51 protein-coding genes and 1 pseudogene (1 of these 52 running past the window's edge) are annotated in these 57671 nt (G+C 29.5%); 17 read left to right on the plus strand and 35 right to left on the minus strand.

Annotation, left to right across the window (positions count from 1 at the left end; translation table 11 throughout):
* Window positions 1–105: 105 nt before the first annotated feature.
* From KPL55_RS04650 to KPL55_RS04675, 6 genes are all read right to left on the minus strand, one after another.
* Window positions 106–1554, minus strand: a complete 1449-nt coding sequence (locus KPL55_RS04650; protein ID WP_216305549.1) for an AAA family ATPase — start codon at window positions 1552–1554, stop codon at window positions 106–108.
* Window positions 1532–1771 carry an ABC-three component system middle component 7 gene (locus tag KPL55_RS04655; protein WP_216305550.1) on the minus strand — a complete coding sequence of 80 codons (240 nt, stop codon included), beginning with the start codon at window positions 1769–1771 and terminating at the stop codon, window positions 1532–1534. The genes KPL55_RS04650 and KPL55_RS04655 overlap by 23 nt, the downstream gene beginning before the upstream one ends.
* The gene (locus KPL55_RS04660; protein WP_216305551.1) at window positions 1768–2529 is read right to left on the minus strand and encodes an ABC-three component system protein; all 762 of its coding nucleotides are present in this window, start codon (window positions 2527–2529) and stop codon (window positions 1768–1770) included. The genes KPL55_RS04655 and KPL55_RS04660 overlap by 4 nt, the downstream gene beginning before the upstream one ends.
* Before the next feature lie 350 nt (window positions 2530–2879).
* Window positions 2880–6134 carry an HD domain-containing protein gene (locus KPL55_RS04665; RefSeq protein ID WP_216305552.1) on the minus strand — a complete coding sequence of 1085 codons (3255 nt, stop codon included), beginning with the start codon at window positions 6132–6134 and terminating at the stop codon, window positions 2880–2882.
* 330 nt (window positions 6135–6464) lie between these two features.
* Window positions 6465–7697, minus strand: a complete 1233-nt coding sequence (locus KPL55_RS04670) for a hypothetical protein (protein WP_216305553.1) — start codon at window positions 7695–7697, stop codon at window positions 6465–6467.
* Window positions 7698–8021: 324 nt separating this feature from the next.
* Window positions 8022–9311, minus strand: a complete 1290-nt coding sequence (locus KPL55_RS04675) for a ComEC/Rec2 family competence protein (protein ID WP_216305554.1) — start codon at window positions 9309–9311, stop codon at window positions 8022–8024.
* A gap of 859 nt (window positions 9312–10170) precedes the next feature.
* Here KPL55_RS04675 and KPL55_RS26915 point away from each other — a divergent pair.
* The 3 genes and pseudogenes from KPL55_RS26915 (at window position 10171) to KPL55_RS04690 (ending at window position 12701) form a co-directional block, all read left to right on the plus strand.
* Window positions 10171–10716 carry an MCP four helix bundle domain-containing protein gene (locus KPL55_RS26915; protein ID WP_216305555.1) on the plus strand — a complete coding sequence of 182 codons (546 nt, stop codon included), beginning with the start codon at window positions 10171–10173 and terminating at the stop codon, window positions 10714–10716.
* A pseudogene (locus KPL55_RS26920) lies at window positions 10692–11437 on the plus strand (methyl-accepting chemotaxis protein); the annotation flags it as partial. The gene KPL55_RS26915 and the pseudogene KPL55_RS26920, both read left to right, overlap by 25 nt.
* A gap of 196 nt (window positions 11438–11633) precedes the next feature.
* The gene (locus KPL55_RS04690; RefSeq protein ID WP_216305556.1) at window positions 11634–12701 is read left to right on the plus strand and encodes an HD-GYP domain-containing protein; all 1068 of its coding nucleotides are present in this window, start codon (window positions 11634–11636) and stop codon (window positions 12699–12701) included.
* 113 nt (window positions 12702–12814) lie between these two features.
* Here the strand turns inward: KPL55_RS04690 and KPL55_RS04695 are convergent, their stop codons facing one another.
* The 9 genes from KPL55_RS04695 to KPL55_RS04735 form a co-directional block, all read right to left on the minus strand.
* Complete coding sequence (locus tag KPL55_RS04695; RefSeq protein WP_216305557.1) at window positions 12815–13621, minus strand: GNAT family N-acetyltransferase; 807 nt, start codon at window positions 13619–13621, stop codon at window positions 12815–12817.
* A 38-nt stretch (window positions 13622–13659) separates the two neighbouring features.
* Complete coding sequence (istB, locus tag KPL55_RS04700; RefSeq protein WP_216305558.1) at window positions 13660–14391, minus strand: IS21-like element helper ATPase IstB; 732 nt, start codon at window positions 14389–14391, stop codon at window positions 13660–13662.
* Entirely contained in the window at window positions 14388–15896 is a 1509-nt protein-coding gene (gene istA / locus KPL55_RS04705) for an IS21 family transposase (RefSeq protein WP_216305559.1), read from the minus strand. The genes istB and istA overlap by 4 nt, the downstream gene beginning before the upstream one ends.
* Window positions 15897–16273: 377 nt before the next feature.
* Window positions 16274–18232 (minus strand): FtsX-like permease family protein, encoded by a 1959-nt coding sequence (locus KPL55_RS04710; RefSeq protein WP_216305560.1) that lies wholly within the window; start codon window positions 18230–18232, stop codon window positions 16274–16276.
* Window positions 18222–18986 (minus strand): ABC transporter ATP-binding protein, encoded by a 765-nt coding sequence (locus tag KPL55_RS04715; protein ID WP_216305561.1) that lies wholly within the window; start codon window positions 18984–18986, stop codon window positions 18222–18224. Before KPL55_RS04715 ends, KPL55_RS04710 begins: the two co-directional genes overlap by 11 nt.
* Window positions 18987–19059: 73 nt before the next feature.
* The gene (locus KPL55_RS04720) at window positions 19060–19938 is read right to left on the minus strand and encodes a sensor histidine kinase (protein WP_216305562.1); all 879 of its coding nucleotides are present in this window, start codon (window positions 19936–19938) and stop codon (window positions 19060–19062) included.
* A 118-nt stretch (window positions 19939–20056) separates the two neighbouring features.
* Complete coding sequence (locus KPL55_RS04725; protein ID WP_216305563.1) at window positions 20057–20773, minus strand: response regulator transcription factor; 717 nt, start codon at window positions 20771–20773, stop codon at window positions 20057–20059.
* 23 nt (window positions 20774–20796) lie between these two features.
* Complete coding sequence (locus KPL55_RS04730; RefSeq protein ID WP_216305564.1) at window positions 20797–21546, minus strand: GNAT family N-acetyltransferase; 750 nt, start codon at window positions 21544–21546, stop codon at window positions 20797–20799.
* Window positions 21547–21556: 10 nt separating this feature from the next.
* Entirely contained in the window at window positions 21557–22405 is an 849-nt protein-coding gene (locus KPL55_RS04735; protein ID WP_216305666.1) for an undecaprenyl-diphosphate phosphatase, read from the minus strand.
* Window positions 22406–22698: 293 nt separating this feature from the next.
* Between KPL55_RS04735 and KPL55_RS04740 the strand changes: the two genes are divergently transcribed.
* Window positions 22699–24132 carry an MFS transporter gene (locus KPL55_RS04740; protein WP_216305565.1) on the plus strand — a complete coding sequence of 478 codons (1434 nt, stop codon included), beginning with the start codon at window positions 22699–22701 and terminating at the stop codon, window positions 24130–24132.
* Window positions 24133–24182: 50 nt separating this feature from the next.
* Here KPL55_RS04740 and KPL55_RS04745 read toward each other — a convergent pair whose 3' ends face one another.
* Window positions 24183–24554: a hypothetical protein gene (locus KPL55_RS04745; RefSeq protein ID WP_216305566.1), complete on the minus strand. Its 372-nt coding sequence runs from the start codon at window positions 24552–24554 to the stop codon at window positions 24183–24185.
* Between the two features lie 534 nt (window positions 24555–25088).
* Here KPL55_RS04745 and panB point away from each other — a divergent pair.
* The 3 genes from panB (at window position 25089) to KPL55_RS04760 (ending at window position 27174) form a co-directional block, all read left to right on the plus strand.
* Entirely contained in the window at window positions 25089–25916 is an 828-nt protein-coding gene (gene panB, locus KPL55_RS04750; protein ID WP_216305567.1) for a 3-methyl-2-oxobutanoate hydroxymethyltransferase, read from the plus strand.
* Between the two features lie 81 nt (window positions 25917–25997).
* On the plus strand, window positions 25998–26843 hold the full coding sequence (gene panC, locus KPL55_RS04755) for a pantoate--beta-alanine ligase (protein ID WP_216305568.1): 846 nt from the start codon (window positions 25998–26000) through the stop codon (window positions 26841–26843).
* 109 nt (window positions 26844–26952) lie between these two features.
* The gene (locus KPL55_RS04760) at window positions 26953–27174 is read left to right on the plus strand and encodes a DUF378 domain-containing protein (RefSeq protein ID WP_216305569.1); all 222 of its coding nucleotides are present in this window, start codon (window positions 26953–26955) and stop codon (window positions 27172–27174) included.
* 100 nt (window positions 27175–27274) lie between these two features.
* On the opposite strand, the gene KPL55_RS04765 is transcribed toward KPL55_RS04760, so the two are convergent.
* Window positions 27275–27715 (minus strand): hypothetical protein, encoded by a 441-nt coding sequence (locus tag KPL55_RS04765; protein ID WP_216305570.1) that lies wholly within the window; start codon window positions 27713–27715, stop codon window positions 27275–27277.
* Between the two features lie 59 nt (window positions 27716–27774).
* On the opposite strand from KPL55_RS04765, the gene KPL55_RS04770 reads away from it, so the two are divergent.
* Both KPL55_RS04770 and KPL55_RS04775 read left to right on the plus strand, forming a co-directional pair.
* Entirely contained in the window at window positions 27775–28095 is a 321-nt protein-coding gene (locus KPL55_RS04770) for a hypothetical protein (RefSeq protein WP_216305571.1), read from the plus strand.
* 99 nt (window positions 28096–28194) lie between these two features.
* Window positions 28195–29643 carry an NADP-dependent glyceraldehyde-3-phosphate dehydrogenase gene (locus KPL55_RS04775; RefSeq protein ID WP_216305572.1) on the plus strand — a complete coding sequence of 483 codons (1449 nt, stop codon included), beginning with the start codon at window positions 28195–28197 and terminating at the stop codon, window positions 29641–29643.
* Between the two features lie 78 nt (window positions 29644–29721).
* Here KPL55_RS04775 and KPL55_RS04780 read toward each other — a convergent pair whose 3' ends face one another.
* Window positions 29722–30387: a lysophospholipid acyltransferase family protein gene (locus KPL55_RS04780; RefSeq protein ID WP_246599300.1), complete on the minus strand. Its 666-nt coding sequence runs from the start codon at window positions 30385–30387 to the stop codon at window positions 29722–29724.
* A gap of 232 nt (window positions 30388–30619) precedes the next feature.
* On the opposite strand from KPL55_RS04780, the gene KPL55_RS04785 reads away from it, so the two are divergent.
* A complete protein-coding gene (locus KPL55_RS04785; RefSeq protein ID WP_376770426.1) occupies window positions 30620–31492 on the plus strand; it encodes a ComEC/Rec2 family competence protein in 873 nt (290 codons plus the stop codon).
* Between the two features lie 77 nt (window positions 31493–31569).
* On the opposite strand, the gene KPL55_RS04790 is transcribed toward KPL55_RS04785, so the two are convergent.
* From KPL55_RS04790 to KPL55_RS04800, 3 genes are all read right to left on the minus strand, one after another.
* Complete coding sequence (locus KPL55_RS04790) at window positions 31570–32397, minus strand: undecaprenyl-diphosphate phosphatase (RefSeq protein ID WP_216305575.1); 828 nt, start codon at window positions 32395–32397, stop codon at window positions 31570–31572.
* A 45-nt stretch (window positions 32398–32442) separates the two neighbouring features.
* Window positions 32443–33555: a hypothetical protein gene (locus tag KPL55_RS04795; protein WP_216305576.1), complete on the minus strand. Its 1113-nt coding sequence runs from the start codon at window positions 33553–33555 to the stop codon at window positions 32443–32445.
* A gap of 116 nt (window positions 33556–33671) precedes the next feature.
* Window positions 33672–34544: a DMT family transporter gene (locus KPL55_RS04800; protein ID WP_216305577.1), complete on the minus strand. Its 873-nt coding sequence runs from the start codon at window positions 34542–34544 to the stop codon at window positions 33672–33674.
* A 250-nt stretch (window positions 34545–34794) separates the two neighbouring features.
* On the opposite strand from KPL55_RS04800, the gene KPL55_RS04805 reads away from it, so the two are divergent.
* Window positions 34795–36153 carry a Mur ligase family protein gene (locus KPL55_RS04805; RefSeq protein WP_216305578.1) on the plus strand — a complete coding sequence of 453 codons (1359 nt, stop codon included), beginning with the start codon at window positions 34795–34797 and terminating at the stop codon, window positions 36151–36153.
* 41 nt (window positions 36154–36194) lie between these two features.
* Entirely contained in the window at window positions 36195–36920 is a 726-nt protein-coding gene (locus KPL55_RS04810; protein ID WP_216305579.1) for a type 1 glutamine amidotransferase, read from the plus strand.
* Window positions 36921–36988: 68 nt separating this feature from the next.
* Here KPL55_RS04810 and KPL55_RS04815 read toward each other — a convergent pair whose 3' ends face one another.
* The 5 genes from KPL55_RS04815 to KPL55_RS04835 all read right to left on the minus strand — a co-directional run bounded on the left by KPL55_RS04815 (window position 36989) and on the right by KPL55_RS04835 (window position 43802).
* The gene (locus KPL55_RS04815) at window positions 36989–38311 is read right to left on the minus strand and encodes a helix-turn-helix domain-containing protein (RefSeq protein WP_216305580.1); all 1323 of its coding nucleotides are present in this window, start codon (window positions 38309–38311) and stop codon (window positions 36989–36991) included.
* Between the two features lie 35 nt (window positions 38312–38346).
* Window positions 38347–39645, minus strand: a complete 1299-nt coding sequence (locus KPL55_RS04820; RefSeq protein WP_216305581.1) for a helix-turn-helix domain-containing protein — start codon at window positions 39643–39645, stop codon at window positions 38347–38349.
* A gap of 207 nt (window positions 39646–39852) precedes the next feature.
* Entirely contained in the window at window positions 39853–40020 is a 168-nt protein-coding gene (locus tag KPL55_RS04825; RefSeq protein WP_216305582.1) for a YtxH domain-containing protein, read from the minus strand.
* A gap of 80 nt (window positions 40021–40100) precedes the next feature.
* Window positions 40101–42836 (minus strand): ATP-binding protein, encoded by a 2736-nt coding sequence (locus KPL55_RS04830; RefSeq protein WP_216305583.1) that lies wholly within the window; start codon window positions 42834–42836, stop codon window positions 40101–40103.
* A 33-nt stretch (window positions 42837–42869) separates the two neighbouring features.
* Window positions 42870–43802 (minus strand): ribonuclease H1 domain-containing protein, encoded by a 933-nt coding sequence (locus tag KPL55_RS04835; protein WP_216305584.1) that lies wholly within the window; start codon window positions 43800–43802, stop codon window positions 42870–42872.
* A 381-nt stretch (window positions 43803–44183) separates the two neighbouring features.
* On the opposite strand from KPL55_RS04835, the gene KPL55_RS04840 reads away from it, so the two are divergent.
* A complete protein-coding gene (locus tag KPL55_RS04840) occupies window positions 44184–45944 on the plus strand; it encodes an ATP-dependent metallopeptidase FtsH/Yme1/Tma family protein (RefSeq protein WP_216305585.1) in 1761 nt (586 codons plus the stop codon).
* A gap of 74 nt (window positions 45945–46018) precedes the next feature.
* Here KPL55_RS04840 and KPL55_RS04845 read toward each other — a convergent pair whose 3' ends face one another.
* The 6 genes from KPL55_RS04845 to KPL55_RS04870 all read right to left on the minus strand — a co-directional run bounded on the left by KPL55_RS04845 (window position 46019) and on the right by KPL55_RS04870 (window position 51239).
* Window positions 46019–47023 carry a rhomboid family intramembrane serine protease gene (locus KPL55_RS04845; RefSeq protein ID WP_216305586.1) on the minus strand — a complete coding sequence of 335 codons (1005 nt, stop codon included), beginning with the start codon at window positions 47021–47023 and terminating at the stop codon, window positions 46019–46021.
* A gap of 27 nt (window positions 47024–47050) precedes the next feature.
* The gene (locus KPL55_RS04850) at window positions 47051–48109 is read right to left on the minus strand and encodes an HD-GYP domain-containing protein (RefSeq protein ID WP_216305587.1); all 1059 of its coding nucleotides are present in this window, start codon (window positions 48107–48109) and stop codon (window positions 47051–47053) included.
* A gap of 18 nt (window positions 48110–48127) precedes the next feature.
* Window positions 48128–48526 (minus strand): DUF6762 family protein, encoded by a 399-nt coding sequence (locus KPL55_RS04855; protein WP_216305588.1) that lies wholly within the window; start codon window positions 48524–48526, stop codon window positions 48128–48130.
* 22 nt (window positions 48527–48548) lie between these two features.
* Entirely contained in the window at window positions 48549–48965 is a 417-nt protein-coding gene (locus KPL55_RS04860; RefSeq protein ID WP_216305589.1) for a Fur family transcriptional regulator, read from the minus strand.
* A 198-nt stretch (window positions 48966–49163) separates the two neighbouring features.
* On the minus strand, window positions 49164–50624 hold the full coding sequence (locus tag KPL55_RS04865) for an aminoacyl-histidine dipeptidase (RefSeq protein WP_216305590.1): 1461 nt from the start codon (window positions 50622–50624) through the stop codon (window positions 49164–49166).
* Window positions 50625–50690: 66 nt separating this feature from the next.
* Window positions 50691–51239, minus strand: coding sequence for a manganese efflux pump MntP (locus KPL55_RS04870; protein ID WP_216305591.1), 549 nt, complete (start codon window positions 51237–51239; stop codon window positions 50691–50693).
* 248 nt (window positions 51240–51487) lie between these two features.
* Here KPL55_RS04870 and KPL55_RS04875 point away from each other — a divergent pair, with 248 nt between their 5' ends.
* The 4 genes from KPL55_RS04875 (at window position 51488) to KPL55_RS04890 (ending at window position 55805) form a co-directional block, all read left to right on the plus strand.
* On the plus strand, window positions 51488–52423 hold the full coding sequence (locus KPL55_RS04875; RefSeq protein WP_216305592.1) for a magnesium transporter CorA family protein: 936 nt from the start codon (window positions 51488–51490) through the stop codon (window positions 52421–52423).
* A gap of 111 nt (window positions 52424–52534) precedes the next feature.
* Window positions 52535–53257: a DUF4397 domain-containing protein gene (locus tag KPL55_RS04880; protein WP_246599302.1), complete on the plus strand. Its 723-nt coding sequence runs from the start codon at window positions 52535–52537 to the stop codon at window positions 53255–53257.
* Between the two features lie 372 nt (window positions 53258–53629).
* The gene (locus KPL55_RS04885) at window positions 53630–54490 is read left to right on the plus strand and encodes a mechanosensitive ion channel domain-containing protein (protein ID WP_216305593.1); all 861 of its coding nucleotides are present in this window, start codon (window positions 53630–53632) and stop codon (window positions 54488–54490) included.
* A 289-nt stretch (window positions 54491–54779) separates the two neighbouring features.
* Window positions 54780–55805: a PTS sugar transporter subunit IIC gene (locus KPL55_RS04890; RefSeq protein ID WP_216305594.1), complete on the plus strand. Its 1026-nt coding sequence runs from the start codon at window positions 54780–54782 to the stop codon at window positions 55803–55805.
* Window positions 55806–55865: 60 nt separating this feature from the next.
* Here the strand turns inward: KPL55_RS04890 and KPL55_RS04895 are convergent, their stop codons facing one another.
* From KPL55_RS04895 to KPL55_RS04905, 3 genes are all read right to left on the minus strand, one after another.
* The gene (locus KPL55_RS04895) at window positions 55866–56321 is read right to left on the minus strand and encodes a PadR family transcriptional regulator (RefSeq protein WP_216305595.1); all 456 of its coding nucleotides are present in this window, start codon (window positions 56319–56321) and stop codon (window positions 55866–55868) included.
* Window positions 56322–56327: 6 nt separating this feature from the next.
* Window positions 56328–57176, minus strand: coding sequence for a DegV family protein (locus KPL55_RS04900; RefSeq protein ID WP_216305596.1), 849 nt, complete (start codon window positions 57174–57176; stop codon window positions 56328–56330).
* A 255-nt stretch (window positions 57177–57431) separates the two neighbouring features.
* On the minus strand, window positions 57432–57671 hold the end of the coding sequence (locus KPL55_RS04905; RefSeq protein ID WP_216305597.1) for a cobalt-precorrin-6A reductase. 534 nt of this gene lie beyond the right edge of the window; the window shows 240 of its 774 coding nt (coding positions 535–774); its start codon lies beyond the right edge, outside the window — the gene reads right to left on this strand; it ends in the stop codon at window positions 57432–57434.

The following is a 57671-nucleotide window of genomic DNA, read 5'->3' on the forward strand; positions in this document are numbered from 1 at the left end:
ATGCTTTTTCCTTATTTATAAAGTGATTTTGCAGAGATAATCTGACGTAGATTACCTACTAATAATAGAAATAAAATGACGTTTCACTTAGTTATAATTTGACGTTTAACATGCAGGATTTTCAATGTTCTTTAATAGAGGTAAGTCGTGAGCGATAGCAGGCAAGCAAGTTAAATCCAGCATTACTAAATCGAACGTAATGAGATTAGCAAATGCAGTTCCTGTTCCAGTATCCCCATATGTATTAAAAGTATATTTATCGCCGTGTATATTTAAAGTAGGTGCATGTCTATTGTCAGTATATATTAATTTATTTAACGCATTCATTTCAATATTAATTTGGCCACACACTCCATCAAGAATGGATTCTTTTAATGTTGACAAGTTTTCTGCAGCTGTTTTTATAGATTCATCAATCCCCTGTTTTTTCGTGAAGTAACCATTTTCATCAGTTAGTTGCTTAATTTGGGTAGCTAAATCTATAACCTTATCAACAGCAAATTGAGGAGCATTTTTTATTGTCAATTTTCCATTAATCTCTTTATCTAAATCTTCAATTTCATTTCTAAGTTCGACAATTTGAGCTTTAATCTCTTTTTCTGTAAGTTTAAGTTCCTCTTTCAATATCTTAGTTATTGATGTGTGAAAAGCATCAACTTTTTTAATCTGTTCTATATTGAAATTAGGAAAATATGTAATTAACTGCCCCAATTCGTTCTTAATACTTATATTTTTATTTGCAATATTCGTTAATGTTCGATTTAAACGACTTTCACAAATATTAGCCTGTGTAATTAATCTACTTTTTTTTCTACGAAAAGCCAAGATTTCCTTTGAAACGAGAGCCTCAATATCCACTGAAACACTAATAATATTTTCTTTTAGTTTACTCAGCTCACCCTCCAATGCTTCAATTCTTTTTCTATTTTTTTTGAATAATGTCTTATTAATTTTTGGTAGCAGTTCGTTTTTTACGGCATCATCCAATAATTTTTTCTCATCTGTTAGCTTTTGGATTTGTTCCTCAAACTCTCTTAAGACCTTATATTTATTAAATGTTTTTAGTAGAGCCGTAATAGATTTCTTTGCTGTTTCCTTCTCAAAATATTGAATAGGTTTTCGTTCATTAAGATTTTCTTTTCCATATACCCTAAAATATCTACCAATCATACTACGAAAAGATAAACCTTCAAGTTCTGTACTATATTTTTCTTGAAGACGCTTTGTAAACTCACCAAGCATTATTGTATCTTGAACTTCGAATCTCTCATTGCATAAAGATACGAATTTATACTCTTTTGTAGATCTGCTAAAAAACATCTCACCATCATCAAACACAAATGAAAACTTAAACATATGTTGGCCTAAGTTATCTATTACATCATGATTCTTTTTTATGTAATCCTCTCCACCAAATGCAAAATCTATAATCATTAACATGGTAGATTTGCCAATTGAATTAGAAGCAATCTCATCGCCAATAATAGTATTTAGACCATTATGAAAAATAATTTCCTCTTGCACAAATTTATCACAGATTATCCGTTTTAACATATTTAAGCACCTTCAATTCCTCATCTATTTGGATTTTTTCAAGAGAAAACAACACATCTAATGTTAATATATATTGATTTATATCCTCGAAATTATCCTTAATTTTATTATATAAAATTTCTAAATGTTCATCACCTAAAATCAACATATCAAGAATATAAATCATTTTAGCTAAAATACTTTTATTGTAGGGAATTAGCTTATTAGGTAATATCATGAAAACACCTCACAATCTTGTATAAAATAAGCCACCACTATTTCACATGCTTTTTTTGAGTATGAACCCGTTTTTTCATCTAACCAATCAACCATAACATTATAAATATATTCTTGACTTTGATTTGTTTGCATACACTTACAGTAAAACACTTTTATTTGCGAAGCCACTGTATCGAATTTGTAAGGGATATTATTATCAATTTCTATAAAAAGTGCTTTAATATAATCATAGTAATCCACCACATCATTTTTTATAGTTCTTTTTATTATATATGGCAAAGTTCCATTCGTTTTTTCATCTATTCTGAGAGAATCATAACTAAGTTTAACTAATTCCTTCTCAGTAATTGGATTGTTTATTTTTTCTAACACTGTTCTGATATCATCCTCTACATTAAAAAGCTCATATATGCTTTTGGTTTGTGCATCCTGAATTAACTTTCGTTTTACTCTATACCATTTCTGGTATTCTTCTACAGTCCGAGGAGTATCGAATTTTTTATGACATTTTCGACAAGTTGCAATTACATTTTTTAAATCATTTACATCCGTACTTAATAGAAGCTCATTTTTTAATAATATTACTTCTTCTATCCGAGGATTTGCAGGGTAAATATGTGCAACTTCAAAAATTTTATATATAATTCCATTCTTCTTATGAGTTAAATTATCCCCGCAAATTGGACAGCGCCCTCTAACTTCACTATATAGCAACATCTTTTCATTCTCAGTAAATTTTCTTCTATTATCTTGCACATATATCACCCACTCACCTTTTCTTATTACGGTACTTCAATATTATTTTTTATATAAACATCTAAAACAACACCAGATATAACACACTATAATTATATACAACACCATCTCTAAACTACTATGTTTACATAATTCAACAAGTGTCCACAATTTTCCTTTAAAATATGTAGAAAAAAGTAAAAATCGTCTATATATTACACTTATTTTCAATAAACAAAACCCTGTAAAATAAAAAAGATAGCATAACCTTATTAAAAGTTATAATATCTTTTATAAAATAATATTTAAATTATATTCTTATTAGTTGAATACATTACTTGGCATGTTCTTTTATAAGCATGTCAATATTATTATTCTTTCGTTTTGATCTTGTATAACTTATGATATTCCTCAATCAAATTCTCATACGCTTTCGTTACTTGTTCAATATTGGGTTTATATTGTTCTAATTGTGATGAATTTTCTACTACCCACTTTGATAATTCATTTAATCCCATATTATCTTTTAACCATTGTATAAGCTTTGGTGTTTCAAGTTCAAAAGGGATAGTTTCGTTCATTAAGAAAGGAGATATAATATAACTATTTCCAATAATAAGTTCATTATTACCATCACTATCTTTTACTCTAGAATCATTAGGTACTTTGTCCACTGATAATACTTGACCATATGGATATATACAATATATTATATTTCTACACATAGAATAAGCAATTGAATTACCCATTAATGAATAAATAATTTTATTATATAACTTTTCATCCAGATTATTATTCATCTGGACAATATCATTGTTTTTTCGCCTAATTTTTATTACTTCCATATATTCTATATCATTAAAATCTGATTTTTCATCCTCATCATCAATATAATCTATACAAATATCCATATCTGGGGTAAATTTAAAGTGCACTATGGTTTCAACATTGAAGTATTTATTAAAATATTTTATATATGCAGCATCACTAGCAAAATTAATAACTTTAGCTGTTTTATTCAATTCTTTTATAATTTCACTCAATTTTATACACCGCTTATAAATATTCATGTAAATATGATCATCATAAAAACCTATACCTTCATTACTACTATTGCCATCACAATATTTTACTAAAAGAATGCTCTCCACACTAAAAATAATACTTTCATCTATTTTCTCAAGTGTTGTATTTCCATAAACTGTTGCACTAAATGCTTTAGCAACAACTCTCCCAATTAAGTCCTTATCAATACCAATATCTTTAATTAATGTATATGCTGACATAAAATATGCAATTGGTTTAATCTTAGCAGGGTATTTATCATTATTTTCTATAAAATTCATTATTATATTTCTGTTATCGTCAATTGAAAGACATTTCTCCCAAAATAGCATTAATGCATTTATAACATTTCTGTGCATTCCTTTTTTTAATTTAAATATAGCTTCATTTTTAAACTTTGTTCTTGCTATGTTTAAATATTTTTCTGTTTCTAAACTTAGAATATCCCATTTAAATTCAAAGCAATCAAGAAATGTACTTATGTAATCCCCTAATAAACCTGGACTTTGTACACCAATCCCCTTAAATAATATCCTTTTATAGTTGTATCTTTCTAATTTATCTCCTTGAAAAGTATGTATTTGAAAATATGAACCGGTAATCATATCTAGCAATGTAATAGCTATAAATGGTTTCTCAACATCTAATTTATATTCAATTAAATATTTAACCTTCTTAAACTCATCAAGTTTATAATTTTTAATCCAATAAAACTGCTGCTCTACTTTGTTTTCTCCATTATATAGTATTAAAAATAAACTATCCGATATTTTATCTGTAAAATATCGTTCCATATTACCAATAAATATACTACAATAGTCAATTTTAGGTATAAATGGATCGACTTCTGTATCATTTTCAACAATTGCTTTACAAACTTCTTCACCTATTTTAAATACAATTTTACTTCCCCTTTTTATGTTCTCATCAGGTTCTTCTAAAGTGATATATCCATTCTTTTTTCTAGAAACCGCTGTAACTCTTTTAGGGTTTTCACCATCTGACTTAGTATAAATTACTATTTCATCTGTAACCAGAAATAAAGATTGCACCCCCAAGCCAAATGCTCCAGTTGGTCTTAGCCAAAATGGCATCGTACCAATGATTTTAGCCTTCTCTCCATCTTTACCCCAGCTTTCTCCTACCTCTGTAAATCTAATTAAATCCTGCATCGTAAATCCACAACCTCTATCTTCAATCGAAAATGTAATTTCTGAAGTTTTTTTATCAAGATTGGTACATATCTTAATAGAATAATTATTCCATATAATTGATGGTATGTCATCTAACGTCTTAATGTCGATGTAATTTTTAATCTCATTCTCTTTCTCAAATATACTATCATATATTCCATTACAAATGTCCATCCACATCTGCATTTTAGATGCATCTAAAGCATTTTGAACTAATTCCCTTATAAAGACTAATTTAGTGTCATATATTGATGCTCCTTGTAATATATCAAAAGTTTTTTCAATAGATATCCCAAACCTAAGATCTGTTTGCTCACTTCTATCCTTTTTACCTTTTAGAAATAGACTTTGTTTGTTTAATCTAGGTGGTCCACCATAAAAATTTTTTTGAACAATTTGTGACCAATTAGTTGCTAAATTTTTTATTTCATCCTCTAACCAATCAATCCAAGACTTTGTTTCTCTATATATTTCTGTGGTATCACAATCTGCTACAATTTCAATTCCATCAGGATCAATTAAAAAGTGTCTTATGGATGAGTGTTTTCCCATATGTACTTGAGATATATTAGGAATTTTATAAATCATCTTTTGAAATACACTTGTAAATCGTCCATCATCCAAATCAAGTAAATCTCCCAGACGAATCATCATTGCTACAAATCTTGGATGTATTAGATCTGTACCTATCCCGTTAGCTTTATAATCTAATTCCATTACTTCTTTAAAATTTCTACCATGAAGAAAGGCTACCTGACCAATTAAATTTTTTATTCTATTTGGTACCGTTTGAAAAGCCGCTATACTAAGTCCATATTCTTCAAGAGTGTTCAATGCCTTTTTACTATATTCCCCATGACTTCTCCTAAAATACTCGGCTGCTATTAAAATAACATAATATCTCACTTTTAGTGGCCAGTCTAACTGGTTATCATTTTTCCCTTTTGATAATAAATATTTTGAAGCTTCAATATATTCCTCATCATAACTGTTATAACAGCCTTCTGCTGTTTGCTTCAAGAAATCTTGAAAATCTGGAGTATCCCATTTTTTATCTAATACCTCATTAACTAAAACCATTCCAGCATCATGTAAATATGCAGACATTAAGATTAACCAAGTATCTGTAGGACTTAGCTCTTTAATTCGCTCTATGCCTAATAACATCTCAATATTTTTAATAAGTTTTCTACTATGACTTTCATCATGATCACTATAATGTGGATAAAAATGTGAAACTGCATTAAGGACCTTTCCTATCGCTTTCTTATCTAATAACCAGGATGCATATATGTCAGCGTAATCTTGTGATATTTCTTTGAAAATTTCTAAATGCTGTTCTAATGTATAGTACATTTTATCAATCATTAAATCAATTCCCTCCTTCAAAATCAAATAATAAAAAGCTAATTTTCAAATAAAATACTATTTTTCTTTATTAATCAGTGTACCTAATGAAAATACCTACTTTTCATAAATTTCAATATATTTAGGTTCTTCTTGTGTCATTTGCTCTCTCAGTTCTTTATGTTCATCATGAAACACCCTGTTAAATCATGCAGCAATATTCTTTTTTATCTCTTTGTTATCCTTATAAATTAATCTATATCTATAGTTGAATTGTTTAAATTTTCTTTACATTTTTCATAATTAGCTTAATTAATATATAATCAATAACAAGTTCATAAAAAATAACAGTTACTTATTGCAATTATATATCTCATCTATATTCTTATAACTTTGAAAAGGAATAGGTACTGGAATCAATGCCGTTCTTAGCTCTAAATAATCATCTAATAACTCTTTTCCACATTCACTACATTTAGTATCATTTCGCTTCTTAAAAAATTCATTTATATATCCAAATATTGCATCTTCGGTTATCTCTGGTTGTACTTTTATCACCTCATAACTTCCACATTCACAATAAATAATAAATGTTACATAAGGACTAAATCCACACTCTGGGCACGCAATCCCATTTAACCCCCCATGATTTGCAATCATTGGATGACTACATTTCGGACATTGTTTTGCACCTCTTAGTAGACTAATTAGGAATTCTTTTATATAACTTTTTTTCCAACCACGCATTATAATTCTAATTGCTTTCCTTGCACCATATGCAATTTCTTGTTGTTTTTTAATCAATTCATTAGATCTTACATATCCATTTTGTTCTTTTTTATAACCAAGAGTGACAGATATTCCGTAGTACCAACTTGATTTACAAAATTCCTTTCCAATTATCTCTTCAATGTTTTTTTTGTAAATATTTCCTCTATTTCTACGTAATCTTGCGAATTTATTACCAAGGTTTTCATAAACTACATCTATTCTTCTCTCACCAAAATCTTTAATCCCATATGCCTTTCGCAGATATCTAGCAAAAATAGCTCTTGTATCTTCGTTATCTATCATAAGTGATCTTGTATCTATTTTTAATCTATCTAGCAATTTATCATATTTTATTGGGATCTCAAATCTATTCATTAACTCTTGCTTTATTTGTTTTTTACGTAGTTCACTCTCATATATATTCATGAGCATATTTTGGTATTGTTCAAGCTTCTCCGTAAAATTTCCACCTGTTATTTTTATGTTCTCAAATGCAGATATAATAAAATAACTCTCTTTTTCCTTTTCAATTTCTGCATTCATTCTAAAATTCTCTAAAATTTTTAATAATGTTTCTTTATTAACAGAAGTGCTTTTTACCTGGATAAAGATACGCACTGATTCATTAATAATTTCTAAATCATCATTGCACTCAAATTCTATACAATAATCTTTAATATTTCTCTTAAAGTCAAATAGTTTTGAGTCATCGCCAAGTAATTCCAAACTATATATTATAGCTACAGAGTCTTGATGATCTATCTTTGAATTAACACTACCGCCTGTTTTCTGATTAGAATAATATTCTCCCATCTTTAATCCTCCATGTTTCTATGTTATTAAACAAACCTTCTTTACTACTAATTAGCGTAATATGCAAGTATTATAAGTGATTATAAATCATTTATTCTATGCAACAACTTTTCTTCATTTAATTTAAATAATATCAATATTAATTTTCTTTTTATTAATTTTACTATTAATATAACTGTTCTTGTAGTATTATTTAATATCCATCGCATTCAGGCATCAAAACAAATTTTCTTTTAATTAATCCACTGACTACCCCTATGATGGTTACTAGCACTTTGAGGCTTTCCTTCAGACATTTAGTAAGTAAAAATTGGAATACCCGATCTATTCATATGTAACATTAGAATCAATTACTATTTCATAACATTCATTATTCGGAACAACCATCTTCGCTGGACTTAATTCTCTTATTATCTCAATTACCACTTCATTTGGATGATTATGCCTATTATATATACCAAATGGTACAACCCACGTGGAGCCATTATTTACATCTTCTAAAATTGAATAACACATATTATATACTGAACCATGATGTGGTACCTGAATAATTAAAATGTTATCCAAACCATTTTTAAAGTGTGTTGTTATCTCCTTATAACGGTAATTTAAATCTATATCTCCAAATAATAAAGTACCCGATATATTCTTTTGATATATAGTAGAAAATCTGTTAAAAGCATAATGTAACTCCCTACAATGTCTTTTAGATTGCTTTTGATACTTTTTATCTATAGTGCATATTCTTTTATGATTCACTGTAATGTAATTATCTACAATTAGATTTTTCCCAATTGGGGAATGATACATAACTACAGATGTATTATTAATGCTCTTCCATACCGTTTTATAACAATGTTTTAAAATATTCCTTTTATCTTTATCTATAATAATTTCAACAATCTTGCTAGTTGTACTAATGTCAATTTTATAACTATCTAACATAGTTATAAATCTATAAAGGTCTTCCTCACCACTACTGCAATTAAAAAACCTAAACATCCACAAATTCTTTAAGAAAATGTATCCATCATGCTTTCTAAACATAACTTTACTAATATCATTTATATCTTCGTTCTCCATCACAAATTCTTTTAATTCATTATCATTTTCTAATTTTATTATTAAGTTATCATCAAGATTATCAAGATTATCTAAATTACTAAAAATTACTTCATCCTCTGAAGCATCACCTTCGCCCAATAAAATTATGTTATTTACTTTTTTACCTATTAGATATTTAATTGGGTCAGCAATAAAATCATAATATTCTTCAGATTCTCTAGAAAACTTAGCTGCTAATGCTAATATACATATTGGTGTTAAATATGGCATAATGACTGTATCAACCTCTATGCTATCTAATAATTTCCCTAGTTGATTAACGTGGTCATTATCAAAATGTGATATTACTAATAAATTTAATTTACTTTTATTTCTTTTTATTTCATAACACAATTCCTCAATTGACCTTCTAATGTATTTTTGAGTACTTTCAGTTCCACAATCATATATAAAATAAAAATTAAAATCCTCATTAAAAATATGTCCTGAATAGAAAATACCTTGTCCTACATTATGAAATTTAGTATCACAATTAACATTTATACTCATTTTCATCCTCCTAAGCTTAAAATAGAGATTTATGGTTTAAAAAGTTTATATTCCCCACATAAATGTAAATCCGTCAATACCGCTACCCATTCTATTTACATAATTCTATAAGCCCCCATAATTCTCCTTCAAAATTTGTAGAAAAAAGTAAAAACCCCCGATATATTACACTTATATTATATATACTTTATTTTATTGAGTATTTATTTACCGTAAAATTAAATATTTATTTGATTACTTTTAATAATAATTTCTACTTCTTATATACTTATGTATTGATTGTTGTACTGTATTATTATGATGCCCCAAGTCAAATTACCACGAAAACTAATACAAACATTAAACCTAGTTCCAACCAAATGACTTTAAACATATTGACATTATTAAACACTTAAAAAATTCTATATCATAAGATATTTCTGCATATTTATTCATTAATTCATATCCCAGTACACTTCAAGTTGTATTTAATAAAAAAGCACCCATACTCTCAGTACAGGTATAGTTGTATTTATTACATTTTTTAGTCTACCATATTTCAACGTTTATATTGCTTTTCAGTACACCTTATAGTTGTATCTTTACTAGTAATAGTGTATTTTACCCCTCTGGATAGAACTCCAGAGGGGTTTATTTTTAACAATCTATTCTTACTAAAATAATTAACCACAAAAAAAGGTTTTTCAGGTAAAATGTCGAATATTAACACTGGTGAGATTATATATATGTTTTTAGTTTATTTAGAGAATATAATGTCATATTATGTAATTGCATGTTGATTTAAATCATAACAAAATAAATGCAGTCATAATTTTAGCAGAAAGATCTTAACAATATTTTTATAGTTTTAATTGGAGTAGTGGGAATATTAAATTCAGATAAGTTAAACGAAGGTTCTAATGCTATATATAGTACTAATCTAATAGCTATCAAGGATTTAACCGCCATTAAAGGGAATTTAAACGACATTAGTGTTAATACGCTTAGACTTATTTTGGAAAGAAACAGATCAAAATTATCTCTTCAACTAAAGAATATTAGTGATTTAAACAATGAAAACGCTATCTTACAAAAGCAATATGAGGGATTATACACAACACCTAAAGAGCGAAAAATTTATGATGGTTTTAAAAATGACTTAATAAAATATAAAGAACTCGAAACTAATCTAATTGAACTTGTTACCGCTAATAACTATACTGACGTGGTTAAACTTTATAATTCAGGTATGGGTCCAAAACAAACCTTAATGTTTCTTCAATTAGAAGAATGTATTCAAATAAATGATACATCAGCTCAACAGGCAAATTTAAATAATATCGAGCTATTTAATAAGACTAGAAATACAATTATACTTTTCACAGCTATTGCATTTATAAATTTGGACAAACCGGGAATGCGTTAAATTCAGCACAAGAAAACATTAAAAATCTAGTAAAAATAATTATAGAGAACTCACAGGATTTAAGTGCATCGTCAGAAGAACTTTCAGCCACAGTTCAAGAATTATCTTCAAAAGTTATAATTATAGAGGAAGCATCAGATGCTATCGCCACTGGGATGCAAGAGTCAAGTAGCACCTCTGCGGAGATATCTGCTTCTGTTCAAGAAGTTGATTCAACTATCAATGAGCTTTCTTCTAAAGCAATGGAAGGAAGTAATAATGCAAATCAGTTTAAAGAAAAGGCCACAGAAGTTAAACGTAATAGTCAATATGCTATCGATAAAACTAGACAAATGCATTAAATGCTGCCATAGAGGCAGCAAGAGCTGGCGAGAACGGTAAAGGATTCGCAGTGGTAGCAGACGAGGTAAGAAAACTTGCAGAGCAATCATCTCAAGCAGTATTAAATATTAAAGAAACTATTGTTAAAGTTCAGGCTGTATTTAAAAGCAGTATTGATACAGGCAGCGAAATATTAGAATTTATAAATACACAGATAAATGAACAGTTAAATGCTTATGGGGAAACAGGAAATCAGTATTATAATGATTCGAATTTCGTAAGTAATATGTCTGATGAAATTGCTGCTATGGCTGAGGAAATAACAGCAACGGTTGGTCAAGTAAGCCAAGCTGAGCTTTCACTAAAACTTAACGAAATGGTAAATAAATTTATAGTTTAAGAAAAACATTTAATTTGTTTATAAAATAATTAATTGCTTATATTGATGGACAAATTAAGTGGGCTTCAATAGATTGTGTTTAAACACAGAGAACCTTTATATGTGGTATAATATTTCCAATCAGTTAATTGTATTTGTATAACATGACGGACAAAATTCACAGAATTTATAAATTATTTTTAAAGGGGATGAATATATGACATCAAATCTTGAAAGTATAAGCATTTACGAACTAAAACCAAATATGATTTTGGCTGAAAATTTAATAGTAGACGGCACAACTTTAGTTGCTAAAGAAATTACATTGAATAGTTCAATTATAAAAAAGATAATAGAATTTTACCCATCAAACACTATACATGTTTATGCCAGTGGAGAAGAACTCGTAGCTCCTAGTTCACAAAATTCAAGAGAGCAGAGTTTAATTCAAACTGAAAACACATTAAATCGTTTTTCAAATAAGATAGATATATTTCTAAATAGCCTACAAAAGGATTCCGAACCAGATTTAACAGAAATAAAAATTATGTCTAAAGAAATTTTAGATAATCTTAATGATTATGGTTCAATTATAAAGAATATAACAAACTCAAAAAATATAGACGAATATCTTACTCGTCACTGTGTAAACGTTGCACTTTTAAGCTCACTGCTAGGAAAGTGGCTTAATTTACCTAAGAATGAATTAACAATGCTTACACATACTGCTTTTCTTAGTGATATAGGTAAAACTAAGGTTAACCCCACTATATTAAATAAACCATCTAAACTTACATACTCAGAATTTGATGAAGTTAAAAAGCATTCATTTTACGCTTACGACCTAATAAAAAATATTCCTTTATTAGATAGTTCCATAATTTCAGGTGTTCTTATGCATCATGAACGTTTAAATGGTTCAGGCTATCCTCTTGGTTTAAAAGAAGATAAGATTAGTACTTTTGCAAAAATAATAGCAATTACAGATATGTTTGATGCAATGACCTCTGATAGAGTTTATCGTAAAAAACAAAACCCTTTAAAAGTATTAGAGGTTTTGCAACATGATTGTATTGATTTATTAGATTATAATTATATAACTACCTTTGTTAGACATATGTCAAACTATTACACTGGTGAGATGGTAAAACTTAATAATGGTCTTATTGGAAAGATAATTAAAATAGACATAAATAATATATCTAAACCTCTTATATCTATTGATTCAAATTTTATAGATTTACAAGTGGAAAGAGATTTGTTTATTACAGAATTTCAACCATAATTAGGTACAACATACACACGTGTAAATTTAGCCACATACGGGATATTAATTCCAATACGTGGCTTTTTTATTTAGATTATTATTTTTAGTAGTTGATGAGCATTTTAAGAATATTATTCATTGATATCATAACTATAATAGTTCATTACAGACATCTCTTGAAAACCACAAACTTCGTATAAATTAAGTGCAGTATTGTTTTTACATTCCACATCCAATTCTATCTCATAGATCTCCCTCTCATTTATTAAACCTATAGCTTCCTTTAATGCTGCTTTACCATATCCCTTACCCCTGAAATTAGGCATAATACCAAACCCACTTATGAAAGCTGAGTTATCACTGTAGTTTACCCTAACTTTTCCAATACTAGTATCCTTTACTTCAACCATGTATGTGATTTTATTTAATTCTTCTTCTTCCTCAGGAAAAGATTCATCTTCTACTAAACAGTTAAAAAATACTGCATTTTGTCTTCCAATTTCCTTTCCGTCGGATTTCCCAGCTTTTCTTAAACTAATAGTATTATTATTTTCTAACGTAGTTTTGTTAACCAGCTTCATTCTATACTCTGAAAAATCATATTTACCATAGGTAGCCTTTATAAATTCAACGCCTGAGTTAGAGTTACCATCTGATAGTAGTAATAGTTTATCAAAGCTCCTCCCCTTGCACTCATCTATTGCAAGCTCAAGTAGCTTCTTAAACAACCCATTTCTTCGGAAGTCCGGGTGGGTCATACCATTGATTTCGCCAATATTACTACCTCCGAAACTAGAGATACCAAGGTAAGCTACCAAAACATCCCCAACATAATATAGAAACTCATTTATGTTCTCTAAGCCTATTTTAAAATTTCTACTCCTATTTAACTTATAGTCTAATTCTATCTTAAGTGTTTTTGGCAAGCTAAAAACCATGCACTGCGGAACTTAATTTTTCCAGCACCCTATTCCCATTACTGGGGATTCATGGTTGAGTGTGTTAATCGGTAACTTGGGCCGGTAAAGACTAATAAATGACTGTGATGAACAAGTCTGTCAATAATAGCACTAGTAAGCTTTTCATCGTAAAAAATTCCATTCCATTTACTAAACTCTAAGTTTGTAGTGATAATTACACTTCTTTTTTCATAACATTCAGAGATTACCTGAAATAGTAACTGAGCACCCTCTCTTTCGAAGGGTACGTACCCCCATTCATCACAAATCAACATGTCAATTTTCTCAATCTGACGCATAAAACGTTTCAATTCACCTTTAGCTTTCGCTTCACTCAATTGGTTAACTAATGCTGCTGTTCGAAAGAACTTTACTTTTTTACCTCTAGAACAAGCAGCAACTCCAATGGCAGTGGCCATGTGGCTTTTACCAGTCCCAACAGGGCCATATAATACTAGGTTTTCTAGCTTATCAATAAAACCTCCGGTTTTTAGATCATCAATATCAATTGCTTGAGGAACTTGTATATCTTTAAAAACATAGTCCTCAAAGGTTTTAATAACATCAAATCCAGCTGATTTAAGGTTTCTATTTCTTCTAACTACTTCTCTATTTTCAGCTTCACGTTTTAATATCTGTGCTAAGAAATCCCCAAAATCAGTTGCTTGAATTTCTGCATAGTTTTCGTAAAAACTAGTTCCTAGTCTAAGTTCTTTGCAGTAATGTTTTATTAACACATCCGAGTTCATTGATTTAGTCCTCCTGCAGTCATTAATTTATCATAAACCGTTATGTCAGGAGTGTACTTCTTAAGTTTTGGGATTGTTTCTAATAAACAAATTTCTAGTTCCGGTAAAGGGCCGGCCGTTAATCGACAATATGTAGCCCAAATACTATCAACATCACTTGTTCCACACTTAATACTTTCTTCAAATGCCGCTATTGCAGAATCTATATTTGTATCTGCTGTCATTTTTGTAAATAATTTAAGTACTTGCTTTTTGCTTACATAATCACATTGATTCATATATTCTTTAAGGGTTGTAGGTAGTTGGTTAAAGATCCCTGTGTATTTTAGGGCCGTAGGCCGCTTAGACATAAGTTCTAAATAAGGGATCCAAATCATCGATTCTTTTTCTTCCCCATATAGCCTGCTATGAGTAACTATAAAATTATTATTATAATCTAATACATCAATGTCATAGGCTCCAACTTTAAACATAACTTGCTGTCCTGCCATGTTGGGAGATGTTGAATAAATCCTTCCATCAAACTTCGCTTTACCGTAATTGTCTGCCTTTGCAAATTGATGCAAATACACCTCAAATGGAGCGTCCGGAAGTTTAAAGAACTCTATAATATCTTCTTCAAACAAATCTTTGATAAGCCCATAGCCCTTATAATGCATTCTATTCATGTCCTTATCACATTTTTTAAGAAGTTCCTTATTAAATTCTTTTAGACTTTTAAATTCTGGAACTGGAACTAAGAGATTTCGGCGGTGGTATCCCACTTTTGCTTCGACGGATCCTTTTTCGTTACCACTATTTGGATTGCAAAAATTACTTTGAAAACCATAGTGCATCATAAATCTTATAAATCCGTTAGTTAAATCACGCTTCCCATATTCTTTAACTTTCTTAACGGCTGTAGACATATTGTCAAACCATATAGCTATTGGAACTCCACCGACATGTTCGAATATTGCCTTCATACCTTCTAATAGACATTCTTGATTTTCACTTTTAAAGAGTTGCATATAGCCACCATTGCTATGTGGATAAGATATATTAAGATAATTACCGTCATATGTAATACCATTTTCAATAAACCGAGCTTCTCCAAAATCAACCTGAGCTTCACCTGGTGGATGCTCTAGTGGTAGAAATCCATCGGTCACCATAGCTAATTCTTTTCGTAGCTTTGCAACGAATTTTCTTACGGATCTTTCATGAGCATCAAACTCATTTGGATAGAGTTCTTCCAATCGATCATGTACTCTTTTTGCTGTATGTTGTTGTTTGTGCGGAGCCTTCTTATCTTCAGTGAGCCATTTCAAGACAATATCTCTGTAGGGTGATAATTTGCCCTCCCGCTTTTGTTTTATGGGCATTGGGATATTAAAATCTTCTTTATCAACATACCTTTTCACGGTAGAAAAATCATGCCCAGTAATTTCTGCGATTTTTCTTAAACTTTTTCCTTCAAATTTTCGCAAATGTCTGATACGATATATATGTTCCATTGTTAGCATCTCCTTGTTCTCCTTTTCGGTTTCGTCACTAAAAAGGATAATATATTTTAAGGGTGCTGGCAATGGAATTTTTCCATTTTATGCTTGGTTTTTTAAAGGCCGGTCTGCATTGATTTTAGTATACCAGAAACAATCTTAAGATTAGTTTTGTCCTCTAGGATGCAACTGTCCATAAGTTGACCTATTTCTTTATACTCCTTTTCTGTAATATATTGTTCTAAACGAATATAATGATTTAATACTTTTTTTTACATTTTATAATCTCCTTTTTACATCTAATCCATTTTAACTGATAAGTAAATTATAAGTATAAAATCTAATTTTCTCAATGGAAAAAATAATTATAAATGTTCTTTACTAAATAATTTTTTGAAATATTAAAGACCATCTAAAATTTCATCACAATATATTTTTTTGCACATAAAATAATAGACTAATTGTATAAGCAAAAACACTAATGAAACTGTTATATTAGAATATATAAAATACTTGCGTGCGTTATATACACTGTCCTGGTTAAAGATTATGGTATAAGCAAAAGCTAATATAATACCTATGATAGGACCAATAAAAAAGAGTGGTTTGAGTTCACTTGCTATTTGTTTTCTAATCTCTTGCTCTGTTATTCCTATTTTATACATACTGTTAAATCTCTTTTTATCCTTATCAATATCCGATAATAGCTTTAAAAATAGTACTATAGCTGTGGCTATAAAAAAGAATATGCCTAAAAATCCCGAAGTAAATAATAGTAGTTTAGCTCCTTGCATATTAGCATTATAATAACCAATTTTAGATGTTACCTTTAACATATCTTCATATATATTAAATGGTAAATTGGACGCTCCTGTGGTTTTATTTATTGTGTCTAGCTTGACTTTCAACTCATCAACTATAGCTTTTGTATCCTTCCACTTGCCAAGGTTATATAACTGAATTTTCCCAAGTTCATAACCTCCCTTTTGCTGCTTAATAAAATTATAGTCACTCTCATTTACCACTTTAACTTCTGAATAAGAATAATTAATGCTATTGAATATTCTTTTAAAAACATTCTCTTGATTATCTAATTCATATGTTCCACTATTAAAAACAAGCTTCATATCAAAGCTTTTAAAATCTTTCTTTTCATCTTCACTAATTCCATCTGACTGCTTAAGAAATACGTAATTGCCTTTACTAACCTTCAGATTAGTCTTCTTTAATTTATTTATTTCTTTATCAGTAATTATGATTTCGCCAGCCGGTTGTTGCTGACTAGTTCCATAGTAATATACAAATTCTAATGTTTTATGTTTCGTTATTTCTTCTTTGTTTCTATTCACTATTTCCTCTATTACCTCATTAGATATTACATTTTTATCTTTAATTTCAGCATAAAAAATATCATAAGGATTTGTATATAATGCCTCCTTTTCAGCTGTGATGCAGAGATTAAGCATAAATCCAGTATAAAATATTATTACTGTAACTAAAATTGAGATAATAAATATTATTTTTTTAGTCTGTTTAAATTTGCTGTTTAGACTGGTTATAAGTAATAATTTTTTAAAATAAATACCTCTATGTCTTTTAAAACACTTTATTAAAAATCCTCCTAACTGTGATATAAAAAGATATAGACCTATTAAAATTATTATAGTTGTCTCTAACAGTACCCTCCCGATACCCAAGTTATTAAATTCTTTATATAAATCTATAAATGACCCTATAACTATTGCTAGCCCTAATAATGCGAATATAGGATTACTAAATCTACTACTTTGAATCACTCTATCAGCTTTTAAAAGTTTAATCACTTCAAACCTACTTGTAGCTATTATCGTAGTTACTATATTTGCTAAGTAAATACCGCTAAATATAATTATCGAAAATATAAAGTTATTGAAACCTATAATATAACTTATTCCTTTAACTTCTAATAGTTTTAGTATAATAATAAAAAACAGCCTTGAAAAAACGACTCCTACTAGAAGCCCTAATAATATTGACCCTAAACCAACTATCATACTTTCATAAATAATTATTTTCCTTATATCTCCATTTGTCATACCTAGATGCATAAATACACCAAATTCTTTTTTTCTGCACTTTATAAAGGTTGAATGAGCATAACTTATAAAAAATAGTGAAAATACTCCTAGAGCTACACTTGGAATCATAAGTCCCTGCAATACACCTTTCTCTATTTGAGATGTTGTCCATAGTTTTTCGTTAAAAATTAAAACTGAGTACATAAAAAACATTGCTACAATAAAGCTATTGCATAAATAATAAATTAAGTATTTTTTTATATTTCCTTTAAAATTTTTGATTGCTATATCTTTAAAGGTCATAACTTTCACCGCCAAGTACAGCTAATGAGTTAAAAATACTATCTGAAAATTCTTTTCTTGTTCCTTTTTTAATTATTTCCGAGTGCATTTTTCCATCTTTAATAAATAAAACTCTATTACAATAACTTGCTGCAAAAACATCATGGGTTACTACTAATATGGTCGCCTTAAGCTCTAGATTCATCTTTTTAAAACATTCCATAATACCTTTTGAAGATTTGGAATCTAAATTTCCTGTTGGTTCATCTGCAAAAATTATTGATGGACTATTAGCAAGTGCGCGACTTACAGCTACTCTCTGCTGCTGACCACCAGAAATGTTATACGGATATTTATTAGCTATATTATATATTTCAAAAAGATTCATAAGCTCCTTAACTTTCTTTTCCATTTCGCCAGGTGATTTTTTATCCAAAATCATTGGAAGCATTATATTTTCCTTAAGAGATAAGCTATCTAAAAGGTTAAAGTCTTGAAATACATACCCTATTTCTTTTCTTCTAAATAAGGCCAGTTCATTTTTACTCATTTCACATATATCTTTATCATTTATACTGACTTGCCCTGATGTTAATTTATCAATACCGCAAAGCATATTAAGTAAGGTTGTTTTTCCACTACCTGATGGTCCCATTATGCCTACAAGCTCTCCGCTATCTACGTTAAAAGATATTCCGTTTAATGCTCTTGTTGACTCTTCTTCATTTTCGCCACCATATATCTTTGTTAAATCCCTGGCCTTTAAGATTTCCATTTAATCGACCCCTTTCACATATAATATTAAAGCTAGTAACCACATATAAAAATTTATTAATGTGAAAATAACCTTACATTTTTGAAAGGTATCTAATTGTAACCTCAGTTCCTATCGCAACTTTTGATTCTATACTAATTTCATGACCCAGCATAAGCGATATTTCCCTGGCTATATATAATCCTATTCCAGTTGAATTTCTTGATTTCCTTCCATTTTCTCCTGTAAAGAAAGGCTCAAATATCTTTTTCAAATCATAGCTTGGAATTCCAATTCCTTCATCTGTTATAGTTAATAAAACATTGTTGTCTTTCTTTTTTATATTAAAATATATTTTATTATTTTCTGTTTTTAACGTCTTATATTTTATTGCATTTGTAATCATCTGCTCTATTATTACCATATTCCACTTTGTATCCGTTAGTATAATATTGTCTTTTTCCTCTTTACCCAAGATTGGAAAAACATCATTATTTATAAAAGCACTCCTGTTTTTATTTATAATATTTTTTAACTCATCATATAGATTAACGACTACAAGTTCAAAATCATTACTGAAACTATCGAGTCTTATATAATTTAAAACCTGATTTAGAGAACTATATAGATTATAATTCTCATATTCTATATCCCTTAAAACAACCTCTAAATCTTGATTTTTATATTTGTTTTTTTCTATTATAAGTCCTATAACAGAAATATAATTTTTAAACTTATGTATTGCACCACTTAAAAAATAAATTTTATTTTTATAATCGCATAATTGCTTTTGCTGCTTTTGTGCATACATTAAATTAAGATATTTAATTATTTTTACTACTTCCTTTTGCTCCCTTGTTGATGACTTTAGTCTATGATGTTTATCCTTCTTCATTGCCTCAATACCTTTATTAAATCCAAAATATCTACACCAATCAATAGTTAACAATGCTAAAATAAAAAATATAGTCATTATAAGCGGGTATATAATTTCAACATTTTCACCTACAGTAAAAGTATAAAATATTATTAAGAATACAGAATTTATAACCATGAATAAAATATATATTAGCCTGTCCAAAAAAAAGTTTTTAATTATTTTTTTTATTTTGCGTCACCTCTTTTAGCACACTATCATCAAAAATATATCCCACGCCTCTTTTTGTTTTTATAATATCCTTAATTTCTAGTTCTTTAAATATATTCTTAATTCTCGTAATATTAACAGTTAGAGTGTTTTCATCAATAAATGTATCTTCATCCCAAAGTTCTTGAAAAAATTCTGTTCTCTTAATTATCTTTCCTGAATTTATCAAGAACTTATTAATAATTTTAAATTCGTTTTTGGTAAGCTCTATTGCTCTATCTTTGAAATTAATTGTAAATTTTTTCTCATCTAAATATAATATTTTCCCTTCATTGTATTTACTATCAGAAGCATATTCACCATATGTTCTTCTTAAAACAGACTTAATCTTTGAATGCAATATTTCTAATTTAAATGGTTTAGTAACATAATCATCCGCTCCCAAATCAATAGCTAAAATCTGATCCTTTTCCCCATTTCTAGCTGAGATTATTATGATTGGTATATTAGATTTACCCCTAACCTCCCTACAAATATAATAACCATCAACATAAGGTAAATTAATATCTAGTAATATTAGCTTTGGATTTTCTTTTTTTATTTCTTCTTCTATATTAATAAAATCCTCTATTATATACACACAAAATCCTTTTTCCTCTAAATACTCCTTAACTAATTCGCATAGTTTAAAATCATCCTCTATTATACAAATCTTATCCATATTACCCCCTAATACTTGTTAATCTACTCTTTCACTTTTGAATAAAGTTCAGCCCATGCTGGAAAAAAGCCAGCACTCACAGCAATATTCTGAGATTGAATGTGCGATTCTACAGTGCCATAAAACGGAATTTTCCCTCTTTTCAATATCTCATTTTTTAAAAGAAGAACTAAGTTTGTTCCTATGCCTCTGCTGCGATATTCAGGCAAAACATCAATACCAATTTGCCACATTATTTTGCTATCTGCGCTGGCACCGGCCATACCCATTATGTTATCTCCTTCAAAAGCTGCAACCGCGAGCATATCTGGATAGTTTTCACTAAAAGCAAGAGCTTCCCCAAACCTATTGTCATTCTCAAACTGTAATATATCTTTTTGCTCATACCATTTCACATCAATAATAGGCTCACCTTCTGGAATATTAAAATTAGAAAGATAATAATGATGGACATCCGCAATTTCGTGTCCAAACTCAATTAATTTTTCATCAATTCTACGTAGATTTGGATATTGAAAAAACCATGCACTATCATGCTTAAACAGTTTTTCTTGACACCAAGGCATCATTTGTTGTGATGTGCTTATAATTGTTCTGCCACCAAAACAAACTACTTTAAAAAAACATCCATCACTGTCATATATACGTCTTCCAGTGATAAGCCTATTTTCACATATTGTATTTTCTTTTTTCTCAAAATCAGAGACCCTACAATTATAATCCAGCGATAATTGTTTCTTAGCAATTTCTAAAGCATCAGCTTTTTTACTCATTAATTTCCTCCTATGTTAATATAATAACTTTAGTCAATACTAAAACTCCAAGCAATGTACCTACTACTATCCTATATACTGCAAATACTTTCATTGGTTTCTTCTTTAAATATTCAATGAATTTTTTCATAACTATTAAAGATACTATGAAAGCCACAATAAATCCAGCTAGTAATGCAATCCATAATGTTTGCGTCATAGTAGAATAATCAAATTCAAATAAATCTTTACCTGAAGCACCTATCATAGCTGGAATTGCTATAAAAAATGAAAATTCTGCAGCTATCGGTGTTGATAATCCAGCAATCCATCCACCCATAATTGTAGAAGCACTTCTTGACATTCCTGGCCACATAGCAAGAAGTTGTAATAACCCAATTTTAAATGCTTGTAATGTGGTTATGTTATCTAAATTATTTACTTTATGTTTCCCACTACTAGCTTTCTTTTCTATTATTAAAAGTAATAGTCCACCAACTATAAATCCCACTATAACAGCTTCTGGTGTAAATAATGATTTTATTTTTTTATATAACACTAACCCTGCAATCCCCATTGGAATAGATGCTGTAATAACATTTGCACCAAATTTGAATCCTTTTTTCCCCTCTTTCCCTTTAGTAAATATAAACTTAATAAATTCTATTACACTTTCTTTAATTTTAGCCCAATACAAAACAACAACTGCCATTATTGCCCCAAGTTGAATTACTACTTCAAACATGTTTGCATATTCTCCCTGAAAATCAATCGCCCATCCAATTAATATCATATGTCCTGTAGAAGATATTGGAATAAATTCAGTTACCCCCTCTACTATCGCTATTAATATTGCCTTTAATAAAAATATTATATCAATGATATATCCCCCCTTTAAACCTAATCATTACTTCATATAGTTTATCACAATAATGCACAAGGTACTATCTTCAAAACTTACAGTAATGTTACACTAATGTAAATTTTTATAATTTTGATAACCTAGTTAGAAACGTATAATATAAAATCTCTCCCTTTTATGTAATAAATTTTATTATTTAATCTATATGATTTTCCTTGATAAGTTGAATAATATAGTACATATGGTATAATTTTAACTAAATATATTATTTCAGCTGTCTAAAATAATAATACAAAACAAGGAGGGTTATCTTGCATAAATCTCAAAGTAGCAACCACAGAAAAATACCTCTTTTAGATAAAATAGGTTATGGATCCGGAAACTTCAGCGCAGGTATTTCTAGTCAAGTTATAGGAACTTATTTAGTTTTTTACTGTACTGCCGTTCTCCATATACCTGGTAGTCTAGTTGGTTTAGCTGTAAGCCTAAGTATAATTTGGGATGCCATCACTGACCCTCTAATGGGATATTTTTCAGACATGACTAAATCTAAACTTTTCGGCAGACGCCATCTATATATACTTATAGGAGGCATTGGACTAGGGATATCTAATTATCTTTTATGGAGTATAAGCTTAGGACTATCAAATTATTTAAAGTTTGCTATTATATTCTTTCTAATATTAGTAATCAAAACCTTCAGCACAATCTATGTAACTCCTTATACTGCTCTAGGTGCTGAATTATCTAATGATTATAATGAACGAACTAGCATTCAAAGTATTAAAACTATTTTCTTTCTTCTAGGACTAGCATTTGTATCAGTTTTGGGAATGTTTGTTTTTTTTCGTTCTACTCCAGACTTTCCATCAGGTCAACTAAACCCTAGTTCCTATAATTCTATGGGGATTTTTTCATCAATTCTAATTATTATTTTTGCCCTTGTTTGTTTTTATTCTACAAAAAAATATATTCCTATCCTAAGTAATCAGGCCGAGAAGGAAATTGGCCATGTAAATCTAAAAACTCTTCATTCATCTTTTAAAGAAATTTTTCTTAATAAAAGCTTTAGATATGTGGCTTTTGCATTTATGTTTACAAACATCGCCTCAGCCCTGGTTGCAAATACAGGTTTACATGTGTACACATATACATTTTCCCTAAGTAGTCAGCAGATCGCCCTTATTGTTGGAATACAACTTCTTACTTCAATATTATCTCAACCTATATGGGCCCTAGCATCTAAAAAATTAGATAAGAAACCTTCAATGATTTTAGGAATTATAATTTGCATTATAAGTAGCTTACTTTTTCTTATACTAGTGTTTATGAAGAAACATGTAATGGGGAATGAATTTTACTTCATACCCTTTGCAGTAATTGCAGGCTTTGGTACTGGAGGATTATTTACTCTTCCTTTTTCAATGATTGCAGATGTCATTGATTTAGATGAACTTAATACTGGAAAAAGAGCTGAAGGTAGCTATTACGGCTGTCTAACATTGTTTTATAAACTCTCTCAATCTATAACTTTGCTCTTTATAGGTTTTGTTTTAGATTTAGTTAAATTCGATGCTAGTCTCCCCCTTCAAGCTGAAAACACAGTAATTATACTTGGCCTAATGCTAAGTATAGGCTCTGGGTTAAGCTTTATAGCAGCACTTGTAAGCATTTCAGGATATAATCTTAATAAATTCACCGTAGAGAATATTCAAAAAAAGATTGCCGAAAGATCAAATCCTTAAAATAAAAAAGGGTATAAATTTCTAAAAGAAATTTATACCCTTTTTTCGTATTATTTTTTGATATTTTTAACTCTGTTCGGTTTAGCTTTAGGCCTAATAACAATATCATCCTTTTTATCTTTTCTAGAAATACTACTTGAAGTATTTGTATTAGAAACATTTCTTTTTTTCAAAAAACCTGATAAGTCCATAAACCATAAAAACAAAACAACAGTTATTCCTGGTATTACATATCTAGAAACAAACAATGGCATAGTCGGCCACAACATCATGGGGATAATGAAAAGTAACAAAGCCGCTCCAAGCACTATCCATTTGCCTATTTTTATCTTATTTAATACATAAATTTTTAAAACGTTATATATTACAAGAACAATAATTGCAAATGCAAACATATATAGTATTTGTATGAATATATCCATATTTAATTCCTCCCTTTTCTATAATAAATCTATACTATACATTATCAAACATTTTTTAATATATATCAATACCTTATGCATTATTTTATTAATTTATATTTGTATTACAAAAAAAAATATGATAAAATATCTGTGGGTAGTATTGCTTGCAAACTGCACCTAATTGTTTAACATGTTATTAAGCTACTATAGTAGCTCAATTTACTGAAGTTATTTAGTTTATTTTTTTCTGCTCATATCTTAATGAATGGGACAGTTATATATTTTAATTAACTGAAAAAATTAATCTAGCTAATAGAATAATATGTTTCCTAGTGGTTCTTTAACCCCTAGCATTTTTCTAATAAAAACAATTCGGATGCATTCGCATAGTAACTTCACCTTTATTACGCATTTTATGATAAATAAACTACTTATAATAATCTAAAATATACTTATTTTTCTATATGATCATCATAACGTCATATGTGTCAGCTTAAAAATAAACACTATATTAACCTTAAAAAATTTTTAGGGATTCAGGAGGATTATTAATTGAAAAATACTATTTCAACTTTTATATCTGCTAAAAAATCAGGTGAAAAATTAACAATGCTTACGGCTTACGATTATTCTATGGCTAAGATTATTGATGAATGTGGAGTTAATGGTATTTTAGTAGGTGATTCATTAGGCATGGTTTGCCTTGGGTACAAAGACACCTTAAGCGTGACTATGGATGATATGTTACATCATACTAAAGCTGTTGTTCGGGGCACAAAAAATGCACTAGTAGTTGGGGATATGCCTTTTATGTCTTATCAAACATCAATATATGATGCTGTAAAAAATGCGGGTCGCTTTATTCAAGAGGCTGGAGCTACGGCAATTAAACTCGAAGGTGGTTCAATTGTTTGCCCTCAAATTAGAGCTATAGTGGATGCTCAAATCCCTGTAATGGCGCATATTGGGCTAACTCCTCAATCTGTTAATATTATGGGAGGCTTTAAAGTCCAAGGCAAAAATAGTATTGATGCAAGAAAGCTAATTGATGATGCTAAAAAAATAGAGGCTGCAGGTGCTTTTGCTATTGTACTCGAATGTATACCTTCAAAACTTGCTGATATTATATCAAAGGAGATATCCATACCAACTATTGGTATAGGTGCTGGAGTTGGTTGTGATGGACAAATTTTAGTATATCAAGATATGCTTAATATGTTTTCCGATTTTAAACCTAAGTTTGTAAAATCTTTTGCAAATGTTGGTGATTTAATGAGAGATGGATTTAAATCATATATTAAAGAGGTTAATGAAGGAACATTTCCTAGTCAAGAGCACTGTTTTAAAATAGATAATGAAGTTATAAATAAATTATATTAAGAATTATAAATTTACATATGAAAGGAAGTGTAGTAGGTTTTAATAACATGTATTTGATACAAGTTATTACGCCTCTAGAAAATGAATACTGTAAAAACTATTGAAGAAGCTCGCCACCAGGTTAAAGTTTGGAAAAAAGAAGGTTACAGCATTGCATTAGTCCCTACTATGGGGAGTTTACACGATGGCCATGAAAGCCTAATAAAACGTGCTGCAAAAGAAAATGAAAAAGTTGTTGTAAGTATATTTGTAAATCCTATACAGTTTGGACCAAATGAAGATTTAGCTTCTTATCCAAGAAATCTAACAAAAGATAAACTCCTATGTGAGAGCGCTGGGGCAAATTTAATATTTGCTCCAGAAGCTAGCGAAATGTATCAAAAGGAGGTTCCCACAAATGTAAGTGTTCAGGAACTCGCTGTTGGTCTATGTGGCGCCAAAAGACCTGGTCATTTCGATGGAGTTTGCACTGTAGTTTCAAAACTCTTTAATATTATTCCGGCTGACAAAGCTTATTTTGGAGAGAAAGACGCTCAGCAATTAGCTATAATTAAAAGGATGGTTAGGGACTTAAATTTCGATATAGAAATTATTGGTTGCCCTATTGTACGTGAGGAAGATGGACTTGCCAAAAGCTCACGTAATGTCTATCTATCATCAAAAGAAAGAGAAGCTGCTTTAATACTAAACAAGAGCTTAACTAAAGCTAGACAGGCTCTATCAGATGGCGAAAAATCTACTGAAACTTTAAAAAAAATTATAATACAACAACTTAAAACTGAAACTTTGGCTAAAATAGATTATATAGATGTAGTAGATGCTGCGTCTCTTACCGCTATAGAATTTGTAAGGAAACCAATTCTTGTCGCCATAGCAGTATATATCGGCAAAACAAGATTAATAGACAATTTTATATATGAATCTTAGAGTATCAATGAAATAGATGATGAAACAAATTTTTTTTAAAATAATGTAATAATTTTTTAATAATTGTAAACAATAATATCAAGACTTTATGAAAAAGGAGATGTTTACAATGAAAGCATTAGATGGTACTGCACTAGTATTAGTTATTATAGGAGCTATAAATTGGGGATTAATTGGATTTTTCCGATTTGACCTTGTATCAAGCTTATTTGGTACTGGAACAGCATTGACAAGAATTATATTTGCTCTAGTTGGATTATGTGGTCTATATTCTTTATCCTTCTTAGGAAGAGACAGAGATAGCGACAAAGGCAGAACAGAGGTTAAATAACTTCCAAATAAATATGCATTAACATAAAAGAAGTTGAATATTTAAATTCAACTTCTTTTTTATAAATTATTTTTTTACTGTTTTTGTATTTAAATATTCTTTAATTAAACCTCAACTGTATTAAAGAAGTTTTATCTGTAACTCTTATTACTATCAAACTTTGAGATTCTTTTTTATTTATATCCTCAATAATCTTAGTATACTTTTTATCTAACATCATTAAACTGTAACCTGTTTTTGTTTGAATTTCATATCCCCTAGACGTTTTTACCATTACTAAATTCTCCCACTGATGAGGGGTATATTCATTGAAATTAAGTTCAAAAATTATTCCGTCCCTCTCAATTAAATGTATCAGACTATTATATTGATTAAGTAACTTATCATTTGTAATTATAAATTCTTTGATAACAGCGTTATTCTGAACTAAACTCTTATTTTTGATAATTAACTCATCTTCATATCCCTTTCTTTTAAGATCCAACTTTTCAATTTTATGTTTTATATTCTCTGAATAATAACTATTACTATTTTTATCCATTATTATTACCTTGCCTTCCATAGTCTTTTTTATGTAGAATGTAATTGAGGTGATGATAAATGAATAATTTAATAGATACAATTATTTCATACTTTAAAGACATAAGTAAAAACGCTTTATTATATATAACTACATTTTATAATAAAACAACGTTTTTAATCGATAATAATTTTGCTTTAAATAAAATATATAAACCTATTATAGAAGAAAAGGTAACTATAAACAAGAAATTACAAGAAACTATAAAGCTTTCAGATCTTAAAAACAGAGAACTTGAAAACAATATAATAAGATTAGGGCATGAAAATGAATTGCTCCAAACTAAAATATCAATAATAGAAGATTTAATAACAAAAGATACTACTAATTATCACATTTAGTTGGAATTATCACTTATACGCTGCAATAATATAATAGTCTTTGGTTAATACTATTTATTAGACACAAATAAATAACAATCTTAAATGGGGTGATTATTTTTGTTTGATAATATTTTCCAAGGCAAAATATATAAAAATTTATTCAACGGTGAGTGGGTAACGTCTAGAAATACAATAGATATTTTTTCTCCTGTTAACAACGATTTAGTAGGTAAAATTCCCTCTATGAGCTTAAGCGAGGTTAATGTTGTTATTGCAAATTCTAAAATATCTCAAAAGAAGTGGGCTGATATGCCTGTTAGCTCCCGCGCATCAATTCTGCATAAATGTGCTTCACTACTAGATGAAAACATTGATTTTTTGTCGTCTATTATGCAAAAAGAAATCGCTAAAGACAGACACTCATGTAATGCAGAAATAAAAAGAACTGCAGATTTTATAAGGTTTACTGCTGATGCGGGCAAACAATTAGAAGGTGAAACTCTTGGCGCAGATAATTTCCCAGGTTTCAAAAAAAATAAAATTTCTTTTGTTACCAAAGTTCCAGTAGGCGTTGTCCTTGCAATTTCACCTTTTAATTATCCTATTAATCTTTCTGCTTCTAAAATTGCCCCAGCCCTTATTAGTGGGAATAGTGTGGTTTTTAAGCCTTCTACCCAAGGAGCTATTAGTGCACTTCATCTAGCCTGTATTTTTCATGAAGCAGGAGTTCCCCCAGGAGTTCTGAATACAATAACAGGCAAAGGCTCTGATATAGGTGATTATTTAGTAACTCACAAGGATATTAATTTTATAAACTTTACTGGAAGTACAAAAGTCGGAAAACATATAGCTGTAATTGCTGGTATGGTACCTATGCTTATGGAGCTTGGCGGTAAAGATGCTGCTATAATCCTCAGTGACGCCGATATTGATATCGCAGCTTGTGATATTGTCTCTGGTGCCTTTAGCTATTCAGGGCAAAGGTGTACTGCCGTTAAAAGGGTTTTAGTAATTGATGATATTGCAGATAGACTAATTGAAAAATTAATCAAAAATATAAGACTTTTGAAAGTTGGCCTACCACAAGATGATTGTCAAATAACTCCCTTAATAGACAATAAAGCCGCAGACTACGTTCAAGAATTAATTGACGATGCTATAAATCTTGGTGCCACTCTATTATGCGGAAATAAACGTTGTAATAACCTCATTTACCCGACCTTATTTGACAATGTAACTGCCAAAATGAGGATAGCTTGGGAGGAACCGTTCGGCCCGGTGTTACCAATAATTAGAGTCAAAGATATTGATGAAGCCATTAATATAGCAAATAGTTCACAGTATGGTCTTCAATCCTGTGTGTATACTAAAAATATAGATAATGCCTTTAATATTGCAAGTAGGCTAGATGTAGGAACAGTTCAAATCAATAACAAACCTGAACGAGGACCTGACCATTTTCCTTTCTCCGGTACAAAATCTTCAGGTATGGGTACTCAGGGTATAAAATATAGTATTGATGCTATGACTAGATTAAAATCTACAGTTTTAAACATAAACCCATAACATAAATCAAAGAAGCAGCTTATATATAATAAACTGCTTCTTATTTTAATTATATTTAATAAAACAAGGTTCTCAAGTCTACTTAATACCTTTTTCTTTATTTAAGTTACTTTGAATTATATCTTGTACTCTATCTGAAACATTTGCTTTTTCTTCCTTTGTCATTTCGCCTAGATATATAGGTTTATCGAAAATAATCTTAGCATTTGCCTTTTTAATTTTTCCATTATTACCTTCCATAGCTTTATAAGTATCATAAAGTGTTACAGGAACAATTGGAACTCCAGCTTTTATTGCAAGCCTCATGCTACCTTTCTTAAATTCGCCTATATTATTACTCCTACTTCTAGTTCCCTCTGGAAAAATAAGCATAGAATATCCATTTTTCAAATTCTCAACACCTTCAGATATTGCCTTAAGTGCTTCTCTCGGGTTTTCTCTATCCATAAATACACAATGGATTTCTCTCATCCAATAGCTCATTATTGGTATCTTTACCATTTCCTTTTTAGCAACTGCACCAGTAGTTCTATTCATATTAGATAATATAACTGGGATATCAAAATTACTTTGGTGATTTCCTACAAAAAGGCAAGGTTCATTTGGTATATTTTCTTTTCCTACTACAGTTAAATTTAACCCTGCAATATTAAGTATAAATTTAGACCATTTTGTAGCTATTTCTGCTACATGTGCATCTGCCTCTTCTTTAGTTTTATTTTTCTTAATATTAATAAAATTCATTTTTTTAGTGTTTATCCAAATCAAATTAGTAACAGCACATAAATAAAAGTATATAGTTCTCATATCTCTTTTCCTTCCTTATAAAGATTAATGTATTATTATAAATATAATTATACTAGTAAATGAGGGTTATTTCAAATTTCGCCTACATCTTTGATATTTTTTTATAAAATTGGATAAAATCATTTATATAATTCAAATAGTACAAAATGTTTCAAATATTATATAGGAGATTAATTGTATGAGAAAGCAACCCTGGTTAAAGTATACCTTAATATGTATCACCATAGCCCTTGCAGCTATATGTATAACTTTAGGCTACAATACATATATAAAAACCAACTTAAATTTAGAAAACAATATGGTTACTCACTTTATAGATGTAGGACAGGGTGATTGTATACTTATCCAAGTAAATAATAAAAACTTACTAATTGATAGCGGCACCACTGATTCAAGAAAAAAATTAATTAAATACCTTAAAAAAAATAATATTAAGAAACTAGACTATGTAGTTGCAACGCATCCCCACGAGGATCACATAGGAGGTATGGCTAGTGTAATTAAAGCCTTTGATATAGGTATGTTTTATGCACCCAAAGCTACTGCGACCTCAGAATCTTTTGTAGACATGATCTTAGCTCTAAGAAGTAAAAGCATAAAAATAAACATATCTGCTCCTACTATATCTTTAGATTTAGGTCCGAGTACCAGTTGCGTAATGTTATCCCCCAATAGTACCACTTACGAAAATGTTAATAATTACTCATGTGTTATAAAGGTATCTTATAAAAGTTCAACTTATTTATTTATGGGCGACGCTGAAGAATTAGTCGAGCATGAACTAATAAAAAATGGATACGATTTAAAGGCACAGGTGCTTAAAGTAGGTCATCATGGTAGTAAGACGTCAAGTTCTCAAGAATTTTTAAATATAGTTTCTCCTGAAATATCTATAATCAGTTGTGGATTTTACAATACCTACGGTCACCCAAATAAAGGAACATTAGCTAAACTCAAAAAAACAAATTCTATTGTACATAGAACTGATTTAGATAAAGATATTGTTCTTATAAGCGATGGTTTAAAAATAAAAAAAAACTAGGACTCTAGTTTTTTTTATTATTATAAATTCTGTTAATCATCAAATGATATTTCAATGTCTCTAGCTTCTCTTACAACTTATAACGAAATTACTCCAAGTTGGATTAATATCAGTAAAGCTACGCCAACAATTATTCTATAAACAGCAAAAATTTTCATTGGTTTTTTGCTTAAATAAGCAATAAACTTTTCAACTACAACCATTGCAACTAAAAATGCTGTTACAAACCCAATAACTAAAGTTATAATTTCTCCGCTACTAAAATCCATACCAGTTTTAAATAAAGTTAATGCTGTAGCTCCAACCATAGTCGGTATAGCAAGGAAAAATGAGAATTCAGTTGCAGCAACTGTAGAAACTCCACAAATCCAACCTCCCATTATTGTTGATGCCGATCTTGACATTCCAGGCCATAGTGCAAGACATTGAAAAAAACCTATCTTAAATGATTGTTTTACATTTATTTTTTCTACACTTTTTGTTTTATACTTACCCCTAAACTTATTTTCTATAATAATCATTAGAATACCACCAACTATTAAACCTATTGCAACAGTTCCTGAATTAAATAGGTATTCATCTATTTTATCATTTAGGAGAAAACCAAAAAATGCAGCTGGAATAAATGCAACTATAATATTAGTCCAAAATTTAACACCTGATGGTTTCGCCTGAAAAAACTCCACAACTGAAGTCCATATCTTATTCCAATATAAAACTATAATTGCAAGAATAGCACCTAATTGAATAACTACCTCAAAACTATTTGCAAATTTTCCTTTAAAATTTATAATATCTCCTACAATAATCATATGCCCAGTAGAGGAAATAGGAATAAATTCTGTTACCCCTTCTACTATAGCTATTATTATAGCCTTTAACACCAATATAATGTTTAAATCCATCTAATGTCTGCTCCCTTCTAACCGTAATTTTTTATTATAAAACATTTATTTTTCTAATACCACTTCTCGCTCTAAAGTTTTACCATCTCGTGATAATTTAATAGAGTTTGTACCTTTAATTATTTTTAAATCATAGAATGTATCTACTTTTATAAAATCAGAACCATTAACACTTATGAAATAATCTGGAAGCATATAACTATTCATAAATGCCCCAATAGTAAAATATTGTTCAGATTTAGTATCATTTTTCAAATCTTTTTTTGCCAATATTAAAGTAGGTATTTTCTCCTTAGCAGCATTTACATATTGAAGTTTTGGAGATGTAGCAAAAACTTTAGGATCATTAACAAAAATAGTAGGTTGAATAAATCCTTCCTTTGTTTCTATTTTCGGAAGTTCTTTGTCTTTCAAATAGGCAACCTTTGAATTACTTTTAAGCTCACCATATTTATTATTGTCAACTGATATACTATAACTTTCATAATAATCCGTCATATTTTTTATGTATTTGCTGGCATTTTTCAAATTGACAATTTCAAGTTTTCCTATTCCCTTATCTACTATCTGAGTAGCTCCAAGTGGAATTCCTTTTTCTTTCATATAACATCCATTTACTCCATCTATCATTACCCATTTGTTGTATTTATCACTCCATATTTCGCATACATTAAAATATGATTTTCCTTTAACTTTATTATCAGTGCTTCTGAGTACTCCTCGACGCACATTAATACCAACTGAAGCTAAAGACTCTTCATATATAGTTGTATAATCACTATCTGATATTTTACCTCCGTCAAATGCCCCTTCCATTATCGCAAGGGTAGTTTTATCACTGGTCATTGAGGTACTTTCTGCTTTTACGTTTTTATTAATATAATCCATAATTTTCATTGAATTCTGGAGTTGATCTAACTTACTATCTATAATTTTATCCAATTTATATTTAGTTTTAAGTTTTAATAAATTTTCATTCGCAGAATCCAAATAGTAAAAATGAATATCACTACCACTGTAAAAATTGTCCCATTTAGTAATGTTTATCCCTATCGACTTACTACTGGAATCAATTCTAGCTTTAAAATTCCAAATAAATATACCCAACGTTATAACAGCAAAAATTATAATTCTATATAAAATATTATTCTTTCTCATAATCCCTCCTTGTCCAACCGTGATTTATTGAGTATATCATATATACCTAACAAATCACATATATCAATCAGATATAACCATTATCGGTTTATTAACTTTAAAAGTAATTTAATGCATTATCGTGTTATAGGTGATCTCCTTATCATATATATTGCACATACTACAAACACAGTACCTATAATCTGCATAAAAGCTATTTGTTCATTTAGCACAAAAAATGATACAATCATAGCTGTTGGTATTTCAAGATTTCCAATTATAGATACCTTAAGTGAACCTATATACTTTATTGCTGCATATAATAATGTTAATGGAATAATTTCGCAAAATATAGCAAGAATAACAGTATACAGAAGTATGTCTTTAGTAATATTCCCTTTAAAAATAAACATAGGAAACCTATATATCATAAGACTTATAAGTGAGAATAAAGTAGAATATGCGTTAATAGCAAGCGGAGAAATCTCTTGTAATTTTTCTTCACTATAAATATTCATAAAGGCATAAAACATTGCACATGTTAATGCAAACCCTATTCCAATAAGCGAATATTTAAACTGCCCTGTTAAAATTTCTAAAGTTAGAAGACATCCTAAGAACGCCAAAAAAACCGCAAAAATCTTTGTAAAATCAAGTACACCCTTGTTAAAAACAGTTGAATATACGAATACCATTATTGGATATGTATATAATAATATAGCTACCATTTGAATTGGTAAATAATTAAAAGCTATATAGTAAAACACAGTCATAAATGTATTTCCAACTATGCCAAGCACCGCGAGTCTTAACAATTGTTTTTTAGTTACCTTAAATGAATCTTTGTTATATATGTACATAATTAGAAACATTAATGGCACTGCTATAATATATTGCATTGTTAATAAGCTTATAGAATCTATTCCCACTGCGAAGGCTAGTTTTACAAAAAGCCCCGCACTTCCAAATAATATAGCAGAAATAATCGAGTAAATATATCCTTTATTCATAGTGACACGCCCTTCACGATATAAAAACCTCTCTTAATCAATTTTTAACTTTTTCAAATTAAATATCCTTAGGAATAAATAGTTATCTATTATGTGTTATAGTTGTATTTTAACAAATGCATAGTTAAAAAGCCACAATTTTAATTCTAATTACATTAATAAATTAGACATTTATGCAACTATGTTATAAAATTATATAAACTTCTTATTATTAGAAAAATGTTTTAATTACATAGTACAATTAAAGGATGTGTTCAAAATTAAAATTCAGACGCTACTCAGTATCGTGGTTTCAAAATGCATTATGAAATTATCAAAGGTTCTATTTCAAGGGGGAACTAATTTCCCTGGAAAAATAGCCCTAAAACTTGATAAAAATATTTTAAGAACTATTGCCAACAACTACGATGTTATTCTTATAACTGGTACCAACGGAAAAACAACAACAACAAGCATGATTTACGGAATAGTAAAAGACAGTGGCATACCAGTAATTACCAACAATACCGGTGCCAATATGTATACAGGCATAATTGCGTGTTTTATCTCAAACTATTCTTTTAAAAAGTCTGCCGAGAAAAAGATTGCTGTTATAGAAGTAGATGAAGCTAACCTTAAGTTTGTAACGGAGTATATAACTCCAAAAATAATTACTATAACTAATTTATTTAGAGATCAAATGGATAGATATGGCGAGGTATACACAACTCTTAAAAAAATACTTGAAGGCATAAATAAGGTACCAGAGTCAACTTTAATCCTTAATGGGGATGAATCTTTATTTGGAAACTTGAATCTTAAAAACGATTTGCAATTTTATGGGTTCGGTACTAAAGTTAATGAAAACAAAATTGTAGATATAAATGCAGATGCTAAATTTTGCACTATTTGCAAATCTCCTTATGAATATAATTTTATTACCTACAACCATCTTGGCGATTTTTATTGCACTGGTTGCGGATATAAGCGCCCAGAACTAACCTACTCAGTTGATAAAATTGTTGAATTAAACACCAGTGGTTCCACTGTTCATATCAACAATAAGGAATATTATATAAACCAACCAGGTACATACAATATTTATAATGCTTTATGTGCTTATTCAGTAGCTAAGTCCCTTGGTATTGAAGATGATATCGTGCAACACTCCCTTAAAACCGTGGCTAGTAGCTTTGGAAGACAAGAAACTTTGAATATAGATGGCATTGAGGTTAAAATAATATTAGTTAAAAATCCTGCTGGTTATGATGAAGCTGTAAACACTATTAACCTTGATTCTCGCAAAATAAATTTAGCTCTTTTGCTAAACGATAACTACGCAGATGGAAAAGATGTTTCATGGATTTGGGATGTTAATTTTGAACGTTTAACTAGCCTTAATATTAATAAAGTTATGATATCCGGAATACGTCTTTATGACATGGCCATAAGACTTAAAGTTGCAGGTTTTTCATCAGATTCATTCCTATTATGCAGTGATGAGGAAAAACTGCTTAATGAAATTAAAGTTTGTAATGGTGAAATTGTTTATATACTTGCTACCTATACTGCCATGATAAACCTAAGAAAATTTTTACATGCAAAAGGGTACATTGATAAAATTTGGTAACATACTATATTTTAAATTAAAAGGTGAGGTAGGTAATTAATATGGAAATTAATATTTGTCATTTATATCCTGATTTATTAAACGTATATGGGGATGTAGGAAATATTTTAATATTGAAACACAGAGCTGAGCTCCGCGGCATTGAAGTAAATATCGTTAATGTATCTATGGGTGATGATTTTATAAGTGATGACTATGATATTGTGTTTTTTGGTGGAGGACAAGATTATGAGCAGGCTATAGTTTCCCCAGACCTAATAAAACTAAAAAAATTATCAATGGAAGAGTATATACAAAGCGGTAAAGTATTCTTAGCTATTTGTGGTGGATACCAATTGCTTGGGAAATACTATACCACTCCTGAGGGTGAAAAACTTGAGGGTCTTGGTATTTTAGATATCTATACAGAAAGTGGTGATAAACGTTTCATAGGCAACACCGTTATTCATAATGAAGCTTTTGATGAAACCTATGTAGGCTTTGAAAATCATTCTGGAAGAACTTATATCAACGACCTTACCCCACTTGGTACTGTTAAGGTTGGCTATGGTAACAATGGAGAAGATGGTTTCGAGGGTTGCGTTTATAAAAATACTTTTTGTACTTATTTTCATGGTTCTCTTTTATCTAAAAATCCTGAGCTTGCCGACAGAATACTAACCCTAGCATTAAATAATAAATACGATGAAGTAGCTTTAACTTCTTTAGATGATAGTTTAGAAATTAAAGCTAAAGAATTTATAATAAATAGAGAAACTTCGAAATAGAGAAATATATATTTATATGTAAATAAAAACACATAAAAAGAAGATGTATGCTTGGTGAAATTCCAAACCTACATCTTCTTTTCTAGTTGAATAGCTAAACTAAAGTATTTTATAGAATCAGCAACACTATCTAGTTTGTGATACATACTTCCCATTTCTAAGTACCGCTTATATATATCTTGTTTTTCTCCAAATTTAAGTAAAGAATCCAAGGATAAGTTCATATACATCTCTGCACTAGATGAACTTCCTTGACTATCAAGAATAATAGCCTTATAATAATAACTTTTTTCAATGAATTTAATATCATCTAGATTAATTGCATAATTCAACACTTCGTCAGAAATTGATTGTGCCAGCTCTACTACATCATTTTTAATGAGCTCTTTTACACAATCCAACATAAATGCAACTAGTCCCCTCTTATCATCCCTTGGATATACGCCTAACCCTTTATTTATATACGCAACTGCTTTCTCTTTCATATTACAGTCAAACATTGTGCATCCATAGTTAAATATAGCCATTGCCTTACTAGAAATTTTGTCTTTATATAGTTCATATGATTTTTTTTCATATTGTGCAAAATTTCCATTTTTCATTCTTATAGATAACAATGCTAGCATATGATATATTTCAGCTGCTTTAAATTCTGAATCCACATACTCTACCAAATCTAACAATTTTATTCCTACATCAAAGGCACATTCATAATTTTTAAGCATAATATTACAAGCAGCCTCATTATAAGTAACTATTATTAATTTTTTATAATTAGGTATGTTGTTACCTTTTAACTCTTTTCTAACATTAGAATAATAACTAGATGCTTGAAGGTAATCTTCCTTTATGTATAAATGCCTTGCCATATCTATGTAATAATTTAATTGTTTATCTTCGATTGTTGTTTTCAAATGCAAATCATAATATTTTGAAGTAATAATTTGTGCCTTCTCAAAATCTTTCATATCTAAGTAAAAATTAAATAACATATGTATTAGTTCAATAGCTAAATTGAAGTAATTGTATTTTTCTGCAAAATGCAAATTATAGACTACCTTAGCTTCAAAAGGCTCATCCTTATCATAAATAACGTGCTCACCATTCATGTTGTGCTCACCATTTATGGTATATTTACCATTTATGGTGTACTCTTTCAATGCCTTAATATTTTCCTCAACTTGCTCAAATATATTTTCATTCAAATATTCAAGATCTATATCTAGCTTTTTACTTATAAACTCAAGTATCCAAGGTTCTGCCATTACTTTGTTATTTTCTATACAACTCATTTTAGACACTGATATTTTATCGTCACATATCTCTCTTAATGTATATCCCTTATATATTCTGCTCCTTTTTATTTTTTCTCCCGTTGATAATATTTTCATCCTCATCACCTATCCATAAAATAGTTTCAATTAAATTAATTAATTATTCCGATACTTTTAAATAATTCTACACCCTCATTTAAATATTTAGCAGCATCGGCACTTCTACCACCTTCAATGTAAAATTTTCCAATCATTATAGATATCTCAGCCGCTTTTTTTATTTGCTCTTGTTCCTTTACAAAATTCAACGCTTGCAATAAAGTTTTTTCTGCTTCATTTTTATTGTCTTCTAATAAATCTACCCTATATTTCAACAAATAATACTCGCTTAATGCCTTATAATTACCCGCCTCTATATATTCTAAAATATATTCTAAAACTTCCTTAGCTTTATTTACAGCTTTGAGCTTAATATGATTCTCACATATATTAGCTAATGTATCTATCAATTTTATGTCATTAGACTTTTCCCTTATTTCCTTAGACTTATTTAAGTGTATAAATGATTCTTCCATATCTTCAAACTCGTAAAATAATCTGCCTAAATTATTTTCTATCTCTGATACATAATCCAAATTATTAATCCCTTTAAATACTTCCAAAGTAATTTTGGAATATTTTATGGCATTCTTAATATCACCATTTTTATTATATTGATCTGCTAATAATAAAAGTGAATTCGCATATTCTTTCTTATTATCTATTTGCTTAAACTTCTCTTGAGCTAAATAAGAATATTTTATGGCGTTTTCCATATTTTCAAGTTTGAAATATGTGTACCCGATGTAATAATAAATTTTACCTAATAAAAAATCATTTCCAATTTGATTGTCCATAAAAACCTTTTCTGCTTGTTTAAAATAACTAGAAGCTGACTGATACCCTCTAAGTTCAAGCGTGATTATTCCAAGTTTTAGAAAAGTTCTTATTATTTCTTCATAAGAATTATTTTTAATAAAAATTACATTTGATGAAAGAAAAACCTGTTGAGCTAATGCTATCTCTTTTTTAGCCATGTATATATCCCCTCTTAAGGACAAATTTCTGGCATTTCTATATTCCAATTTATATTTTTCAGAATAAAATATTGATTTTTCAATGTTTTGCTCAGCCTGTAATAACTCGTTATTTAATATGTGCGCTTGTGCAATATTTTGATAAAACAAACAAATTTTTTCTGCTTGAGCTTCCTCTGACTCCATTAAATATTCAACTGCTGTATTTAGGGTATTTGCTAAATATTCTAATAAATCCATGCTAGGGTTTGATTTCCCAGATTCAACAAGACTAATTTGCCCTGGAGTTATTCTATTCCCCGCTAGGTCTTTTAGTGTCATATTAAGCTCTTTTCTTTTCCTCTTTATCTTTTCTCCTAAAGACAATATTTCCATAATCACTCTTCCTTTACAACATGGTAGTCTATAAAATTTATATTTTATACAATCTTAGACAATTTTAATTTATTATAACATAGTTTACCTATAGAATTCAAAATTTGTTAACAAATTTTGAATTCTCAGCAATTAAATTAAAAACTCCAAACTATATATTTATTATATAGTTTGGAGTTCTAAGTAACTTTAAGTATTTTCTTAAAATTAATTGTTCATATTATCATTCATATCTTCGATCATATTCTTTCCATTTTCAGCAACTTTTTTTACTCTTTCTTTTATGTTTTTATCCATATTAGGAATTAACATTACCCCTGCAACTACTCCAATTATAGCACCTGCTGTAATTGTTGATATAAATTTATTATGCATAAGTCACACATCCTTTTTTATTTTTTTATTCTTTACTAGGATGTGCATTTTTTATATTAATTAACCTTTTATTTTTAAATTTAGGTATACACATCTGAAAGCTCTACATTTATATTTTCATTTTTACTTCTTACATTACTATCATAAATCATGTTTTCATGAATTACCTTTTTTGAAGGTAACCTAACTGTAAACGTGCTTCCTTTCCCAAACTTACTTTCAACATCAATGGTACCACCATGTAATTCTACAATTGACTTAACTAAACTTAAACCAATTCCAGTACCTTCTGTATTTCTTGATAACGATTTATCTACTTGCTTAAATCTATCGAATATCATATCTAAGTTTTTTTCTTCAATCCCAATACCGCTATCTCTCACTGATATTTCAATAAATTCATTTTTATCTTTAACTTCCACAACTATTTCATCACCTATGTGTGAAAATTTAATAGCATTTGATATAAGGTTTAATACTATTCTCTCAATCTTTTCTATATCGCAGGCAATATTTATTTCCTCTTTATCAGTGTCGAAAATAATATTTAATCCTTTACTATCTGTAAGCGTAGTCACAGACATCACTATTTCTTCTACGATTTCAACTATATTATTATTAGACAAATTTAATTTAAAGAATCCCGCCTCTATTTTAGATAAATCAACTATATTATTAATAATCTTCGATAACCTATATGTATTTTGCTTGATTGATTCTATGTATTTAATAATGGAATCCTTTTTCTCGTCAAGAGATCCACTATTACAATACATATTAAATAATTGAGCTGTAGCAAATATAACATTTAGTGGTGTTTTAAGTTCATGAGAAACGTTAACAAGAAATTCCCCTTGCAATTTTAATGCATTCTCCATTACTATATTGGACTTTATCTCAACAGTAACATCTATTATTAAAATTAATATCTCCTCAATCTCACCATTTGGGCAAAATAAAGGTTCAAAAATAAGGTTCCAATATATCTCATTTCCATTTAAGTTATACTTTTTTTTATTTAAATATTTAGTCTTTTTTTCTTTTATAACTTCATTAATACACTTATAGTAATCACTTGTCTTAGAGTTTTCTTGAGAATTTCCAAATAATTCTTCTATTTTATTGTTTTTTATTTGTTTAAGAAATTCAATATTAGGTCTAAACAATTTAACGATATTAAATGCTTTTTTATTGATATCTACAGTCAATAAATCTGGACATGACAATCTAACAACTGGTAAATCAAAAGTATTTACCATTCTGTTTAAGAATTCATATCGGCTTTTTGTAGCTTCTTCAAGTTTAAAATACTCTGTCATATCTTTGCTACAAAGCACACCTAAAGAGAATTTTCCTTCACTGTCATAAATGGGTGTTCCACTAATATCTACTTGTAATATTTTATGAGGAGACTTTACTAAAACTCTCATGTTCTTAAATTCTTCACCCCTCATAACTCTGCTAGAAGGGCTATTTTCAGGTTTGATTTGTTCTCCATTAATATCATAAAAATCAGTTTGTTTATACCCATCATTTATATTATCCATATTATTATAAGATGAGAAAAACATTTCTCTTGATGTTTTGTTAATTAATATGTACTGCTCTTTATCATCAAAAATAGCAATAGAATCAGATATATTTTCTATAATAGCTTCTAATTCTTTTTTTTGTTCCTCAATTTTTCTAGATTGATGTATTGTTTGTGTAATATCATGAAAACATGATACTACCATTGTCACATTTCCACTGGCATCATAAACTGGAATTGAAGTAATTTCTGCAAAATACTCTTTATTAGGATGCCTAACAAAGATTTTAATATTATTTGTTCTTTCACCTCGTAATGCCCGAACTGATGGGAAATTTTCATATGGAATCTCATCTCCTATCATGTCAAATACCTTAGTGTCTTTTAATGCATCCTTTAGATTAATTCCTATGTCTGATTGATAAATTAATCTCTTTGCTTCCGTATTTACCATTATAAATTTGCCTTTACTATCAGCAAACATTACCCCCTCAGATAAATTTTGAATTATATTAACTAATTGAACATTACGTTTCTCAAGTTGGGCACCACTCTTTACTAATTCTTGATTTTGTTTCTCTAAATTTTTTATCTCAAGTTCACTTTTTGTAACCTCTGAAGTCGTAACAAATATGTATTTTATCTTCCCATTTTGAGATATAGGCGTTTTAGTAGAATCTACGTAAGTTACCCCTTGACCACAATTATCAATTTCTGATGCTTTTGCATAGACTGTTTTTTTGTATTTAATAACGTTTTTAAAATTAGATTCTTCCACGCTACCTACAAATCCATGTATTATGTCTCCAATATGCCTACCTAAAATATTTTCATCTTTATTAAATTGATAATTCATCAAATCAAGATACTTTATATTTGATTTAAGCAATATTAAATTAGGCACACTGTAAACAGCCGCGCCTGATATATTTTCTATGAATATTTGTTCCACAAAAGTTAGTTGATCATCTAATCTAGAGTTTTCTTTCTCAATAAAAGTATATTTTTTCTCATTTGTCTTATTATCATTATGGACTGTTATACATACTTCGCGTGTTTTAAGGTCCTTTGTAAATATATACCCTGAAAAACTTCCTGCTATATTTTCAAGGAAAATTTGCGAATTAAGATTTAACATAACTCCTATTTCCATAAGTGATTTATCTAATATTTCATTCATAGCAAAACCAGTAAATTCAAGAAATTCTTTATTAACTTCCATTATAATGTTGGCATACGAACACAAATACACTTCTGTTTTTTTCCTGTCAAAAGTATTTTCCATTATTTCACCTCCATTTTTGTTTATTACTTTTATTTATCTTGTTTGCTCTAACAAATAAATTATAAAATTCGTTTTATCTAAACTACTTAGACTGTGTATTACTCCACTAATCTCTTCTGTATCAGTTGTATATAAATCAACAATATCACTAAAAGAATGTGTTTTTATTTTTTCTTTCAATATTTCATTTTTTTCTACTTCATTATTAGAATCTACCACAATTATATTTTTTTCGCAACTTGGAGCTAATTTTATGATTTCTCCTTTTACTTCATCACTGGCTACATTTATAATATTTTTCTTGAGCCACTTTTCTACAACCTTATCTGAATTTATACCTAATTTTTCTTTGCATTTCTCATCAACAAGTTCATTAAATAAATCACCAGTGTGGCTATCCACTTTAACAAACATAACTTCTATGCCACTCTTCATTAATTCCTGCATTTTCTTGTAGTATTCCTTTGACGATTCCTCTTTTCTCTCCCAGAATCCTGTAGCATGATAACAAATACCCACATAATCATGAAATATTACTACTTCTTTTTCACCACAACCTACGGCATACTCACAACCTTTTACTGCTCCCTCTAATTCGCCTGCTATTTGCCTTATGTTTTTTGAAGAAGAACTTTTACCCGAATCACTTTCAATATGTAAAACTACATCATTTTTCACTGCAACCATTCCATATGAGTATTCCTGAGTAGTAGAGTTATAACTTCCATCTACATAAACATGAAGACAATCCTTTGGATAATTATCATCTGCTTTTTTAAAAACATTTCCAGCATCTTGCAAAAATTTTTTGGCTTCTTTTATATCCTCAAAACTTTTATACTTTGCACCTTTTACACCTTTTACATATTTTAAGCACTCTGCCCAAGTGTCAACTATTTCATTTTGTATTTTTTGGTTAGTACTAGAATTAAATCCTTCTTTTATTGCGTAAACTTTCTTTCCCATTATATCCATTCTCCCTTTTTAATATATTCATGTGTTCTCTAAATTATATAGATATTATGAGTTACCCCTAATCCTGCCATAAATAAATTATACAACAAAAGATTAATTTAGCAATTACTTTTCTTACATTATTTACATTTCCAAATTCTATTAGGTTCGGTGGACAAGGCCTCAAAAAAACATTATAATAACCCATATAAGTTGCTATTAAGGCAATTAACTTCGAAGCGAATGCAAAATTTGTAAACTATATTAACAAACATATAATTAAATATATTAATATGCAGAAATTAAAAAGAATATACTAACCCCATGAAAGGATGGTGAATGAGACGATTCCGCTATCAATTTAAATTTATAGCGGTTTATCGCCTCGACTTTATGAATAAAATTAAAAATAAATATATTTTACTTCCTGTTATTACCGCGATTTTTTCATTAGTATTTCTTATTTTTGTTAGTAATACATTTAAGCTATCTACAAATAAACCTTATACAAACTTTCTTAAAGATGTTTCGTCGAACACAATCTCAACTGTATATGTAACAACTTCACCAAAAATTCAAGTTAAACTTAAAGATGGTACTGTTTACGAAACTGATAACCCAAGAACCAACAATTTCAAAGAGGGATTACTCAAGAATGGTGTAAATGTTTCTGAGCAAGCTTTGACTAGTCCTCTAGAAATAGTCTCAATTGCTGGATTTGTGATTTCACTTGTAGTAATTGGTATAATGCTCTTTAAAACAACAAAAATAAAATCTAAAAGTATGTTTTCAGCTTCAAATCTCGATGTTGATGCAGTAGAAGATATAGGTTTTAACTTTGATAATGTAGCTGGTAATGAGGAAGCTAAAGATAGTGTACAAGATGTAGTAGATTTCCTTAAAAACCCCGAAAAATACACAGCTTATGGTGCTAGAATGCCAAAAGGAGTTATTTTATATGGAGATCCAGGTACTGGTAAAACATTGCTTGCAAAAGCAGTTGCAGGTGAGGCAAACGTACCTTTCTATGCTGTATCCGGTTCTGACTTTGTTCAGATATATGTCGGAGTTGGTGCGGGTAGAATTAGAAGCTTGTTTAAGAAGGCAAGAAGTCATGGTAGAGCCGTTATCTTTATTGATGAAATAGATGCTATTGGTAAGAAACGAGATAATGGAAGTGGTGGTGGTTCTGATGAAAAAGATCAGACACTTAATGCTCTTTTAACTGAAATGTCTGGTTTTAATGAAACAGAGGGTATAATTATAATTGCAGCAACTAACAGACTTGATATGCTAGATGAAGCACTCTTAAGACCAGGTCGTTTTGATAGACATATTGAAGTTACATTACCTGATGTATCTGCTAGAGAGAAGATTTTAAAACTTCACCTAAAAAACAAACCTATTAAAGATATCGATTATTCTGAGTGGGCACATAAAACAACTTCTTTTTCCGGTGCAAAGCTAGAAAACCTAACTAACGAGGCTGCTATTATTGCATGTAAAGATAATGCAGTATTTATAGACAATACTCATTTAGATAGAGCTTATTCAATTATGCTTGCCGGTTATGAAAAAGTGGATAGAGATTATATTAAGGATGTAGATCGAAAAATAACTGCCTTCCACGAGGCAGGACATGCTTTAATTTCACTTAAGATGTTGCCAAATGATAAAGTCTCTAAAGTTACTATAATTCCAACTACCAAAGGGGCAGGTGGTTATACATTAAGTATTCCTGAGGATTCACTTTATCAGAACAAGGAACATTTAAAGAAGAAAATAATGGTCCTATTAGGTGGTAGAGCTGCTGAAGAAATTATTTTTGGAGCAGACAACGTAACCACTGGTGCTTACAATGATTTGCAAAGAAGTACCCAGCTTGTTGCAAATATGGTTACAGAATATGGAATGGGCGAATCTTTAGGGCTACTTTCTATGAACAAATTAAAGGAATCCGGATTTATAAATCAAGACGCTGTACTTAGTGAATGTAAGGATCTAATTTCACACTTATACGAAGAAGTTAAAATAATCCTTCTTGGTGGAAAAGAAACCCTAGAGGCTATGACAAATTTATTAATTGATAAGGAAACTATATATCATGAAGATTTAATTAAGATCATCGAAGATAAAACAGATGTAGCTGTATAAAATAATTTTATTAAGCACATCTAAATAAATACTACGCTAGTATCTCAGCTTATTATTTATTTAGATGTGCTTTTTTAAACCCCAGATTTAAAAGTTGCTAAATATGATATAATCATCCCACCTAGAAGCCCACCTACATGCGCAAAATTATCTATATTGGGTAGAGTGGCACCAATAAATATATTTATAAATATAACAGATAAAATACTTCTTATAAATTCATTTCCAGTTTTGCCTTTAGATTTAATTGCGAAAACTAGCACTGCTCCGAGTAGTCCAAAGATAGCACCGGAGGCCCCTATTGAAACACTTGTTGAGAAAACATAACTAAATATAGATGCACATATTCCAGAAACAAAATAAATGCCAATATATTTTAATTTACCATAAACATTCTCAACCATTGGACCAATAGCATAAAGCGAGTACATATTGACACATAAATGCACAATTCCCCCATGTAAAAACATACAAGAAATAAGTCTAAAATACTGCCCCTGTGTTATTAATGTATTAACCTTAGCCCCAAGCAAAACTAAAACATTTGTATCACTATTAAATAGGCTACCGCTAGCATAGCTATAACTGAAATAAGCTGTAATTAAATACATTACAACATTTATAGTTATAATTGCAATAGTAATCAAAGGTCTATCCTTAATATTTGTTTTTTCACTATTGCTACGTAAATTAGTATTAGTCATCACAGATGCTAATTCCTGAACAACTTGCAAGTTAACATTTTCTGAATAGTTTACCTTTTTATCTAATACATTAACTCTAATTAATGGTTTATCAAGTAAGTTATTTATCGAGAGAGACTCCATAGATTCCTTTTTATTAAATTCACCCTCCGAAAATAGTATATATATATTGTTTTTATCATCAGGAATTTCATATTGTAGCAATTGGTTCACGTTGCGCTCTGTCATAAATATTAATCGATATTGAGTACCATTTATACCTTTGCTTATTGTCCAAAGATCAGAGCTGCTATTTTTACTTGTTATATTCTCTAATAAATATCCATGTTTCCTTGTCATCATATTTATAATAGATTTTATATTTTTTTCTCCCATATCATGCTCCTAATCAAATCAACATTTTTATACCACTGACTGCACCACAATATTTTTACACTCTAACAAATCAATTTCATAAAATTTAATGGGTTCTCTAGTTTCATTTTCATAAAGCACTCTTATTATAGGCCTGTCTGGAAAATTTTTATTTTGCTTAATTACATATCCTTCAACCCCATTAGATAGCTTTAAGCAAATACCCAATGGAAAAACTGAAAATGTTTTTTTAAAATAATTTACTACTTCTTCATCAAAATTATTCCCACATCCCGCTAAAATAAGTTCATAAGCATCACTAGGATTAAATTTTTCTCTATAACATCTATCATTACTTACTGCATTATAGACATCACAAACACCTATTATTTTTGCAAATTTAGAAATATGATTTTTAGTAAGTCCATAGGGGTATCCACTGCCATCAACTCTTTCGTGGTGATGTTCCACTGCTTTCAAGATTGCATTTGACATAAAAAAATTCTTTTCCAGAATTCCTTTCCCATATATAGGGTGCATCTTAATTTCTTTAAATTCGTCATCTGTTAGTTTTCCAATTTTAGTTATGATTTTTTTATCAATTTGAGTTTTACCTACATCATGGAGGATTGCTCCTATACCTAATTCTTTTAATTCATTTTCCGAAAGATTCATCGAAATTCCAAGGAACACAGCCATAATCCCAGTATCTATAGAGTGGAGGTAAGAATAGTTGTCAAAGTTTTGAATGTCATATAAACTTTTATTAACATCGCCCATTTCAATAATATGATTAACTAAGTCTGTGACAACTGATAAGGAATCTTTAGTACTACTCGCATTTCCTTCAGTAACATTTTTAATTATATTTGTCATATTTTTAAGCGTAATTGCTTTTAAATTACTTAGTTTTTCATCTTCTACTGATATATCATCTAGCCTATCATCTTCTATATATATGTAAAATATGTCTAACTCTTTTAATTTTTTTATGTAACTTTTATTTAGTTTAACTCCCGTTCTCAGCAATACATTCCCACTATTTGTAAAAATATTTCGACCTAAAATTTCGCCAACCTTTACCTTATTAATAAACTCAAGTCTCATGGCCACCTCTAACATAATTTACTTATATTCTTCTTCTTTGTCTTTAATTTTAATAAAAACTTCTTTAAGCTCTTGCTTTATTAATTCACATATTTCAATTATAGCTTCACGAACAACCATATGGTCATCAGAATATTTGAACTTAACAAGCCATGTAGGATTATACTCATCGTCGATTGCTTCAATAAGATACCCTTTAGATCTAAATGTATCATCATTAAAATAATCATAAATTGCTGAAAACTGCCACTCCAAAACATCCTCATGAGTATCAAACGTCAAGTTAATTAGATCTCCAGAATAATTTAATTTTGTAACAAATTCCGCTCCCTCAGAAGCCTCATAACTACCAAGTTCTTTAACAAATTGATTTGTTTCTTTATCTACTTCCATTAGTACCAATGAAGAAAATTGCATAAAAATCATCCTTTCTTATTTTCTATTTTCTATTTTCTTTACATTCCTTACATACGCCTTTTAAATAAACATGACTTTCAGTAAGTGTTATTCCAGTCTTTGCTTTTATCTGTTCTTCTATTTGAGGTATTGGGCAATCTATAATCATTTTTTTATGACATAAATCACATTCAATGACATGTTTGTGGGCATTATTGTTTATAGTATAATTATACATATTATTACCCAAATCAAACTTATTTAATATCTTTTTGCTCTCTAACAAATCTAGGGTTCTATATACTGTGGACAAATCAATGTTTAAACCATCTTTTTTTAACAGCACATATATAGAGTTTGCATTTATAGCTTCACTACTAGAAAGTATGATTTCTAGTATACTTTTTCTTGCATTTGTAATTCTAATATTATTCTCTTTTAAATACAATATTATATCCATCTACATCACCTTATTACATTATTATAACAATTATAATATACCTCAAACTAATCATGAATACAAGTTATGATTTTTAAAAAAAGCTTCTACAAAAGTAGAAGCATTTTATAAGTCCACTAAAGTGGTTTAATCACATTATGATAAATTAGAGCTAATTTTATATCATTATTTTTATATTCTCGTTATTTTGTTAATTAGTTATTTTATTTCCTTTAATACTGCTACTAAATAATCCCACATTCTGTCTGTTGATGAGATACTTAGGTGTTCATTTGGTGTGTGTACATCGTACATATTAGGTCCAAAAGATATTTGATCAATATCACCTTTAAATTTTGCGCTGAATAGCCCACATTCAAGACCTGCATGAATAGCTGCTATTTCAGGAACCTTGCCGTATAAATTTTTAAATACTTTCTCAAATATTGGCCTTATTTTAGAATCTTCATTATATTCCCATTCAGGATAATCAGATTCAAATTCAATTGTTGCTCCCACCATTTCAGCAAGCACTATAGTTTCATCACATATTGCTTTCTTTAAACTTTTTACGGAGCTCCTAATTGCTGAGTCAAATTCGATGTCCTCATCACTAGTTGTAATAACACCAATATTTGTTGAACTTTGCACTAAACCACCGATTGCCATACTCATACTTTTAACTCCATTTGGAATTAGGAAAAGTATTTGAAGTGCTTTTTTAGTTGTATTATCTGAAAAAATCCTGCTAACCTTGTTTTCAAGAATTTCAATATCTAAATTAATATTAGGGTCAATAGTATTTAATTCATTTTTAAATATTGAATTCCAAAAAGATAGTTTTTGAACAACTATTTCTTTATCATCTTCTCTAAATAATATAATAGCATCAGCATCACGAGGTATTGCGTTATTTTTGGCTCCTCCACTTATAGAATTCATTTTAAAATCTATAACTGAATGTAAATCCATTAAAAAGCGTCCCATAAGTTTGTTAGCGTTCCCTCTTTCTTTGTTGATTTCCATCCCAGAGTGGCCACCTTTTAATCCTCTCAACCTTACCTTGCAGGAAATAAAGCTCTTATCTGCCTCTTCCCAAATTATTTTGAGTTTCATCTTTTCGCGAACTCCACCAGCACAACTCACTAAAAGTTTTCCTTCTTCTTCTGAATCTATATTTATTAATATTCTTCCTTCTAAATTGCTAGAATCTAATGCCTCTGCACCAATCATACCTACCTCTTCGCCCGTAGTTACCAGTAGTTCTATTGGCGGATGTGAAATATCATTTGAAGCAAGCACCGCAAGACTCATTGCTACAGCAATTCCATCGTCTCCACCAAGTGTAGTACCATTCGCCCTTAAAAAATCACCGTCTACTATAAATTCAATAGGATCCTTTAAAAAATCATGTTTTGATTCTATGACTTTTTCACATACCATATCCATATGACCTTGAAGTATTATCGTAGAATCATCTTCACGTCCTGCTGTACCTGTTTTTTTTATTATTATATTTAAAGCGTCATCTTGAATGAATTTCAAATTATGTTCTTTTGCAAATTTTACTAACCAATCACTTATTGCTTTTTCATTCCCAGAACCTCTTGGAATCTCGTTCATCTCTTTAAAATACTTAAACGCATTATACGAATTTAAATTCTTTAATTTTTCTAACATGTTTATCATCCTTTCTTTTTTAAAAGCATTATTTTAATCTAAAGTTATTAATATTATTAGTTTTATTTAGAAGAACATCATTTTAAGCCCAAAAATTATTAAGATTATCCCCCCGATGTAATCGGCGTACTTCCCTACAATATCTATTTTCTTTAAATATTTAGAAATTATAAAGGCCATTGTTACCATTAACAGAGTTATTACTCCAATAAATAATGTATCTTTAAATAATATAACCTTTGTTATATTATTTAATACCGTAAATCCTACAACCATTGCATCTATACTTACAGATATCCCTAAAATTATATACATCTTAGGTTTAAGTAGTGGACACGTGCCCTGGTTTTGCAAACCTTCTTTAATCATAATAACTCCAACTAAACATATAATTATACCTCCAATTATTGTTGGCATTGACGCTACATATGTATTAAAAAGAAGTCCAGCATATGCTCCTATATATGAAAATAAAAATTGAAAAAATCCAAAGGAAATTGTAAATCCTACCTTGTTTATAACTCTAGTTTGATTGTTTAATCCTATGCACAAAGCTACTCCAAAAGCATCTAAAGACAATGCTAATGCTATAATAAATAATGGATATATATCCATGAATTGCTTTGACCTCCCTTTAATAATACTATACAATATATTTACTCTAATTCCTTTATTATTATTCAATATTTTTTTATTTATGTGTGTGACTTTCCACATACTATTATCGATTATTCATCTTTACTTGTCAACTCCGTTTTAACTCACTATTTCTAGATATATAATAATATTTAATCAATCATTACTTGTATACATTACCTTTTGTAGACTATAATATAAAGGATATTATACTAGGAGGTGTTGTAATGCTTTCAATATATAGCAGTACAGAAAACAAACAACTTATAAGGCTTGAAAAAATAGAACCAGGTTGTTGGATTAACCTGATTGACCCATCTGATGAAGAATTAGTATTCGTTTCAAAAAACACCAATGCTCCTATGGATTTTTTAAGGGCTGCTCTAGACGAAGAAGAAACTTCTCGTATTGACATAGAAGATTGTACATTAATTATTTTAGATATTCCCTTTACAGATATGGACGATAATTCATTAACCTATGACACATACCCCATAGCAATGATCCATACTGATAAAGTAATAATTACAGTTTGTTTGAAAAACAGTAAAGTATTATCCGATTTTGCTGAAGGTAAAATTAGCTCCTTTTTTACATTTAAACGTTCAAGATTCATGTTACAGATTTTATATAGAATTGCAAACTACTATTTAATATACTTAAGACAGATTGATAAAAAAAGCTACATAGTAGAAAAACAACTACATAAGACTTTAAGAAACAAAGAACTTATTCAATTATTAGCACTTGAAAAATCCCTTGTATATTTTTCTACATCCTTAAAGGGGAATGAAATTACATTAGAAAAAATGCTTAAACTAGATATTCTTCAAAAATATGAGGAAGATAAAGATGTATTAGAAGATGTTATTATCGAAAACAGGCAAGCTATAGAAATGTGTACTATTTATAGTAATATCTTAAATGGCACAATGGATGCCTACGCTTCTGTTATATCCAATAAACTTAATATAGTAATGAAATTTTTAGCTGCAATTACCATAGTCATGGCTATACCAAATATGATTTCTGGGCTATTTGGTATGAACGTCAAAGGAATACCCTTGTCAGAAAATGCATTAGGATTTTGGTATGTTTTTGCATTCATTGGCCTTATAGTAATATTTGTTATTTACTTTCTAAATAAAAAGGATATGTTTTAACACTTAATATATTTATTAAAATTTATGTGTTTTATTAAAAAATAATTTCAGTAACATTTTAGGATGCTCTTCATATATTAATATAGTAGAAATATTTGAAGGGAGCCTTTTATGTTCTATTGTCCAAAAGATTATAATGATCCTTATTCTTTATATAGATTTAACCCTATGTATGGGGTTGACCCAATATATGGAGTTGACCCTTTATATAGGGCTAGTCCTATGACTTCATATTTAAGAGTTCTTCATTCTTCACCTAAATCCCCAGCTGTTGATGTATATATTAATGACATGTTAAAATTCAGAAACCTTACTTATGGTGCTTTTACAGATTATATAAAGGTTATGACTGGTAATTACAATGTGAAATTATATGCTGCTGGCACTAAGGTTTCGCCTGTACTTAATAAAAACATTTTTGTTCCACCTGAAAAGATTTATACAATAGCCGCTATTGGACTATTGCCGCATATCGATCTACTACCCGTTTTAGAGCCTAAAATTAATGATCCTAGCGACATGGTCTATATTAAATTTGCTCATTTATCCCCTAATGCTGGTCCCGTAGATATAGCATTACCAAACGGCACAATTCTATTTAAAAATATTAGTTACAAACAGCTTACTGATTATATAGAAGTTCCTGCTGGAACCTATACTTTAGAAGTTAGGCCTACCGGAACCACAACAGTTGCTCTATATGTCCCTAATATAAGATTAAAACCTCAGCGTTTTTACACTGTTTATGCTATAGGCCTAGCTGGAGATAAGCCGGGACTTCAAGCTTTAATTCCTCTAGACGGTAGTTCTTATTTAGATTTACGTGAAGAGTAGTTACAATGCCGTTAGATTTTAAATAAAAATATATAATATAACGTTAGCCTATATCCTATTTTACATAGTAATTTAAGATATAGGCTGATTTTATTTCTTAATTTATCAAATTATAAATATCTTTTGATTTACCTTTTTTATATTTAACTACCACTCCAAGAAATAATAATCCAAAACAATTAATGTTATCAAATTTCGTATGATAATTACAATTAAATTGTATAAATAGTCATTGGATTATTTGAAAGGTGATGTTGCAAATGATATAATGTAGGAACAGTTTCCATACCCGTTTTAAAATGAATATGATTTAGTTTGATATAAAATACCTAAATACATATAGTTAAAACTAATACAAAGGAGCATAAGCCTGTGACTGACTTTTTGATAGATTTTGGTTTGAAATTCCAAACCGTAAGCGTTTTTATAAAAATCATTATAACCTTAATTATAATAGTTCTATTCCAATTAATAAAGAAAAGTATCTGTTCATTTGTAAATAAATCTAATCTTGACTCAAATAATATAATAAAATATAAGAAAACAACCTCGCTATCTATTAATGTTTTATCTGTTATATCAATAATACCAATATGGATGTACGAGTCTAAGGACATCCTAACTTTTTTAGGTATTTTCTCAGCTGGACTTGCCTTTGCATTTCGTGATGTTGTAGCAAGCTTTTTGGGTTGGTTAATAATTAATACTCAAAAACCATTTCTACCTGGCGATAGGATAAAAATAGGTGAAAGCATTGGTGATGTAATAGCTGTAGATTGGTTTTATACTACCATAATTGAAGTTATGGAAAACGAGGATAAAACTCACGGTCAAAGCACTGGAAGAATTACACACATACCAAACATAAAATTTCTAACTGAGGATCTTGTAAATGAAACTAATGCATTCCCTTTTACTTGGAATGAAATTGAGATAAATCTTACTCTTAAAAGCAATTGGAAAGAAGCTAAAAAAATACTACTATCCATTGCGGATGATAAGGTGGGAGATATAGAAAACGAGGCAAAAGCCTCACTTAGTATAGCCTCAAAAACGCTCCCTATTTATTATGAAAACCTTTCTCATACAGTATATACTTCTATGGAACTAGGTAGAGTGAGACTAAATTTACGGCTTATTTGCAAAGCCAGAAATTTCAGAAATTTAAAACACGACCTAGTAGAAGATATTTTAACTGAATTCTCTAAGCACGAGGACATCGAGTTATTATAGTATTATAATCATTTTTTCTAATATTGAAATAAATTTCATCTTTATTAAGTACTTTTCTCTTTATAATACCCATTCCCTGATGAATAACTAGTATATTTTGCTAGTTATTTCTTTTATTTTCCTTATTGATGTGTTTATAATAAGATGTTATAATATTGTCAGCTGTATTTGTATATACACCAGAGTATACATATGTATAGTTGAATTAAATAATCGTTAATATATAATACTATAAATATTATTTATATCCATATAATAATGGAAATATATTTTATCAGGGGGAAATTCAATGAAAAAATTAAAGATTGTTCTAAAGAAAGCACTAAGACGATATTTTTTGGATGCTCTAAGTGCAATGGCTTTAGGATTATTCGCTTCATTAATCATCGGACTAATATTAAGCCAATTTTCAAAAATTTCTGGATTCGGATTTCTAAAAGAGTTTACAACAATTATTTCAGCTAAATCTCCCGTAGTTGGTGCAGCAATTGGTGTGGCTATAGCTTGGGGCTTAAAGGTTACTCCCCTTACAATGTTCTCATCAGCTGCAACCGGAGCCTTTGGATATATGTATATGGGCGGAGGCCCCGTTGGAGCCTTCATTGCTGCAATCGTAGGTGCTGAGCTTGGAAACTTGGTTTCCGGAAAAACAAAACTTGATATTGTTATCGTTCCAATAGTTACTATTATTACAGGAAGTATAGCTGGTAAATTTGTTGGACCTTATATTTCAACTTTTATGACTGACTTAGGTGCGATCATAAATTCTGCTACAACCCTTATGCCTATACCAATGGGTATTGCGGTATCTACTTTAATGGGCCTAGCACTTACTGCTCCAATTAGTAGTGCAGCCATCGCCATTTCTCTAAACATGTCAGGCCTTGCAGCTGGCGCCGCCACAGTTGGTTGCAGTGCTCAAATGATAGGTTTTGCTGTTTCTAGTTATAGAGAAAACAAGGTAAGTGGACTATTATCTCAAGGACTAGGCACCTCTATGCTGCAAGTGCCAAACATAATAAAACGGCCTCAAGTTTGGATACCACCAACGCTTGCCGGTGCAATACTTGGACCTTTATCTACAACAATTTTCGCTATGAAAAATAATTCTTTAGGTGCCGGTATGGGCACAAGCGGACTTGTAGGTCAGTTTGGAACACTTGCCGCTATGCAGGGAAGTGCACCAACATCAGTTATAGTTTTAAAAATCTTACTTCTACACTTTATAGCCCCCGCTGCCTTAACTTTACTTTTCTCAGAAATTATGAGGAAGAAAGGTTGGATAAGAGAAGGCGATTTAAATTTGAAACTTTAGATCCATGCTACTTATAAAAAGCTGCAGGTGAATTCACCTGCAGCTTTTATATTATAATATTTAATTATATAAATCGCTATAAATTATCTTAAATACCTCTAGAGCCTCTTCGATTTTACCACGCATTAGGTGTTTTTTATTTTGTAATTCTCCTCTTCCTGAATCTGTTATCGTATATATCTTTTGTGCTTTCTTAGAATCATTCCACTCCCCAACAACTAGTTTTTCCTTTTCTAACTTTTTTAAAAGGGGATATATTCCACCTGTACTAGGAACCCAAAAACCATTTGTTCGTTCACCTATTTTATGAGATATATCATTTCCATTAGTTTGACCTAAACTTAGAATATATAGTACATACAAAGGTAGTAGTCCTTTTGTGAATACTTGACCAACTGCTTCTTTTTCTTTCTGAACTTTTCTAAGCTCTAAAAGCTTTTTCTTGTATTCAACGTACAATATTTTTTCCTGCATCCTAATGTCTATCTCATTTTCTTTACTTATTATATCAGCCATTTTTACCTAAGGTTCCTCTATACAAACCATTCCTACTAACCCTGGTCCACTATGAACTCCTGATACAGGACTTATATATCCACCAAATTCTACTGAAATAGCATTTGGGTGAACACTTATTTTTTCCATTACTTTTTTACTCTCGTCTAAGGCATCACCGTGCAATATATAAACCTTACACCTCTTCTTATCTAAAATGTTATTTGTAAGTTCTAAAAGCTTATTAAGAGATTGTTTCCTACCTCTTACCTTTTCAGAGGTACAATACTTTCCGTCAGCATCAAAGGATATTATAGGTTTAATGTTTAAAAGCTCAGCTATTGTTCCTGCAACTTTTCCTATTCTTCCACCTTTTTTTAGGTACTCAAGCGTACCCACTACAAAATATAGATGTATTCTATTTTTAATAGATGGAATAGCTTCGACAACTTCCTCAAAACTTTTTCCTTCTTGTATAAGCTTACCGCACTCCGTCACTATCAATCCTTCGCCAAGGGCTATAGATTGAGAATCACACACATGAGTAATGATACCTGGGTGATTTTCACTTGTAAGTTTCATTGCATTATATATACCGGATAACCCAGTTGATAAAGTTACTGCAATTGCATGAGTATATCCTTCCTCTTCTAATTTTAAAAATAGTTCCTCCATATCCTTCATTGATGGCAAAGATGATGTAGGCACCTCTATCTTCATATTATCATAAACCTCTTGTGGCGTAATATCTACATTATCTGAGTATTCTCTATCAGAATAGATAATCCTAAAGGGCAATACATTTATATTATATTTCTCAATTGCTTCACTTCTTAGATCACTTGTAGTGTCTGTTATAAGCGCTATCTTGTTCAAATTAACCCCTCCTACATTAAATAATATAATCATTATATCACTATAATTTATGTGTATCAATAGTGATACATAAACAACCATTTATAGTAATTTGTCCAAATTACTATAAATATATTCATCGACGGTTGGGCAACAGATAAGCGGGGACGGTTAACAATAAATTAAACAATAATAAGCACTAAATAAGTTGGGGACAGTTAATAACAAATTCAAATCATCATTTAATCATAAATGTACGTAAATGTACGGGGACAGTTATAATCCTTTTTTTAAGACTGATATATACTTTACAAGTTCTGTCTCATCATAAAATACCTCTGAATATTTCATAGGCTTTCTTCCTATTACAAATGCTTGTATATTATTATCTATAGCTGCTTTTATTTTGTCCACTGTTCCACCTTGAATTCCACTATCCTTCATAAGTATAGCTTTAGCACTGTACTCTTTTATAAAACCACAATTTAATTCATAGCCTACAGGCCCCTTCATTGC

Origin of the sequence: Clostridium lacusfryxellense (assembly GCF_018861735.1) — a bacterium.
GTDB classification, from domain to species: Bacteria; Bacillota; Clostridia; order Clostridiales; family Clostridiaceae; genus Clostridium_AD; species Clostridium_AD lacusfryxellense.

Excerpts from the sequence above, each read along its gene's own strand:
- KPL55_RS04820 (WP_216305581.1), bottom strand. The coding sequence starts at position 39,645 with ATGGAAATATTGTCTTTAGGAGAAAAGATAAAGAGGAAAAGAAAAGAG.
- KPL55_RS04720 (WP_216305562.1), bottom strand. The coding sequence starts at position 19,938 with ATGACTATATTTTTTATTTTAGCATTGTTAACTATTGATTGGTGTAGA.
- KPL55_RS04875 (WP_216305592.1), top strand. The coding sequence starts at position 51,488 with ATGCTTTCAATATATAGCAGTACAGAAAACAAACAACTTATAAGGCTT.
- KPL55_RS04670 (WP_216305553.1), bottom strand. The coding sequence starts at position 7,697 with ATGGGAGAATATTATTCTAATCAGAAAACAGGCGGTAGTGTTAATTCA.
- KPL55_RS04850 (WP_216305587.1), bottom strand. The coding sequence starts at position 48,109 with ATGAGACTTGAGTTTATTAATAAGGTAAAGGTTGGCGAAATTTTAGGT.
- KPL55_RS04810 (WP_216305579.1), top strand. The coding sequence starts at position 36,195 with ATGGAAATTAATATTTGTCATTTATATCCTGATTTATTAAACGTATAT.
- KPL55_RS04770 (WP_216305571.1), top strand. The coding sequence starts at position 27,775 with ATGAATAATTTAATAGATACAATTATTTCATACTTTAAAGACATAAGT.
- KPL55_RS04870 (WP_216305591.1), bottom strand. The coding sequence starts at position 51,239 with ATGGATATATATCCATTATTTATTATAGCATTAGCATTGTCTTTAGAT.
- KPL55_RS04860 (WP_216305589.1), bottom strand. The coding sequence starts at position 48,965 with ATGGATATAATATTGTATTTAAAAGAGAATAATATTAGAATTACAAAT.
- KPL55_RS04715 (WP_216305561.1), bottom strand. The coding sequence starts at position 18,986 with ATGGAAATCTTAAAGGCCAGGGATTTAACAAAGATATATGGTGGCGAA.
- KPL55_RS04830 (WP_216305583.1), bottom strand. The coding sequence starts at position 42,836 with ATGGAAAATACTTTTGACAGGAAAAAAACAGAAGTGTATTTGTGTTCG.
- KPL55_RS04675 (WP_216305554.1), bottom strand. The coding sequence starts at position 9,311 with ATGAGTATAAATGTTAATTGTGATACTAAATTTCATAATGTAGGACAA.
- KPL55_RS04655 (WP_216305550.1), bottom strand. The coding sequence starts at position 1,771 with ATGATATTACCTAATAAGCTAATTCCCTACAATAAAAGTATTTTAGCT.
- KPL55_RS04745 (WP_216305566.1), bottom strand. The coding sequence starts at position 24,554 with ATGGATATATTCATACAAATACTATATATGTTTGCATTTGCAATTATT.
- KPL55_RS04650 (WP_216305549.1), bottom strand. The coding sequence starts at position 1,554 with ATGTTAAAACGGATAATCTGTGATAAATTTGTGCAAGAGGAAATTATT.
- KPL55_RS04895 (WP_216305595.1), bottom strand. The coding sequence starts at position 56,321 with ATGGCTGATATAATAAGTAAAGAAAATGAGATAGACATTAGGATGCAG.
- KPL55_RS04845 (WP_216305586.1), bottom strand. The coding sequence starts at position 47,023 with ATGGGAGAAAAAAATATAAAATCTATTATAAATATGATGACAAGGAAA.
- KPL55_RS04800 (WP_216305577.1), bottom strand. The coding sequence starts at position 34,544 with ATGAATAAAGGATATATTTACTCGATTATTTCTGCTATATTATTTGGA.
- KPL55_RS04840 (WP_216305585.1), top strand. The coding sequence starts at position 44,184 with ATGAATAAAATTAAAAATAAATATATTTTACTTCCTGTTATTACCGCG.
- KPL55_RS04780 (WP_246599300.1), bottom strand. The coding sequence starts at position 30,387 with ATGAATTTTATTAATATTAAGAAAAATAAAACTAAAGAAGAGGCAGAT.
- KPL55_RS04710 (WP_216305560.1), bottom strand. The coding sequence starts at position 18,232 with ATGACCTTTAAAGATATAGCAATCAAAAATTTTAAAGGAAATATAAAA.
- panC (WP_216305568.1), top strand. The coding sequence starts at position 25,998 with ATGAATACTGTAAAAACTATTGAAGAAGCTCGCCACCAGGTTAAAGTT.
- KPL55_RS04815 (WP_216305580.1), bottom strand. The coding sequence starts at position 38,311 with ATGAAAATATTATCAACGGGAGAAAAAATAAAAAGGAGCAGAATATAT.
- KPL55_RS04880 (WP_246599302.1), top strand. The coding sequence starts at position 52,535 with ATGTTCTATTGTCCAAAAGATTATAATGATCCTTATTCTTTATATAGA.
- KPL55_RS04890 (WP_216305594.1), top strand. The coding sequence starts at position 54,780 with ATGAAAAAATTAAAGATTGTTCTAAAGAAAGCACTAAGACGATATTTT.
- KPL55_RS04795 (WP_216305576.1), bottom strand. The coding sequence starts at position 33,555 with ATGAGAAAGAATAATATTTTATATAGAATTATAATTTTTGCTGTTATA.
- KPL55_RS04695 (WP_216305557.1), bottom strand. The coding sequence starts at position 13,621 with ATGGTTTTTAGCTTGCCAAAAACACTTAAGATAGAATTAGACTATAAG.
- KPL55_RS04835 (WP_216305584.1), bottom strand. The coding sequence starts at position 43,802 with ATGGGAAAGAAAGTTTACGCAATAAAAGAAGGATTTAATTCTAGTACT.
- KPL55_RS04760 (WP_216305569.1), top strand. The coding sequence starts at position 26,953 with ATGAAAGCATTAGATGGTACTGCACTAGTATTAGTTATTATAGGAGCT.
- KPL55_RS04765 (WP_216305570.1), bottom strand. The coding sequence starts at position 27,715 with ATGGATAAAAATAGTAATAGTTATTATTCAGAGAATATAAAACATAAA.
- KPL55_RS04825 (WP_216305582.1), bottom strand. The coding sequence starts at position 40,020 with ATGCATAATAAATTTATATCAACAATTACAGCAGGTGCTATAATTGGA.
- KPL55_RS04730 (WP_216305564.1), bottom strand. The coding sequence starts at position 21,546 with ATGAGTAAAAAAGCTGATGCTTTAGAAATTGCTAAGAAACAATTATCG.
- KPL55_RS04665 (WP_216305552.1), bottom strand. The coding sequence starts at position 6,134 with ATGATTGATAAAATGTACTATACATTAGAACAGCATTTAGAAATTTTC.
- KPL55_RS04725 (WP_216305563.1), bottom strand. The coding sequence starts at position 20,773 with ATGGATAAGATTTGTATAATAGAGGATGATTTTAAACTATGCGAATTA.
- KPL55_RS04790 (WP_216305575.1), bottom strand. The coding sequence starts at position 32,397 with ATGGATTTAAACATTATATTGGTGTTAAAGGCTATAATAATAGCTATA.
- KPL55_RS04865 (WP_216305590.1), bottom strand. The coding sequence starts at position 50,624 with ATGTTAGAAAAATTAAAGAATTTAAATTCGTATAATGCGTTTAAGTAT.
- istA (WP_216305559.1), bottom strand. The coding sequence starts at position 15,896 with ATGCTAACAATGGAACATATATATCGTATCAGACATTTGCGAAAATTT.
- istB (WP_216305558.1), bottom strand. The coding sequence starts at position 14,391 with ATGAACTCGGATGTGTTAATAAAACATTACTGCAAAGAACTTAGACTA.
- KPL55_RS04690 (WP_216305556.1), top strand. The coding sequence starts at position 11,634 with ATGACATCAAATCTTGAAAGTATAAGCATTTACGAACTAAAACCAAAT.
- KPL55_RS04855 (WP_216305588.1), bottom strand. The coding sequence starts at position 48,526 with ATGCAATTTTCTTCATTGGTACTAATGGAAGTAGATAAAGAAACAAAT.